The 55,174-nt window shown below is 64.4% G+C and carries 53 protein-coding genes (1 of these 53 running past the window's edge); 19 read left to right on the top strand and 34 right to left on the bottom strand.

Annotation, left to right across the window (positions count from 1 at the left end):
• A protein-coding gene (locus ACP2YP_RS30445) for a multidrug effflux MFS transporter (RefSeq protein ID WP_426419916.1) crosses the window boundary here: on the bottom strand, window positions 1-354 show its 5' end (the start). 927 nt of this gene lie to the left of the window's left edge; the window shows 354 of its 1,281 coding nt (coding positions 1-354); the start codon lies at window positions 352-354; the stop codon falls past the left edge of the window.
• A 219-nt stretch (window positions 355-573) separates the two neighbouring features.
• On the bottom strand, window positions 574-2,400 hold the full coding sequence (locus ACP2YP_RS30440) for an aminopeptidase P family protein (RefSeq protein WP_426419915.1): 1,827 nt from the start codon (window positions 2,398-2,400) through the stop codon (window positions 574-576).
• Between the two features lie 185 nt (window positions 2,401-2,585).
• Here ACP2YP_RS30440 and ACP2YP_RS30435 point away from each other — a divergent pair, with 185 nt between their 5' ends.
• Complete coding sequence (locus tag ACP2YP_RS30435) at window positions 2,586-2,765, top strand: hypothetical protein (RefSeq protein ID WP_426419914.1); 180 nt, start codon at window positions 2,586-2,588, stop codon at window positions 2,763-2,765.
• 109 nt (window positions 2,766-2,874) lie between these two features.
• Here ACP2YP_RS30435 and ACP2YP_RS30430 read toward each other — a convergent pair whose 3' ends face one another.
• A complete protein-coding gene (locus ACP2YP_RS30430) occupies window positions 2,875-3,762 on the bottom strand; it encodes a 50S ribosomal protein L11 methyltransferase (protein WP_426419913.1) in 888 nt (295 codons plus the stop codon).
• A gap of 164 nt (window positions 3,763-3,926) precedes the next feature.
• On the opposite strand from ACP2YP_RS30430, the gene ACP2YP_RS30425 reads away from it, so the two are divergent.
• A complete protein-coding gene (locus ACP2YP_RS30425) occupies window positions 3,927-4,082 on the top strand; it encodes a Flp family type IVb pilin (protein WP_148754203.1) in 156 nt (51 codons plus the stop codon).
• A gap of 291 nt (window positions 4,083-4,373) precedes the next feature.
• Here the strand turns inward: ACP2YP_RS30425 and ACP2YP_RS30420 are convergent, their stop codons facing one another.
• Entirely contained in the window at window positions 4,374-5,984 is a 1,611-nt protein-coding gene (locus tag ACP2YP_RS30420) for a phytoene desaturase family protein (protein ID WP_426419912.1), read from the bottom strand.
• A gap of 177 nt (window positions 5,985-6,161) precedes the next feature.
• On the opposite strand from ACP2YP_RS30420, the gene ACP2YP_RS30415 reads away from it, so the two are divergent.
• A complete protein-coding gene (locus tag ACP2YP_RS30415) occupies window positions 6,162-8,444 on the top strand; it encodes a fused MFS/spermidine synthase (RefSeq protein WP_426419911.1) in 2,283 nt (760 codons plus the stop codon).
• A gap of 61 nt (window positions 8,445-8,505) precedes the next feature.
• Here ACP2YP_RS30415 and ACP2YP_RS30410 read toward each other — a convergent pair whose 3' ends face one another.
• On the bottom strand, window positions 8,506-9,363 hold the full coding sequence (locus ACP2YP_RS30410) for an alpha/beta fold hydrolase (protein ID WP_426419910.1): 858 nt from the start codon (window positions 9,361-9,363) through the stop codon (window positions 8,506-8,508).
• A 320-nt stretch (window positions 9,364-9,683) separates the two neighbouring features.
• Here ACP2YP_RS30410 and ACP2YP_RS30405 point away from each other — a divergent pair, with 320 nt between their 5' ends.
• From ACP2YP_RS30405 to ACP2YP_RS30395, 3 genes are read left to right on the top strand one after another with little or no spacing between them, the layout of a single operon-like run.
• Window positions 9,684-10,646, top strand: a complete 963-nt coding sequence (locus tag ACP2YP_RS30405; RefSeq protein ID WP_426419909.1) for an acyl-CoA desaturase — start codon at window positions 9,684-9,686, stop codon at window positions 10,644-10,646.
• Window positions 10,647-10,680: 34 nt separating this feature from the next.
• A complete protein-coding gene (locus ACP2YP_RS30400) occupies window positions 10,681-12,063 on the top strand; it encodes an MBOAT family O-acyltransferase (RefSeq protein ID WP_426419908.1) in 1,383 nt (460 codons plus the stop codon).
• Window positions 12,038-13,048, top strand: coding sequence for a hypothetical protein (locus ACP2YP_RS30395; RefSeq protein WP_426419907.1), 1,011 nt, complete (start codon window positions 12,038-12,040; stop codon window positions 13,046-13,048). The genes ACP2YP_RS30400 and ACP2YP_RS30395 overlap by 26 nt, the downstream gene beginning before the upstream one ends.
• Before the next feature lie 6 nt (window positions 13,049-13,054).
• Here the strand turns inward: ACP2YP_RS30395 and ACP2YP_RS30390 are convergent, their stop codons facing one another.
• The 3 genes from ACP2YP_RS30390 to ACP2YP_RS30380 form a co-directional block, all read right to left on the bottom strand.
• The gene (locus ACP2YP_RS30390; RefSeq protein WP_426419906.1) at window positions 13,055-14,755 is read right to left on the bottom strand and encodes a fatty acyl-AMP ligase; all 1,701 of its coding nucleotides are present in this window, start codon (window positions 14,753-14,755) and stop codon (window positions 13,055-13,057) included.
• Window positions 14,756-14,781: 26 nt separating this feature from the next.
• Window positions 14,782-15,036, bottom strand: a complete 255-nt coding sequence (locus tag ACP2YP_RS30385; protein WP_426419905.1) for an acyl carrier protein — start codon at window positions 15,034-15,036, stop codon at window positions 14,782-14,784.
• A gap of 394 nt (window positions 15,037-15,430) precedes the next feature.
• Window positions 15,431-16,222, bottom strand: a complete 792-nt coding sequence (locus ACP2YP_RS30380) for a L,D-transpeptidase (protein WP_426419904.1) — start codon at window positions 16,220-16,222, stop codon at window positions 15,431-15,433.
• A gap of 302 nt (window positions 16,223-16,524) precedes the next feature.
• Here ACP2YP_RS30380 and ACP2YP_RS30375 point away from each other — a divergent pair, with 302 nt between their 5' ends.
• Window positions 16,525-16,848, top strand: coding sequence for a hypothetical protein (locus ACP2YP_RS30375; RefSeq protein ID WP_426419903.1), 324 nt, complete (start codon window positions 16,525-16,527; stop codon window positions 16,846-16,848).
• Between the two features lie 53 nt (window positions 16,849-16,901).
• Here ACP2YP_RS30375 and ACP2YP_RS30370 read toward each other — a convergent pair whose 3' ends face one another.
• Together ACP2YP_RS30370 and ACP2YP_RS30365 are read right to left on the bottom strand one after the other, a co-directional pair.
• A complete protein-coding gene (locus ACP2YP_RS30370; protein WP_426419902.1) occupies window positions 16,902-17,663 on the bottom strand; it encodes an ABC transporter permease in 762 nt (253 codons plus the stop codon).
• A complete protein-coding gene (locus ACP2YP_RS30365; RefSeq protein ID WP_426419901.1) occupies window positions 17,660-18,583 on the bottom strand; it encodes an ABC transporter ATP-binding protein in 924 nt (307 codons plus the stop codon). Before ACP2YP_RS30365 ends, ACP2YP_RS30370 begins: the two co-directional genes overlap by 4 nt.
• 280 nt (window positions 18,584-18,863) lie before the next feature.
• Here ACP2YP_RS30365 and ACP2YP_RS30360 point away from each other — a divergent pair, with 280 nt between their 5' ends.
• On the top strand, window positions 18,864-19,580 hold the full coding sequence (locus tag ACP2YP_RS30360) for a hypothetical protein (protein WP_426419900.1): 717 nt from the start codon (window positions 18,864-18,866) through the stop codon (window positions 19,578-19,580).
• Between the two features lie 107 nt (window positions 19,581-19,687).
• On the opposite strand, the gene ACP2YP_RS30355 is transcribed toward ACP2YP_RS30360, so the two are convergent.
• A complete protein-coding gene (locus ACP2YP_RS30355) occupies window positions 19,688-20,539 on the bottom strand; it encodes an alpha/beta fold hydrolase (RefSeq protein WP_426419899.1) in 852 nt (283 codons plus the stop codon).
• A 127-nt stretch (window positions 20,540-20,666) separates the two neighbouring features.
• Here ACP2YP_RS30355 and ACP2YP_RS30350 point away from each other — a divergent pair, with 127 nt between their 5' ends.
• Window positions 20,667-21,284, top strand: coding sequence for a CGNR zinc finger domain-containing protein (locus ACP2YP_RS30350; RefSeq protein WP_426419898.1), 618 nt, complete (start codon window positions 20,667-20,669; stop codon window positions 21,282-21,284).
• Between the two features lie 102 nt (window positions 21,285-21,386).
• On the opposite strand, the gene ACP2YP_RS30345 is transcribed toward ACP2YP_RS30350, so the two are convergent.
• From ACP2YP_RS30345 to ACP2YP_RS30330, 4 genes are all read right to left on the bottom strand, one after another.
• Window positions 21,387-21,848, bottom strand: a complete 462-nt coding sequence (locus ACP2YP_RS30345; protein WP_426426313.1) for a MarR family winged helix-turn-helix transcriptional regulator — start codon at window positions 21,846-21,848, stop codon at window positions 21,387-21,389.
• Between the two features lie 74 nt (window positions 21,849-21,922).
• Window positions 21,923-22,192: a hypothetical protein gene (locus ACP2YP_RS30340; RefSeq protein ID WP_426419897.1), complete on the bottom strand. Its 270-nt coding sequence runs from the start codon at window positions 22,190-22,192 to the stop codon at window positions 21,923-21,925.
• Between the two features lie 61 nt (window positions 22,193-22,253).
• Complete coding sequence (locus ACP2YP_RS30335) at window positions 22,254-22,628, bottom strand: hypothetical protein (RefSeq protein ID WP_426419896.1); 375 nt, start codon at window positions 22,626-22,628, stop codon at window positions 22,254-22,256.
• A gap of 31 nt (window positions 22,629-22,659) precedes the next feature.
• Window positions 22,660-23,541, bottom strand: a complete 882-nt coding sequence (locus ACP2YP_RS30330) for an NmrA family NAD(P)-binding protein (protein ID WP_426419895.1) — start codon at window positions 23,539-23,541, stop codon at window positions 22,660-22,662.
• Window positions 23,542-23,832: 291 nt separating this feature from the next.
• On the opposite strand from ACP2YP_RS30330, the gene ACP2YP_RS30325 reads away from it, so the two are divergent.
• Window positions 23,833-24,774 carry a LysM peptidoglycan-binding domain-containing protein gene (locus tag ACP2YP_RS30325; RefSeq protein WP_426419894.1) on the top strand — a complete coding sequence of 314 codons (942 nt, stop codon included), beginning with the start codon at window positions 23,833-23,835 and terminating at the stop codon, window positions 24,772-24,774.
• 334 nt (window positions 24,775-25,108) lie between these two features.
• On the opposite strand, the gene ACP2YP_RS30320 is transcribed toward ACP2YP_RS30325, so the two are convergent.
• The 5 genes from ACP2YP_RS30320 to ACP2YP_RS30300 form a co-directional block, all read right to left on the bottom strand.
• Window positions 25,109-25,357, bottom strand: coding sequence for a hypothetical protein (locus ACP2YP_RS30320; protein ID WP_426419893.1), 249 nt, complete (start codon window positions 25,355-25,357; stop codon window positions 25,109-25,111).
• Window positions 25,358-25,386: 29 nt separating this feature from the next.
• Window positions 25,387-25,704, bottom strand: a complete 318-nt coding sequence (locus ACP2YP_RS30315) for a hypothetical protein (RefSeq protein ID WP_426419892.1) — start codon at window positions 25,702-25,704, stop codon at window positions 25,387-25,389.
• A 120-nt stretch (window positions 25,705-25,824) separates the two neighbouring features.
• Window positions 25,825-26,283 carry a small heat shock protein HspD gene (hspD, locus tag ACP2YP_RS30310; RefSeq protein ID WP_426426311.1) on the bottom strand — a complete coding sequence of 153 codons (459 nt, stop codon included), beginning with the start codon at window positions 26,281-26,283 and terminating at the stop codon, window positions 25,825-25,827.
• Between the two features lie 299 nt (window positions 26,284-26,582).
• Complete coding sequence (locus ACP2YP_RS30305; protein WP_426419891.1) at window positions 26,583-27,656, bottom strand: tartrate dehydrogenase; 1,074 nt, start codon at window positions 27,654-27,656, stop codon at window positions 26,583-26,585.
• 21 nt (window positions 27,657-27,677) lie between these two features.
• Window positions 27,678-28,976 (bottom strand): MFS transporter, encoded by a 1,299-nt coding sequence (locus ACP2YP_RS30300; protein WP_426419890.1) that lies wholly within the window; start codon window positions 28,974-28,976, stop codon window positions 27,678-27,680.
• 132 nt (window positions 28,977-29,108) lie between these two features.
• On the opposite strand from ACP2YP_RS30300, the gene ACP2YP_RS30295 reads away from it, so the two are divergent.
• Together ACP2YP_RS30295 and ACP2YP_RS30290 are read left to right on the top strand one after the other, a co-directional pair.
• A complete protein-coding gene (locus ACP2YP_RS30295; protein ID WP_426419889.1) occupies window positions 29,109-30,026 on the top strand; it encodes a LysR family transcriptional regulator in 918 nt (305 codons plus the stop codon).
• A 38-nt stretch (window positions 30,027-30,064) separates the two neighbouring features.
• Window positions 30,065-30,889 (top strand): aspartate dehydrogenase, encoded by an 825-nt coding sequence (locus ACP2YP_RS30290; protein WP_426419888.1) that lies wholly within the window; start codon window positions 30,065-30,067, stop codon window positions 30,887-30,889.
• Window positions 30,890-31,082: 193 nt separating this feature from the next.
• On the opposite strand, the gene ACP2YP_RS30285 is transcribed toward ACP2YP_RS30290, so the two are convergent.
• The 9 genes from ACP2YP_RS30285 to ACP2YP_RS30245 all read right to left on the bottom strand — a co-directional run bounded on the left by ACP2YP_RS30285 (window position 31,083) and on the right by ACP2YP_RS30245 (window position 39,595).
• On the bottom strand, window positions 31,083-32,387 hold the full coding sequence (locus ACP2YP_RS30285) for a PQQ-dependent sugar dehydrogenase (RefSeq protein WP_426419887.1): 1,305 nt from the start codon (window positions 32,385-32,387) through the stop codon (window positions 31,083-31,085).
• A gap of 247 nt (window positions 32,388-32,634) precedes the next feature.
• Window positions 32,635-32,844, bottom strand: coding sequence for a hypothetical protein (locus tag ACP2YP_RS30280; RefSeq protein ID WP_426419886.1), 210 nt, complete (start codon window positions 32,842-32,844; stop codon window positions 32,635-32,637).
• 276 nt (window positions 32,845-33,120) lie between these two features.
• A complete protein-coding gene (locus ACP2YP_RS30275; protein WP_426419885.1) occupies window positions 33,121-33,747 on the bottom strand; it encodes a methyltransferase family protein in 627 nt (208 codons plus the stop codon).
• Window positions 33,748-33,777: 30 nt separating this feature from the next.
• A complete protein-coding gene (locus ACP2YP_RS30270) occupies window positions 33,778-34,809 on the bottom strand; it encodes an NAD-dependent epimerase/dehydratase family protein (RefSeq protein WP_426419884.1) in 1,032 nt (343 codons plus the stop codon).
• 32 nt (window positions 34,810-34,841) lie between these two features.
• On the bottom strand, window positions 34,842-35,360 hold the full coding sequence (locus ACP2YP_RS30265; protein ID WP_426419883.1) for a DUF962 domain-containing protein: 519 nt from the start codon (window positions 35,358-35,360) through the stop codon (window positions 34,842-34,844).
• A gap of 172 nt (window positions 35,361-35,532) precedes the next feature.
• On the bottom strand, window positions 35,533-36,201 hold the full coding sequence (locus tag ACP2YP_RS30260) for an OmpA family protein (RefSeq protein WP_426426310.1): 669 nt from the start codon (window positions 36,199-36,201) through the stop codon (window positions 35,533-35,535).
• Complete coding sequence (locus tag ACP2YP_RS30255) at window positions 36,201-36,617, bottom strand: hypothetical protein (protein ID WP_426419882.1); 417 nt, start codon at window positions 36,615-36,617, stop codon at window positions 36,201-36,203. The genes ACP2YP_RS30260 and ACP2YP_RS30255 overlap by 1 nt, the downstream gene beginning before the upstream one ends.
• A 115-nt stretch (window positions 36,618-36,732) precedes the next feature.
• Window positions 36,733-36,993: a type II toxin-antitoxin system HicB family antitoxin gene (locus ACP2YP_RS30250; RefSeq protein ID WP_426419881.1), complete on the bottom strand. Its 261-nt coding sequence runs from the start codon at window positions 36,991-36,993 to the stop codon at window positions 36,733-36,735.
• 7 nt (window positions 36,994-37,000) lie between these two features.
• A complete protein-coding gene (locus ACP2YP_RS30245; RefSeq protein ID WP_426419880.1) occupies window positions 37,001-39,595 on the bottom strand; it encodes an ATP-dependent helicase in 2,595 nt (864 codons plus the stop codon).
• 239 nt (window positions 39,596-39,834) lie between these two features.
• Here ACP2YP_RS30245 and ACP2YP_RS30240 point away from each other — a divergent pair, with 239 nt between their 5' ends.
• A complete protein-coding gene (locus tag ACP2YP_RS30240) occupies window positions 39,835-40,005 on the top strand; it encodes a DUF1328 domain-containing protein (protein ID WP_426419879.1) in 171 nt (56 codons plus the stop codon).
• Between the two features lie 2 nt (window positions 40,006-40,007).
• On the opposite strand, the gene ACP2YP_RS30235 is transcribed toward ACP2YP_RS30240, so the two are convergent.
• Window positions 40,008-40,514, bottom strand: coding sequence for a thioesterase family protein (locus ACP2YP_RS30235; protein WP_426419878.1), 507 nt, complete (start codon window positions 40,512-40,514; stop codon window positions 40,008-40,010).
• Between the two features lie 87 nt (window positions 40,515-40,601).
• Between ACP2YP_RS30235 and ACP2YP_RS30230 the strand changes: the two genes are divergently transcribed.
• From ACP2YP_RS30230 to ACP2YP_RS30220, 3 genes are all read left to right on the top strand, one after another.
• Complete coding sequence (locus ACP2YP_RS30230) at window positions 40,602-42,026, top strand: FAD-binding oxidoreductase (RefSeq protein WP_426419877.1); 1,425 nt, start codon at window positions 40,602-40,604, stop codon at window positions 42,024-42,026.
• A 103-nt stretch (window positions 42,027-42,129) separates the two neighbouring features.
• Window positions 42,130-43,461 carry a Spy/CpxP family protein refolding chaperone gene (locus tag ACP2YP_RS30225; RefSeq protein WP_426419876.1) on the top strand — a complete coding sequence of 444 codons (1,332 nt, stop codon included), beginning with the start codon at window positions 42,130-42,132 and terminating at the stop codon, window positions 43,459-43,461.
• A gap of 122 nt (window positions 43,462-43,583) precedes the next feature.
• On the top strand, window positions 43,584-43,946 hold the full coding sequence (locus ACP2YP_RS30220; protein ID WP_426426309.1) for a hypothetical protein: 363 nt from the start codon (window positions 43,584-43,586) through the stop codon (window positions 43,944-43,946).
• Window positions 43,947-44,138: 192 nt separating this feature from the next.
• Here the strand turns inward: ACP2YP_RS30220 and ACP2YP_RS30215 are convergent, their stop codons facing one another.
• The 3 genes from ACP2YP_RS30215 to ACP2YP_RS30205 form a co-directional block, all read right to left on the bottom strand.
• Window positions 44,139-45,806: a SulP family inorganic anion transporter gene (locus ACP2YP_RS30215; protein ID WP_426419875.1), complete on the bottom strand. Its 1,668-nt coding sequence runs from the start codon at window positions 45,804-45,806 to the stop codon at window positions 44,139-44,141.
• Window positions 45,807-46,043: 237 nt separating this feature from the next.
• Window positions 46,044-47,522 carry a caspase family protein gene (locus tag ACP2YP_RS30210; protein ID WP_426419874.1) on the bottom strand — a complete coding sequence of 493 codons (1,479 nt, stop codon included), beginning with the start codon at window positions 47,520-47,522 and terminating at the stop codon, window positions 46,044-46,046.
• A gap of 249 nt (window positions 47,523-47,771) precedes the next feature.
• Entirely contained in the window at window positions 47,772-49,238 is a 1,467-nt protein-coding gene (locus ACP2YP_RS30205) for a cytochrome-c peroxidase (RefSeq protein WP_426419873.1), read from the bottom strand.
• Between the two features lie 675 nt (window positions 49,239-49,913).
• Here ACP2YP_RS30205 and ACP2YP_RS30200 point away from each other — a divergent pair.
• From ACP2YP_RS30200 to ACP2YP_RS30190, 3 genes are read left to right on the top strand one after another with little or no spacing between them, the layout of a single operon-like run.
• Window positions 49,914-50,945, top strand: coding sequence for a TRAP transporter substrate-binding protein (locus ACP2YP_RS30200; RefSeq protein WP_426419872.1), 1,032 nt, complete (start codon window positions 49,914-49,916; stop codon window positions 50,943-50,945).
• Window positions 50,946-50,967: 22 nt separating this feature from the next.
• A complete protein-coding gene (locus tag ACP2YP_RS30195) occupies window positions 50,968-52,821 on the top strand; it encodes a TRAP transporter large permease subunit (protein ID WP_426419871.1) in 1,854 nt (617 codons plus the stop codon).
• A 12-nt stretch (window positions 52,822-52,833) separates the two neighbouring features.
• Window positions 52,834-53,811 (top strand): hydroxyacid dehydrogenase, encoded by a 978-nt coding sequence (locus ACP2YP_RS30190; RefSeq protein WP_426419870.1) that lies wholly within the window; start codon window positions 52,834-52,836, stop codon window positions 53,809-53,811.
• 6 nt (window positions 53,812-53,817) lie between these two features.
• Here the strand turns inward: ACP2YP_RS30190 and ACP2YP_RS30185 are convergent, their stop codons facing one another.
• Entirely contained in the window at window positions 53,818-54,984 is a 1,167-nt protein-coding gene (locus tag ACP2YP_RS30185; protein WP_426419869.1) for an ABC transporter substrate-binding protein, read from the bottom strand.
• Window positions 54,985-55,174 lie beyond the last annotated feature (190 nt).

Here is a 55,174-nt window from a genome sequence, read left to right as displayed (position 1 = left end):
GAAGAAGCGCGCAGCGATCAGCTGCGGCAGGGTTTCGGCGAAGATGCAGGCGACGCTCGCCGCGACCATCAGCGCGAGACCGCCAAGCAGCACCGGGCGCCGGCCGAACTTGTCCGACAGCGGCCCCATGATCAGCTGCGACAGCGCGATGCCGACCATGTAGAGCGACACCGTCATCTGCGCGATTGAGATGTCACGGCCGAACGTCGTCGCCAGCACCGGCAGTGCCGGAACCAGGATGTAGAGCGAGATCGGCGCAATCCCGGTCATGACGACCAGCAGCAGCAACACCACGCGCGAGGTCGCAATGTTTGTCGTCGCCGTCTCCGGCGGTCTGCTGATCATGCCGTGCATGCGTGTCCGCCTTTCGAAGTCGAATCGGACTGTAGCGTGCTCGCACAAGACGGAAATCGGCGTTTCGGAATGCGGCTATACCGATTCCGGGACTGTTATAATAACAGCGTGCAGGAAGCCGTTGTTTTACGGGCAAACTGCGTCAGGAGCGTGCAAAGCCCGTCGTGGTTGCGCGCAAAAGCGGCCAAGCCTTGCGCAAACCGCGTAGCGCCATGCGCGCTACGTCAGCTCCGCCGTGGCCTGATCGAGCCACGCCTTCGTCACCTCATCCAGCGCCGGCCGCACTTCGGTGCGGACGCGCGCGTGGTAGGCATTGAGCCAGCCGAGCTCTTCCTTGCTCAGCATCGCTGTGTCGATCAGCCGGCGGTCGATCGGCGCCAGCGTCAGCGTCTCGAACGCATTCATCGATTTCTCGGCACCCTTGATGTCGGCGGCGACCACGAGTTCGAGATTCTCGATGCGGATGCCGAAGCCATCAGTCTTGTAATAGCCAGGCTCGTTGGAAAGGATCATGCCGCGCTTGAGCGGCGTGGTGCCCAGTTTCGATATCCGCGCCGGGCCTTCGTGCACACTGAGGTAGCTGCCGACGCCGTGGCCGGTGCCGTGCTCGAAATCGACGCCGGCGGCCCAGAGATATTGCCGCGCCAGCGTGTCGAGTTGCGCGCCGGTGGTGCCGTCGGGAAACATCGCGCGCGCGATCGCGATATGGCCGCGCAGCACGCGGGTGAAGCGGTCGCGCATCTCCTCGGTGGGCTCGCCCACCGCCATGGTGCGAGTGACGTCGGTGGTGCCGTCTTCATATTGCGCGCCGGAATCGATCAGCAGCAGGTCGCCGGGCGCGATCCGCCGGTTGCTCTTGCGGGTGACGCGGTAGTGCACGATGGCGCCGTTCGGGCCAGTGCCGGAGATGGTCGGGAACGACACGTCCTTCAGCGCGCCGGTGTCGCGGCGGAACGTCTCCAGCGCCTCGACTGCGTCGATCTCGGTGAGCTTGCCGCTTGGCGCCTCGCGATCGATGAAGGCGAGGAAGCGCGCCAGTGCGATTGCGTCACGGCGGTGTGCCGTCTGCGTGCCCTTGATCTCGGTCGCGTTCTTCACCGCCTTCAGCAGCGCGATCGGATCGTTGCCGCGCACCGGCTTGCCGCCGCCGCCCGCGATCAGCCGGCTCAGCGCGTCGGCCGCGGTGGCGTTGTCGAGCGCGATCGCAGCGCCGCTCTTGGCCAGCGCCATCAGCGTCGGCGCCAGCGCTTCGGGCTCGCGCACGTCGGCGGATTGCTCGAGATGATCACGCGAGAGGTTGGAGAGCTTGCGGTGGTCGATGAACACGGTCGGCCGGCCGACCTTGGGCACCAGCGCGTAGGATAGCGGCAGCGGCGTATGCGCGACGTCGGCGCCGCGGATGTTGAAGGTCCAGGCGACCGCGTGGCTGTCCGACAGCACCAGCGCGTCGGCCCCTAATTTCTCGATCTCGCTCTTGATCTGCGCCACCTTCTCGGCCTCGGCGACACCGGCATATTGCAGGCCGTGGATCGCGACCGGCGCGACTGGCGGCTGCGGCCGGTCCTGCCAGACCGCGTCGATCGGATTGCTGTCGACCGCGACCAGTTCGGCACCGGCCTTGACGCAGGCCGCGGAGAGGCGCTCGGCTGCCGCAAAAGTGTGCAGCCACGGATCAAATCCTAGGCGATCGCCGGGCTTGAGATGCGCCGAGACCCAGCTCTCCGGCGGCGGATCGATCAGAGACTCAACGGCCCACGCTTTGGCGTCGACCTGCTTGGCCGCCTGGATCGTGTAACGGCCGTCGACGAAGAGTGCGGCCTCCTGGGTCAGCACCACGGCGAGCCCGGCCGAGCCGGTAAAGCCGGTCAGCCAGGCGAGCCGCTCTTCGGAGGGCGCTACATACTCATTCTGCTGCTGATCGGCGCGCGGAATGACGAAGCCGGTCAGCTTGCGGCGGGCGAGTTCTTCACGGAGTGCGGCGAGCCGCGCCGTCAATGCGACGCCGGCCTCGGGCTCCTCGAATGTCTGGAAGTGCGCTTCGAACATGGCTCAGTTTAGGATCATGGAGATCAGTCCGCAATGTAGACGCATTTGGGGTCGCATCTGGCATGGACTGTGCTTGAAAAAGTTCCATTCGAATTGAGTGGAGTCAAGGATGCAGCAGTTGCGCTTCGTCCGAATAACAAGGAAATTCGAGCAAGTGGTTCATCTCAACGGCGAGGGGACACACGATGCCAGCGTTCACGTTTGAGAAGATTTCGCCGCCGGCGCGCCGCGCACCCGCCGCACCGACACCGAAGAAGCCGCGCGGCCTCATCAGCCAAATGATGGATCGCGTCGCTGAGCGCCGCGCGAGACGGGCGTTGCAGGACGAGGGCCCGATGCGTCGGGACGACAAGCCGGCAGAGTAGCGTCGACGATGTCGTAGGGTGGGCAAAGGCGCAACGCGCCGTGCCCACCATCTTCACAGCGTACGATTTTTATGGTGGGCACGCTGCGCTTTGCCCACCCTACGGCAACTCATCCGATCTTCCGCAGCAACAGGCTGCTCCACCCCTCGATCCGCAGGTGCCGCAACGGCACAAGGCCGCGCGCGCGGTAGGCGGCGATCACGGCGGGGGCCTGGTGGGTCAACAGGCCGGAGAGGATGACGCGGGCGCCGGGCGCGAGATACCGGACCATCGGACCCGCCAATTGGCGTAACGGATTGGCCAGGATGTTGGCCAGCACCAGGTCGAACGGGCCGCTTTTGGCAAAGTCCGGCGCAGCGAAGCCGGTGGCCCGGATCACCCGCACATCATGACCGGCTTCGTTCAGGACCGCGTTCTCGGCCGCGACCCGCACGGAAGGCGGGTCGATGTCGGAGGCGAGCACCGCGCGATGCAGCGCCTTGGCCGCCGCGATCCCCAGCACGCCGGTTCCGGTGCCGAGGTCGAGCACGCGCTTCGGCCGCGCGTGTTTCAGGACATGGTCAAGCAGAAGTAAACAACCACGCGTGGTGCCGTGGTGTCCGGTTCCGAAGGCGAGCGCCGCCTCGATCTCGATGGCGAGCTTGTTTGGCGCCACGCGATCGCGGTCGTGGCTGCCATGGACGACGAAGCGTCCGGCCGGCACCGGGACGAGGTCTGCCAGACTCGCCTTGACCCAGTCCTTGGCTTCGATTGTGTCGAAGGCAAGCGTGGCGGCGATGTCATTTCCTGCTGAAGTTGCAACAAGTTCGTGCAGCAATTCCTGATCCGGCGCTTCGGCAAAATGCAACGTAACGTCCCATTCTCCGTCCGGTCGCTCGAAGGCGGCGACGGCCGCATCGCCGTCGAAAAAGACCTCGGTGAGCACGTCGACAACACGCCTGGCGGCAGCCTCGTTGCCTATCGAAAAGCTGGCGCGATGGGTCGGCAAAGGCTGCATTCTAGGGTTCCGTCAGGTTCAATTTTTGGAACTTTTGTTCCAAAATTTCCGTATAACTTGCAGTTCCCGGGTTTACTTGCCCGTAGGTTGTCCCCCGTAGATTTCCGGATGTTGGAACCAACCAACACACCCTGGAATGGAAATGGAGACGAATCTTGAAGCGCATGGTTTCGAAGTTCTGGTCCGATGAGTCCGGCGCGACCGCGATCGAATACGGTCTGATCGCGGCCGGTATCGCGCTGGCGATCATCACCGTCGTGAACAGCCTGGGCACCACGATGAACGACAAGTTCGGTTCGATTAGCAGCTCCTTGAAGTAATTTCTGCCTCCCATTTCCCAGCGGGGGCCACTTTCCTCATAGACGGCTTTTTCGACGAGCGCCCGCTGGGGAATTGCCCCTCTGGCGGGCCAAGTCGTTTTGGGGAACAGGCGAAGCCCGGTTATTGCTGGCCGCGCCCACAGGCTGTCCACTCATGATCCGGGGCGATCCACCGGTTCATACCCGACTTATCCAGCCCTTGCTCCACAGCCTGATCCCGGGTTGTTACCTAACCGCCGCGCCAGGCATCCACGGCTTCACCACAGGCCTGTCCACAGCCCATCCACTGACCTATCCACGGCCTGCGAACAGGCCGCGGTGATCTCTGAGGATCGCCTGGGCGGCGTTGTGGCCGGGGGCGCCGGTGACGCCGCCGCCGGGATGGGCGCCGGAGCCGCAATGATAGAGGCCCCTCACGGGCCCGCGGTAGTCGGCATGGCCCAGCATCGGCCGCGCCGAGAACAGCTGGTTCAATGTCAGTGCGCCGTGGAAGATGTCGCCGCCGAGCAGCCCGAACTGCCGTTCGAGATCGAGCGGAGAGAGGATCTGGCGCCCGAGCACGCTCGCCGCAAAGCCTGGCGCGTAGCTGTCCACCGTCGCGATCATGAGATCGGCGACCTCGTCGCGATGGTCGTCCCACGACTTGCCGTCGGGCAGTTCAGGCGCGACGTGCTGGCAGAACAGGCTCGCGACGTGTTTTCCTTGGGGCGCCAGCGTGTCGTCGAGCGTCGAGGGGATCAGCATCTCGACGATCGGCTGACGGCTCCAGCCCTGCGCCCGCGCATCGAGATACGCGCGGTCCATGTAGCCAAGGCTCGGCGCCAGGATGATGCCGGAGGTGAGATGATCGCCATCGCCCGGCAGCGCCGCGAAGGAGGGCAGGCGATCCAGCGCCACGTTCATGCGGAAGGTGCCGGAGCCGTTCTTCCAGTGGCGGATGCGGGCGAGGAAATCCGCGGGCAGGGCGTCGGCCGCGACCAGCCGCGTATAGAGCAGCTTTGGGTTGACGTTCGCCGCGACATATTTCGCGTGGATCGCCGTGCCGTTCTCCAGCACCACGCCGACGGCGCGGTCGCGCTCGACGATCACCTCGCGCACGCCGGCATCAGTGTCGATCGTGACGCCGCGCCCGCGCGCGGCACGCGCCATCGCCTGCGTGATCGCGCCCATGCCGCCGATGGCGTGGCCCCAGACGCCCTTCTTGCCGTTCACCTCGCCGAAGGCGTGATGCAGCATCACATAGGCCGAGCCGGCGGCGTAAGGGCTCGCATAATTGCCGACGATCGCATCGAAGCCGAACAGCGCCTTGACCAGATCATGCTCGAACCGCTCGTCCAGCATCTCGCCGGCGGGGCGGGTGAAGAGATCGAGCAGGCTGCGGCTTCTCTCCAGCGTCAGGCCGCGCAGGATGTTGGCCGTCGTCAACGCGTTCGCGGCCTCGCGGATGGCGCCAATGCCAAAACTGCCGAGCAGGTTCGGCGGCGCGCGCAGCACGAACTGCCGCAGCACATCGGCGATGTCCTCGAGCTCGCGCGAAAACCCGTCGAGCGCATCGGCATCGCGCGCGCTGAGCCGCGCGACGGATGCCCTGGTCCGGCCTTCGCCGGTGAGGAGATAGTTGCCGTCGGGCGCGGGCAGAAAATTTTGCACGCGCCGCTCGACCACGCGCAAGCCCTGCTCGGCGAGGCCCAGATCGCGGATGACCTGCGGGTTGAGCAGGCTCACGGTGTAGGCCGCGACCGAGTTGCGGAAGCCCGGATGAAACTCCTCCGTGACCGCAGCCCCGCCGACCACCTTGCGGCGCTCGACCACATGCACGCGCAAGCCCGCCCTCGCGAGATAGGCCGCGCAGGTGAGGCCGTTATGGCCAGCGCCGATGATGACGACGTCGATTTCGCTCATGGATGATTTCAGAATGTTCCAAGGTCGTTCCGGATGGCCCGAAGGACCGGGCCCCGAATGACATTTCTATATCAGGCATTTCTCGCGGCCACATTACGAGACCATTTATTGCCCGTTCAGGCGCGGTGTGCTCCATTGCGCGCGCCCGGCGTCCGCTGGGGGTAAGCCGGAGCTTCCATGGATTCGATCGTGCAACCCGCCGCCACGGAGCAGCCATCCTCGTCACGCAACCGGCTGCTGCTGACGGTCTACACCGCTGCGATCTTTGTCAGCGCGCTCCTGCTGTTCTCGGTGCAGCCGTTGTTCACGAAAATGGTGCTGCCGCGGCTCGGCGGCTCGCCGGCGGTGTGGTCGGTGGCGATGGTGTTCTTCCAGTCGCTGCTGCTGGCGGGCTACGCCTACGCGCATCTGCTCATGCAGATCAGGAACCGCGTGGTTCCAATCGTGGTGCATCTGGTGCTGCTGATCGCAGCCTTCGTCACGCTGCCGCTCGGCATTGCCACCGCCTACGGCGAGCCACCCAGCACCGGTTACGCATTCTGGCTGCTCGGCCTGTTCGTGATGTCGATCGGCCTGCCGTTCTTCGCGCTCGCCGCCAACAATCCGCTGCTGCAGGCCTGGTTCGTCCGCACGGGCCATCCCGACGGCCACGATCCTTATTTCCTCTATGCCTCCTCCAACATCGGCAGCTTTCTCGCGCTGTTGTCCTATCCGTTCCTGCTGGAGCCGATGTTCACGCTGCACACGCAGAGCCGGCTCTGGACCGGCGGCTATGGCGTTTTGATCCTGCTGATCGCCGCCTGCGGCGTGCTGCTGCTGCGCTCGCCGACGCTCGCGGTGGCCGATGCGCGGACCGAGGAGGCAAACGCGCCCGCGCCGACGCCGGTGACGCGGCTACGCTGGATCTTCCTCGCCGCGGTGCCGTCCGGCCTGCTCATCGCAGTCACCGCGCATATCTCGACCGACGTCGCGGCGGCGCCGCTGCTATGGGTGCTGCCGCTGTCGCTGTACCTGCTGACCTGGGTTGTCGTGTTCCAGTCGCGGCCGCTGCTGCCGCACAAATGGATGCTGATGCTGCAGCCGGTCGCGATCGCCGGCGTCATCTTTTTGCTCGCCTTCGGCGGCGAGCAGAATTTGCTGCTCACGCTCGGTGGCCATCAATTGTGCTTCTTCGTCATCGCCATGGCCTGTCACGGCGAACTGGCGCGGACCCGGCCCGCAGCCAAATATCTCACCGGCTTCTATGTCGCGCTGTCGTTCGGCGGCATGGTCGGCGGCCTCTTTGCTGGCCTTGTGGCACCCTTCACTTTCTCTTGGATCGCCGAATATCCGATCCTGGTGGCGCTCGCCGCGCTGTGCCGGCCGTCGGCGAACGAGCGTCTTGCGGGCATCGTGAGATGGTACTGGCTGGCGCTTGCCGTGCTCGCGGCGGCGCTCGTTGCACCGTCTTACATGACGGGGGATATTTCGACCTGGTTCGAGGATCACCGCGTCTGGGTTGCCGGAGCCGTCGGCGTGCTCGCAGCGCTTCTGGCGCTGGCGCTCAACGCAGATCGCTGGAAGATATTTGCCACCGTCGCGCTAGCACTGGCCTTGACGCGGATCTATCCGGCCGACGAAGGCCGCGTCACCACCGTGCGCAGCTTCTTCGGCGTGCACAAGATCGTGGTGACCCCGGGCGGCTATTTCCACGTGCTGATGCACGGCACCACCATTCACGGCGCCGAGCGCTTCCTCAACAATGACGGCACGCCGGTCACCGGCCGGCCCGAGCCGATCACCTATTACCACAAGGACGGCGGCATCGGTCAGGCCATCAGCGCGATCCGCGAGCGCAAGGGCGCGCCGTTGAAGGTCGCGGCGATCGGCGTCGGATCGGGTACGCTGGCCTGCGCCGCCGAGCCCGGCGAGAGCTGGAAATTCTTCGAGATCGACCAGTCCATGGTCGATGCCGCGCGCGACCCGAAAAATTTCCGCTACATCTCGAGCTGCCAGCCGGACCTGAAGCCTGTGATCGGCGACGCACGCCTCACCTTCGCCAGGGAGCCCGACGGCGTCTACGACCTCATCATCGTCGATGCCTATTCGTCGGATGCGATCCCGATTCACCTCGCGACCGAAGAGGCGATGAAGATCTACAAGGACAAGCTCACCCCGCACGGCGTCGTGGTGATGCACGTCTCCAACCGGCATCTCGATCTCGAGCCCGTCGTGGTCGGCATTGCCGATGCCAACGATCTGAAGAGCTGGGTCTACGACGAGGATTCGGGCCGCGACGCCGACTACATCTTCTCGACCGACGTCGTCATCTCCGCGCGCGAAGCGGATGATGTCGGCAAGCTGGCGTCCTCCAAGCAATGGGAGGAGACCGACGCGGACGAGAAGGTGCGGGTCTGGACCGACGACTATTCCAACATTCTGGGCGCGCTGTATCGGCGTTTGCGGTACGGGGAGCAGTAACCCTTCGTGCCCCGGAGGCAGCGCGTCATTTCATGCCGCGCCGCGTCCGGAACGAGATGCCTCAATGCTCGGACACGTCGGCTGCAAGCTGGTCGATGGTGGGATGCGGCTTTGACAGGCGCGGCATGTTGAACGGGCTGTCGTCCTCGCCGAGGTCGTTGAGGAAGTGGTGCACTGCGTCCTCGATGAATCCCTTGACCTGATCCGAGCCGCGGTCGCTGAGATCGTTGTGCTGGAATTCGGTCCTCACCACCTGGATGCCGGCCTTGGCGCAGGTCACGTCGTCAGGGACCACGCCGGGATCGGCCTTGAACTGCGGATCCTTCGAGCGGAAGGACAGGATCTTGACCTTGCCGTCGGTGACGAAGGGCACGCGCAGATTGTCGAGCGTGACGACCTTCTTCACCAGATCCGGATGCAGTTTTGCGAAATACATCGAGATGTCGCCGCCGTTGGAATGTCCCACCAGGGTCAAATGGCGGTAATCCGCGTTCGGATAATCCTTCTTGAGCTGCTCGATCGTGAACAGGATGTTGGCGATGCCGCGGTTGTATTGCAAGCGGCGGCCGACATACTCCTCGTTGACCTTCGTCGCCATCGGATCGTCGGAAGACAGATCGTGCTGGATGCTGACGACCAGATAGCCGCGGGCCGCGAACGTGTTGGTGAGGAACGAATACTCGGTGTGCTTGACCGTGTTTCCGTGGCTGAGGATCACGACCGGAAGGTCGATCATTTCCGCCAGTGATTCCATCTCACGGTCGCGGCGGACGGAGACCTCCACGGTCACGTCGCGGTCGCCGCGCAGAATGTCGGCGAACGCCAGGGTGCTGTGGTGGATCGCCCATTTGCCGGCAACGAAATAGAAGAAGCCCATCAGCGCTGCGGCTGAGGCGAAAACGGCAATGCCTCGCTTCATGACAGTCTCCGCATCCGATGTTCAATCGCGCGGGCGGGAACCGATGGGCTGCCGGCCTCGACGCCGGGCACAGCGCAAACCTCCCGCCGGAGGCGCATGCCCGATGAATGGGCGGACCGTATTGCGGGCTTTTTACAACCGGATGACCAGGCCTGCCGACTCGGCCAACGGCCCGGATTCTCTCGCAAAAGTGAGGGGATTGGCCGTTTTCGGTCCTGTTGCGGCAGCCCGGGCAAGACCTGTTGAAACTTCAGGCGGTTAGCTTGGGTTGCGCTCGCCCGGCGGGTATGTACTCATAGCCAGCCTTGGAATCCCGACCCGTGCAACAGAAACGCGATCTCCGCATCATTCGCAGCCGGCATTTTCACAAGATGCAGCGGCGGCATTTCATCATTTTCGATGTACTGCCGTTCGTCGGCACGCTGGTAGCGTTAGGGCTCCTGTTCTACCGTCCGATCGGGGCGATCGACCTCAGCCTGTTCTTTGGATTCTGGCTGATCACCGGCCTAGGCCTGACTGTCGGCTATCACCGCCTGTTCACCCACCGCGCCTTTGCCACCTCGACCGCGATGAGCGCGATCCTGATCGTGATGGGCTCGATGGCCGGGCGCGGCCCGATGCTGTCCTGGGCGGCCATGCACCGCCGGCACCACGAATTGTCTGACCACGATGGCGATCTGCATTCGCCGCGCCTGCATGGCGACGGCATGCTGGGCCGCCTGCGCGGCTTCCTGCACGCGCATTTGACCTGGATGATCGCGCACGACTATCCCAACGTCGCTCACTACGTGCCGGATCTGATGGCCAACCGAACGCTGGTTGCGGTCAACAGCTACTATTACAGCTGGGTCGCGCTCGGCCTGCTGCTGCCGGCCGCAATCGGCGGCTTGGCTACGATGAGTCTTTGGGGCGCGCTGACGGGCCTGCTCTGGGGCGGCGTCGTGCGCATGTTCGTGGTCGAGCAGACCATGTCCGCCATCAACTCCATCATGCACACTTTTGGCGCGCAGCCTTTCGTCACGCGTGACGACAACAGCCGCAATCTCGGCGTGATGGCCTGGCTCGCCTGGGGCGAGGGCTGGCACAACAACCACCACGCCTTCCCCTATTCGGCGGCCTTCGGCCTGCGCTGGTTCGAGTTCGATCCCGGCTTCATCTTCATCCGCGCGCTGGAGGCGCTCGGGCTCGCCTGGGACGTCAAGGTGCCGAGCGAGGAGAAGATCGTGCGGCGGATGCTGCAGCCGCCGGGCGATGCGGCGCCCGATCTGGAAACGGGCTCGTGAACGGCGTCCGGCGATGACCGCGCAGCGCTGAACCATGCTGTTCAACGACTACCCCTTCCTCCTGGTGTTTCTACCGGCGGCACTGCTGGTCTACCGCCTGGTCGATCCCTATCCGCGCTTGCGCATCGCCGTTCAGGTCGCACTGTCGCTGGCCTTCTACGCCTGGGGCAGTCCGTCCTTCATCCTGCTCCTGATCGCCTCTGTTATCATCAACTGGCTCGCCTCGGTCGCCTATGGGCGGGTGAAGTGGAAGGCGGTGCTGACGCTTGTCATCGCGCTCGATATCGGCGTGCTGGCACTGTTCAAATACGCCAACTTCATCCTCGGCAATCTCGGACATGTGGTGGGTGCCACGTTGCCGACGCTCGACATCGGGCTGCCGCTCGGCATCTCCTTCTTCACCTTCCACCACATCATGTATCTGGTCGACCTGAAGCGCGGCAAGGCGCCGCTCTATGCGCTTGATCGCTATGCGCTCTACATCGCCTTCTTCCCGCAGGCGATCGCAGGCCCGCTGGCGCGCTGGTCGGAGGTGATGCATCAGTTCGGCAGGCAGGTCTATGTGCCGGGCTGGCAGCGTCAATTCTGCATCGCGACCTGCTTCATCGCGCTCGGCCTGTTCCAGAAGGTCGTGATCGCCGACAGCATCGCGCACCTGCTCGATCCGATCTACATGCAGGCGGCGGCTGGACCGCTTGCAAGCGGCGACGGCTGGCTCGCCTTCTGCTTCTCGTTCCAGATCCTGTTCGACTTCTCCGGCTATTCCGACATCGCGATCGGCCTTGGCCTGCTGTTCGGCGTGCAGCTGCCCTACAATTTCAATGCGCCGCTGCGCTCGACCAACATCCAGGATTTCTGGCAGCGCTGGCACATCACGCTGATGCTGTTCCTGCGTGATTACGTGTTCTACCCCCTCGTCAATCTACGCGTCCTGCCGCGGCGCTTTCTGCCGGTGCAGTTCTTCGGCGCGATGCTGATCACCATGGCGCTGTGTGGCTTGTGGCATGGCGCGAGCTGGACGTTCGTACTGTGGGGCGTGCTGCACGGTCTTGCGCAGGTGGTTTGTTCGTTGTGGCGGCGCTATGGCCCGCAATTCCCGTCATGGCTCGGCTGGGCTCTCACCGTGCTGTTCGTGCTGGCAACCGGCGTGATCTTTCGCGCTGGTTCGGTCGAAGCCGCCTGGCATGTCTTCGCCGGGCTCGCCCAGCCATTGCCGCTCGCGCGCGGCCAGCACCTCTGGCCGCTGATCGTGGCGCCATTGTTCGCCTTCCTGTTGCCGGCGAGCCAGGACATCGTTGCGTTCTTCACGCGCCGTCCGAACCCCTTCCTTGCGGGCGTGCTCGGTCTCAGTCTTTTCGCATTGCTGCTCTACATGGGTGGTCGGGATCTCCATGAATTCGTCTACTTCAAGTTCTGAGACCGATCCCGGCTGGGGGAGGGGCCTCACAGCCTGCATGGGCACGCTGATCGGCGCGGCCGTGCTGGTGTTGGCGCTGATGGTGGTCGTCGATCCCTATGATAGCGGCAAGCTCGGCCTGCTCGGCATCGATGGCGTCGACAATCGTCTCACGCAGATCACGGCTGCGAGCCGGGCGAGGGACGCGAATTTCAATGCCGCGATCCTCGGCAACTCGACGGCGCAGATGATCGAGCCGGCGGAATTGTCCCGTGCGACGAGCCTGCGCTTCGTGCAGCTCTACACCACCGGCTCGGCTCCGCGCGAGCAGCTCGCGGTGCTCGACTTCTTCCTGCGCAACCACAGCCAAGTCGGCGCGCTGGTGATCGCGGCCGATCCAGGCTGGTGTGTTCATGCGCGACCGAAGGAGGAGGGCGCTCCGTTCCCCTATTGGCTCTACGACAGAAGTGTCGTCACCTACGCGGTGCGGCTGATCTCCTGGCAGGCGATCGAGCAGGCCTTTCAGCGGCTCGGCATCGGGCTCGGCTGGCGGCAGCGGATGAATCCGGACGGCTTTGTCAGCTATGAAGACATCTGGCCACCCGGCCAATTCAAGGAGGTTGGGTGGCCTAGGGATCCTGCGCCAGCGCCATCCGCCGAGGCGCGGGCGACATTTCCTGAGATCGCTGCGCTGGTCGAGATCGTCAGGAAGCTGCCGGCCGACGTGCCCATCGTCATCATCGTGCCGCCGACTTTCGCGGCTACCGTGCCGAAGCCCGGCACGGATGTGGCGCTGGAGCGCGGCGCTTGCGATGCCGCGTTGAAAGCCGTCATCGCGGGGCGTCCGCGCAGCAATTTCATCAGCTATCGTGTCGACAACGAACTGACCCGCGACCGCGACAATTTTGCGGATTTCATCCACTATCGCCCGAAACTCGCGCGCCGGATCGAGCAAGGCATTATCGCGAGCCTGCGCGATGGCGAGAGCGCGAAGATCGATTTCTGAGCTAGCTCAGCCGACTTCCTCAAACCCACCGTCGAGCCAGAGCCTGCGCGCGAGCTTGCGCTGGATCTTGCCGCTGGTGGTTTTTGGCAGCGCGCCGGGACGGATCAGCGCGACATGGCGCGCGGAGAGCTCGTGGCTGTCAGCGATGGCCTCGCGGATCTGGCCCTTGATCTCGGCGGTATCGATCGTGCGGCGTGCGGTGCGTTCGACCTCCTGGACGATGACGAGACTCTCCTCGCCATGTTCGTCCGGCACCGAAAAGGCCGCACCGCAGTTCTCGCGCAAGGCGCTGTCCTGCGATTGCACCGTGCGCTCGATATCCTGCGGATAGTGATTGATGCCGCGTATGATGATGAGATCCTTGATCCGGCCGGTGACGAACAACTCGCCTGCGTGATCGAGGAAGCCGAGGTCGCCGGTGCGCAGCCACCGGCCAGCCTCGCCCGCGATCTCCGCATTGAGCTCTTCGCGCGTCGCGGCATCGTTGCGCCAATAGGCGCGGGCGACATTCGCACCGCTGATCCAGATTTCGCCGACGCGGTCTGCGGCAAGCCGCACACGGCGCTCGGGATCGATAATGGCGATCTGTTCGCCGGTCAGCGCGCGGCCGCAACCGACGACGAGTTGAGCGTCGCCGGGATCCGCCGGCGCCTCGGCCGCATGGGCCTGAAGCCCGGCGCGGCTGACGCTGCGCGTGACGTGGCCGCCGCCGCGCGTCCCGCCGGAGATCAGGAGCGTCGCTTCCGCCATGCCATAGGCGGGATACATCGCGCGCGGATCGAAGCCGTGCCGCGCAAATGTCTCGATGAAGCGCGCGACGGTATCGGCGCGCACCGGCTCGGCGCCGTTGAGCGCGATCCGGAGCGAGGACAGGTCCACGCCGTCCATCTGATCGGCGCGATAGCGGCTGACGCAGAGGTCGAAGCCGAAATTGGGGCCGCAGGCGACCTCCGCACGATAATGCGAGATCGCGCGCAGCCAGCCGAGTGGCCGTTGCATGAACGCGTTCGGCGCCATCAGCACGCAGGCCGCGCCGACATAGAGCGCCTGAAGCGCGTTCAGGATCAGCCCCATATCGTGATAGAGCGGCACCCAGTTGACATAAGTCGATTGCCTGGTGTTGCCGAGCGCGATCCGGATCATCTCGAGATTGGCGAGCAAATTGGCGTGGCTCACCATCACGCCCTTCGGCTCGGAGGTCGAACCGGAGGTGTATTGCAGGAACGCGATGTCGTCGGGCGCAGGCTCCTGCAAGTCGACCGTCACGCCGGCCGCTTTGGTGAGGTCGACTTCGATCCACCGGATATTCTCCTGCGCAAAGCGTTCCCGCAGATCACCGCGCATTGCGAATGCGGTGGTCGTCAGCGCGAGCGCCGGCGTGCAATTGGCGAGGATCGCGGCGCTGGAGTCGCGCGCGCTGTTTCGCCGGGGCATCATCATCGGCACGGCGATCACCCCGGCCATCAGGCAGCCGAAGAACGCCACCATGAACTCGACGCCCGGCGGAAACACCAGGATCGCGCGATCACCGGGCCGCGCGGCCGAGGTCAGACGTGCGGCGAGGGCGCGCGCAGTATCGTGCAATTGACGGAAGGTGAGGGCTGCTTCCTCCGTCCCGCGATCGGAGACGAAGACATAGGCGCGATCGTCGGCCTGCTCCGCCGCGCGCCGGGCCAGTAGCGCGACGAGCGAGTGGAGTTTGTCCATCTGGATTGTGCCGGCTTCAGCCGCCGTCAGGCGGCGGAGCGGATCGCGCGCTTGTCGGCGAGAAATCGCGACAGCGCCTCAACCGTAGGGTGATCGTAGAAGTTGTCCGTCGACAGTTCGAGGTCCAGTTTCTCCTCGAGTTCCATCATGAAATAGACGAGCATCGCCGAATCGAGGCCGAGACGGTTGAATTTTGTGCCGGTGTCGACGCGGTCTTTCGAGATTCTCAGGATATTGGCTAGCGCAGTAACGCAGAAATCCGAAATCTGCTCGCGTGTCATGTTATGTCCCAGAAACAACCGGAACGACAATACGGGCGACCTCAAGGTTGTCAATTTGGCCCAATCGCCGAAGCGTTGAAGGTTGGGGACTGTTGCTTTCCTGTCGCCCGATGCTCATTTCGTGCACAGGCAGGCAGGATTTCCTGCGGTCGACAGGGGCCGCGGCCGCCCTTATCCTCCCAAAATTGCAGTTTGACGCGCGTGGCAAGCTCCGCAACAACGACGGGGCGGGCTATGCAAATTTCCTTGGCATGGCCGGCCGCCATCAGACCTTCCACACGCCTGCAGGCGATCTCACGGCGACTGGGCCGGAGCTCCTTGATCCGGTCGCCCGCGCCTTCGTCGATGCTGTGCGGAAGATTGTCGAACGCGGCGACGCCGCGTTCGGACAGCCTCAGTTCTGATAGTAGCCGCGCGGCTGATAATACTGCCGGGGTTGTTGCTGCTGGTAGTAGTAGCCCTGCTGGCCATACGCCGGGTCGTAGCCGTAGGTCGGCTGCGGTTGCGGCAGCTGCTGGTAGACCTGCGCGCCATAGGGACGGGTGATCGGGCGCGGCGCCGGATAGCGTGCGCCGGTATCGCTGCCGTCAGCGGGATAGATGTAGTTGTCATCCTGCTGCATGTAGCGGCGAGTGGGCTGCTCCGGCGGCGTCAGATTCACGGGATCGCCTGAGGTGGCGTACTGCTCCTCGGCCGGCTGCTGGGCGCGGGCCACTGCTGTGGGGTTGCGGCCGCGCGGGTTGCGGGCCAGCGCGACCTGCGCCGAGCCGGTCAGCGTCACCGTGGTGTTGAGCACGCCCTGCTCCTGCACCAGCGCGTAGAGCGTCGAGGCATTCTGGCGCGACAGCCGCACGCAGCCATGCGAGGCGGGCGTGCCCAATCGTCCGACCGAATCGGTGCCATGGATGGCGTGCCCGATCTTGGTGAAGAAGATCGAGTGCGGCATCGGCGCGTCGTCGAATTCCTTGGAGTAGTGATCCTCTTCCATGCGGAAGGCACGGAAGGCGCCGCTCGGCGTCTCGCGCGAGGGGATGCCGGTCGATACCGGCCAGTGGTAGCGGGTGACGCCGTCGACCACGACGGTCATCTGCTGATTGTCCTTGTCGATGGTAATGTCGACCTTGGCCTGCGCGGTGCCCGCGCTCAAAAGCATCAGCGAAGTGAACGCAATGAAAAAGGAACGCATCTGAATTCTGGCCTCCGGCCTGTTCACGCTAGGCGCCGCGGCTCTCCGTCCCCGGCGTGCACCATGCCTGCAATCCGGCTTTCGTTCCAGCGGCCTGGCCACCCATCGTTAACGTCATGCCGGGCGTAAGCAAGGCCGCTTGGTGCCGCGCCGGCTCTCGCAATGCTGACATTTTCGCGAGCGGACATGCACTCACAACGCCGACAATTCGTCACAAAGGCGCAACCATTTGGCCGCTTCGGGCGTTGAATACGGCCTACCAATTGGCGGCTGTCGCCGCCGTCTACTCCCGGGGACTCAAGATGAACAAAGCTCGTATCGTCGCCGCGCAGTTGCCGGCGGGTCTACCCATTCGCCTGCTCTTCGCGGGCGCCGCCGTCCTTCTTGCCCTGACTTGCGTGCCGCAAGCCAGCCACGCCCAGGGCATCGTGCGTGGCGCCCAGGAAGGTTCTTATGAAGGCAACCGGATCGCCGGCCCTGTGGGCGGCGCGGTCGGAGGCGTCGTCGGTGCCGGTGTTGGGGGAGCCGTGGGCGCAGTCGACGGTATTTTGGGAATCCCCTATCACGGCCACCGCCACTGCCGCGGCTATTACGACGGGTACCACCATTTCCGCTGCTATCGGTGAACCGCAGTCGTCATTCCGGGGGCTCGCGACTTCGTCTCGCCCCGGAATGACAGCTAGTTCTTCAGCCGGTACCCCGTGCGGAAAATCCACCAGATCACGGCCAGGCAGACCACCAGGAACGCCATCGTCATGCCGATGCTGACCGAGACGCTGACGTCCGCGATCTCGTAGAAGCTCCAGCGGAAGCCGGAAATCAGGTAGACGACCGGATTGAGCAGCGCCACCGTGCGCCAGGTGGGCGGCAGCATGTCGATGGAATAGAAGCTGCCGCCGAGGAAGGTCAGCGGCGTCACCACCAGCATCGGAATCATCTGGAGCTTCTCGAACCCATCGGCCCAGATGCCGATGATGAAGCCGAACAGGCTGAACGTCACCGCCGTGAGCACCAGGAAGGCCAGCATCCAGACCGGATGATGGATATGCAGCGGCACGAACAGGCCGGCCGTGGCGAGAATGATCAGGCCGAGGATGATCGACTTGGTCGCGGCCGCGCCGACATAGCCGAGCACGATCTCGAAATATGAAATCGGCGCCGACAGGATCTCGTAGATCGTGCCGGTGAATTTCGGGAAGTAGATGCCGAACGAGGCGTTGGCGATGCTTTGCGTCAGCACCGAGAGCATGATCAGGCCCGGCACGATGAAGGTGCCGTAGCTGACGCCCTCGACCTGGCTGATGCGCGAACCGATCGCGGCGCCGAACACCACGAAATAGAGCGAGGTTGAAACCACCGGCGAGACGATGCTTTGCAGCAGCGTGCGCCAGGTGCGCGCCATTTCGAACAGATAAATGGCGCGGATGGCGCGGTGATTCATGACGTCCTCACGAGGTCGACGAAGATGTCCTCGAGCGACGATTGGGTCGTGTCGAGATCGTTGAAGCGGATGCCGGCAGTGCGGAGGTCGCTGAGCAGGCTGGTGATGCCGGTGCGCTCGCCCTTGGTGTCGTAGTCGTAAACCAGCGTCGCGCCGCCGTCGCAGAGGTCGAGCTCGTACTGGCTGAGGCTCTCCGGTAGCGAAGTGACCCTGCCCTGCAAATGCAGCGTCAGCCGCTTCTTGCCGAGCTTCGACATCAAGGTTGCCTTGTCCTCGACCAGCACGATCTCGCCCTTGTTGATGACGCCGATGCGATCGGCCATCTCCTCGGCTTCCTCGATGTAATGCGTGGTGAGGATGATGGTGACACCGGATTGCTGAAGCGTGCGGACCACTTCCCACATGCCCTTGCGCAGCTCGACGTCGACGCCGGCGGTCGGCTCGTCCAGGAACAGGATCTGCGGTTCGTGCGACAGCGCTTTCGCAATCATTACGCGGCGCTTCATGCCGCCGGAGAGCGTGATGATCTTGTTGTCCTTCTTGTCCCAGAGCGACAGATCCTTGAGAATCTTCTCGACCAGGGCCGGGTTCTTCGGCTTGCCGAACAGACCGCGGGAGAAGCTCACGGTCGCCCACACGCTCTCGAAGGCGTCGGTGTGCAATTCCTGTGGCACGAGGCCGATCAGCGAGCGCGCCTTGCGGTAGGAGGTCTGGATGTTCTCGCCGCCGACGAGGACCTTGCCCTCGCTGGGGTTGGCGATGCCGCAGATGATGGAGATCAGCGTGGTCTTGCCGGCGCCGTTGGGGCCGAGCAGTGCAAAGATCTCGCCGCGCGTGATGTCGAGATTGACGTTCTTGAGCGCCTTGAAGCCGGACCCATAGGTCTTCGACAGATTGGCGACGGAAATAATGGAGGACATGAGGGCCGGTCGGGGGTGGGGGGATGCGCCGGAACCCGCACCCTGGCGGGCGGAAGACCGGCGAGCCCCCGAAATAGGAATGGCCTTGCCCGGTCGCAATTGCCTGGAGAAAAATGGTCTCAAAACAGGCCCTTAAGTGGCAGGTTTCGGGCAAGTGTTGCGCGATGGTCACGGATTGCGGCTAAGATTGCGATTCACGCGGCTCTTTGTTGCGTCTGCGAGCAGGCCGTGGCTACGATTCCGGCCAATCGCGAAGCGTATGTCCCCAGGAAAAAAATCGATGAGACCGAACGGCCGTCACACCGCCGGCGCCAGCCAATTGTCCACTCTCCGCATGTGGGCGGTCTGCCTGCTGCTGCTGTCAGCTGTTGCCATGAACCCGACCACCGCCAAGGCGGCGCCGAGCCAGGCTGCCGCGACGACGCATGTCTATCTGCTCCGCGGGGTGCTCAACATCTTCTCGCTCGGGCTCGACACGATCGGCGCCCGCCTCGAGGCGCAGGGCATCCCGGTGACCGTCGCGAACTTCGTGTCCTGGTCCTCGCTCGCCGATGAGGCTGCGGCGAACTACAAGGCGGGCCGGCTCAAGACCATCGTGCTGGTCGGGCATTCCTCGGGCGCGACCGCGCTGCCCGACATGATCGCCAAGCTCAACCAGCTCGGCGTGCCCGTGAAGCTCGCGATCGGGCTCGACTCCGTGTTCAAGACCAAGCTGTCGACCGGCGCCGAGCGCTACATTAACATCTATATCGGCGACGGTCCGGGTGAGCCGGTGCGTGCCGCGAACGGACTGCGCGGCAAGCTAGACAATGTCGACGTGCGCGGCAGCGGCGTCGGCCACATCACCATCGACAAGAACGAGGCGATCCAGCGCCGCGTCATTGCCGAGATCGACGCCGCCATCGCCCGCTCGCGCGGTCCGGCTGGACCGGTCGCCGAACCCCGCGCGCCGCGGGCTGCGCACTCGGCGGCGGCTGTAGCACCGGCGAGGAACTGAAGACTTTCGCCTGTAACGGCTGACGTCATCATGCCGCCGTCGACTTGATTGTCGACGGCGGCATTGTCTTGTCCGCGCTGCCGTAACGCCGTATCGGCTCGGTCTCGCTATGCGAGGAAGGCCCGGACGGCATTCCCGATCTCCCCTGCATGCGTTTCCAGCGCGAAATGTCCGGTGTCGAGGAATTTCACCACGGCGTTCGGATTGTCGCGCTTGTACGCCTCTGCGCCGGGCGGGATGAAGAACGGATCGTTCTTGCCCCAGACCGCGAGGAGAGGTGGCTTGTGGTTGCGGAAATACTCCTGGAAGGCAGGATAAAGAGCCACGTTGCTCTTGTAGTCGCCGATCAGGTCGAGCTGCACCTCGTCGGAGCCCGGGCGCGCCAGGTAGTAGTTGTCGAGGTTCTGGCCGTCCGGTGACACCAGCGTCGTATCAGGAACGCCGTGCGTGTATTGCCAGCGCGTCGCCTCCGGCGTCTGCATGGCTCGCAACGCTTCGCGATTGGCCGGTGACGGATCTTCCCAATAGGCCCTCGCTGGAGCCCAGTCCTCGCTCAGCCCTTCCTCATAGGCGTTGCCGTTCTGCGAGATGATGGCGGTGATGCGTTCGGGGTGGCTCAGCGCGAGCCGGAAGCCGGTCGGTGCGCCGTAGTCGAAAACGTAGATCGCAAAACGATCGAAGCCGATCACCTCGGTGAAGCGCTCGATCACGCGCGCGATGTTGTCGAAGGTGTAGCGAAATGCTTCGCGCGAAGGCATGTCGGACTGACCGAAGCCGGGGAGGTCGGGCGCCACGATGTGAAACTTGTCCGCCAGCAGCGGGATCAAATCGCGGAACATATGGCCCGCACTCGGGAAGCCATGCAGCAGCAAAAGCTTCGGCGCGCCGGCGCGGCCGGCCTCACGGTAGAAGATCTTCAGGCCATCGACATCGGCAGTGCGGTAGGTGATTGGGGTCATGACGTCTCCATTTGATAGTAACCTGTTAAATGGCATTAATCAGGTTATGAAAGGGATGGTAACTTGTCAATGGCCATTTAAGTGGTTACTTAGACCGTGTTCCCCTCGGATCCGTTAGGGACCACCCATGGACAAACCGCCTGCCATGTTCATCGCCGACTCGCTCGGCCTCGATTTCCTCAACTCAGTCGCGACTCCGATCGATACGCCCGTCGATTGGCTCGACGACGGCGATGGGCTGATCGACTGGCTCGCCCAGGCGAAGCTGGTGCCGGCGGATGAGCTGCACGCGCTGAAGGCGCGCGCGACACCGGGCGAATTGGATGAGGTCGCGGATCAGGCGCGCGCGCTGCGCGAATGGTTCAGGGGCTTTGTGCGCAAGCATGCGGGCCGAAAGCTCACCGCGGCGGCGCTCAAGGAGCTTGGCCCGTTGAACAGCCTGTTGGAGCGCGACGAGGCCTTCAACCGGATTGAGCCCGGACATGACTACGGCGGTGTTCTGTCGCTACGCGTGAAGCGGCGCTGGCGATCGCCGGAAGCATTGCTGCTGCCGGTCGGCGAGGCGATGGCGAAATTCGTCTGTGAGGAGGATTTCGCCGACGTGAAGGCGTGCGAGGGACATAAGTGCACAATGTTGTTCGCCGATCACACCCGCAGGCGCGCGCGACGATGGTGCGCCATGGCGATCTGCGGCAACCGCGCCAAGCAGGCCGCGCATCGCAGCAGGCTCAAGAGCGGGCAATGACCAGGCCAGGGGGCGAGACTGGACCGAACAAAAAGGAGTCCAACACAATTGCTGATCTTCCCCTGACCGTCTTCGACGTCAACCATGATCGGATGGCTACGCTCAGTCCTCGGATGAGTCCGGTTTCATCTCGCCGACGACCATGTCTCGCAGGGCCCCCCGCAGCACGGCGACATTTTTCGCGCCGTTCAGCTGCTCGAATTCGCGCTGGGCACGCTGCCAAAGCGGAGCAGCCTTGTCGTGAAGACGCCGCCCCGCATCGGTGAGTTCGATGAGGCGGCTTCGGCCATCGGTGGGTGAGGGCCGGATTCGAACAAGGCCGTCACGCTCCAGGAAGCCGACCATCTTGCCCATCGCCGTCCGCTCGACGTCGAGCCGCCCGGCGAGCGCATTGACGGCGGCGCTGCCGACCTCGTTCAGCGCCGCCAGGGTGAGGAACTGCGTGATACGCAGGCCCGCCGGCTCGAGATGGGCATCGTAGAAGCGCGAGATCTGCCGGTTGGCCTTCCTCATGGCGGAGCAGTTGCATTGATCGATTCCCACAGGCTTGCTCACCGCCAACATCTCCTTGTCCCGTCCATTTCCATCGAAGGCCCGCGCCGCCAATATATAGATGTGGCGCGGGCGCACCGGTATTCTCAAAGTCCTGGCGGCGGAGTGATATAGCCGGGCACCTCAGCCGCAAGCGTGCCCTTCAGCACCGCAGTTCCCTTGTCGGCCATCACCTCGCTCTTGCCGGCGGCGAGGGCGTCATAGGTCTGGCGCACCACGTCCTCCGGGCTCGCTTTCGGCACATCGATGCCATTGGCCAAGTCCGTATCCACGAACCCGACATGCAGGCCGAGCACCTGGACGCCGCGCTCGCGCAAATGAAAGCGAAGCTGGTTGGTAAAGCTCCATGTGTCCATGACAGTCTACCTTTCCAGATTTTCCAGGGAGGCTTGCTCACGCCGCTGGCCCACGTTCAGTTCAGAGAAAAAGACGTTCCGGCAATTGTTGCGACAGTCGCTCGCGCAGACCAGTGGCGAGAGAAAGCACGGCGCCAAGCGGGCTCATTCGCACGCTGACGCGCGGCACCGATCCGTCGGGATTGCGGTCGACGATGACGGCTGCGCTCAGGCTCTCGCCGCCGATCAGATCGGCCTTGTATTCGAGCACGAGCCGCGAGCCGACATTCTGCACAAAGGTCGGCGTTTGCGACGCGTAGAAGGTTCCGACGGCGTTGACGACGCGGCGGATGTCGTCGCGCCCGGTGACCGGACCGCGCAGCACGGAGCTGACCAGCTCCGCATCAGCGGTCAGATCATCCAGAAACGGGTGACGCTCGGTTTGCGTGTGCGACATTTCTCAAACCTCATTTTGGCTTTCATCACGCTCAGGCAAACACGGCGCGATTCTGCGCGATGAATTGCTGGACCGAGAGGGGCGGCGTTCCCGTGATCTTCTCGACGACATTGTTGGTGCCGGCGAAGATGCCGTCGCGATAATTCTGGGCGACTTCGACCAGGTGCTGCACCAGGAATGGCGGAAACTTGTAGAGCTTCTCCATCTTCTCCTTGAATACGTCGATCGACGTCGGCGCGTACTCGATGCTGGCGCCGAGCACCTCGCTCATGGCGACGGCGATCTCGGTGTGGTTCATCTCCACCGGGCCGTGCAGCGGATAGATCTTGCCCCCGTGGCCCTGCGGCTTGGCCAGGAGATGGGCGATGACGCGGCCCTGATCGTCGCTGGCGATCGGCGCATGACGCCCGTTCTCAAACGGAAATTCGATCTTCTTCCTGGCCCAGATCTCCTTGCCGAAATGCGGGTAAACCAGCCAATCGGCAAAGAAGGTGGGGCGCAAATGGATGGTCGGAACGCCTGACCGGTCGAACACCCGCTCGGAAATCCAGTGGTCCTGCGCCGCGTGGCTTGCCGATTCCCGCCGCGCCGAAATCTGCGACATGTTGACGATCGCGGAAACGCCGGCTTCCTTCGCGGCTTGCGCGAAATAAGCCGCTGCGCCGATGATTCCCGGCGCGATGGGATGAAGAAAATAAGCCGATTGGATGCCTTCCATGGCCGCGCGAATGGCGTCGATGTCAGTGAAATCGCCGGTGGCGATGTCGATGCCACGCTGCCTCAGCGCAGCCGCCCGCTCGCTGTCCGAGCGTACATAGGCGCGCACTTTCTTGCCCATCTTGAGCAGTTCGTCGACGGCGGCGCCACCGGTTCGTCCGGTTGCACCGCTGACAAGAATGGTTGCTTCACTCATGATGCCGCTCCTTTGCTTATATGAGAGCATATGCTCCTATGTGGCCAAAATAGGTGTATATGCTCCTAAGTCAAGTCGTTTTCCTTCGGCGGTCGGAGTGGGGCGGTTCACACCGTCGTGTGGCCATGACCGTCATTCCGTGCGACCATCTGGGCACGGGTTGCGGAGATGGCGGCCTGGGCTTGATCGGGGCAATTGGCCGGGTTCCGTGCCCCAAAAACCACCCAATCGGTGGTCACTAAGCGCACCGGGGGAGGCCTGCGGCCTCCCGTGGTGGGACTGCGGGACTTGATGATTGATCCAAGGCGACTTGTGGTGTTGGCAGCGGTTGCGCTGCTCGCCTTGAACCCCGGTATGGCCGCGGCCTCGCCCGCCAAGCCGAAGCACACCGCGGTCGCGCCCGCGGCTGCGCAGCCTCCACCTCCGCCGGCCGAGCCGCTGCCGCCGCCGAAAATCTATCTGTTTCGTGGTGCGATGGGGCCGATCTTCTCGACCGGCATGGACCGGCTCAGCGAGAAGCTGACGGCGGCCGGCTTCTCGGCCGACGTCTATGAATTCACCATCTGCCGATTCATCGGAAACCGCGCCATCTCCGCCTACAAGGAATCGCCGGCGCCGATCGTTCTGATCGGCCATTCCATGGGCGGCCTGTGCTCGGTCCTCATCTCCGAGATGGCGGCCAAGGAGAACGTCCCGATCAGCCTCGTCATCACGATCGATCCCGCCCATGCGACCGATGACGTGCCGCTCAATGTCGAGCGCTTCATCAACATCTACCTTTCCGACAGCGTGCTCGGCGGCGGCAACGTGGTGGCGGTGCCGGGCTTCCGCGGCCATTATGCGAGCTACGATTTGAAACAGAACAGCCGCGTCTCTCACATCAACATCGAGAAGTCCGACGACATCCACCGCCAGATCGTCGAAATGGTGACGCAGTTGCCGCGCATCCCGCCCCAGACCCAGGTCGATGCCGTGCCGCTGCGCTATCTCGTGCCGGCGGACACGCTGGTGGAATTGTGGGATAGCGGCGTGCGTTTGCCGGTGCGCCGCGGCGACACCTTGGAGAGCATCGCCGCAGCCAATCGCGTGCCGCTTTGGACGCTTGCGCAGAGCAACTCGTTGGCCGAGAACGCGACGCTCACTCCGGGCCAGTCCATCATCGTTCCGCGGCACCTGACGCCGCCGGAGCCGGCGGCCGCAATGGCGATGCCGGCAACGCCGAGCCGGCGCTAGACTCTCGGGAGCAGGGGGGCCTGGAATGCCCGGCCGACGGCACCCTTCCGAGTGTTGTCGGGCCTCGCCCTGTCATCCACGCATCTGCTGCCGAGGCAGCCGTCTTGGTGGTGAGCTCGCCAGCGACGATCGCGCCGTGGCGGATGCTCGGCTCGCCGGGCGATAGGGCGCGGACAGAAGCATCAGAAACAGTGCCCGCTCGGCAGCATATTTGGCGGCGGGTCGGCCGTTTTCCGCTCCGTCCATAATGAGGCGCCCTTCCGTCGTGCATAGACGCCAACGCCAGGCCCTTCGGCCGGATTTCTTCAAGAACACTTCGAAAGTCGGGAATTCGTCAGGCATTGGATTGGCCTTGGCTGCATGCTACCGGTGGCGAAGTTGCGTTCCTGATCGTCCCGACTTGAGCTTGGAGGCTCAACGGGAACGTCGAGGCAGCGATCTTCTCCATCGCTGACCGTTCCTCAGACAGACGCTTCTCGATGAAATGCCGCTCGACGTCCGTCAGCTCGGTCTTGAGCAACCGGCGGTAACGGCTGATGTTGTTGCGGTGGACACGCAACAGGGCCAGGTTTTCGTCCATCATCGTGGTCATCCGTTTGAACAGTCGGTCTGCTAGGCTGCGAGCCCGGCACGTGAGGTCGATTTCAAACGGGCAGGCTTGCCGCCGGGAGGTCCCTTCGGGTGGTGGTCCAGCGTGGCAAGCGCGTCGAGAATCTCGTCGATGGTTACGATTCTGTTCGAACCGGGCAGTTCTCTGAGCGCCGGGTTTGACGCAACGCTGGCCGCGTCCGAAGCCCAGGACGCGAGGATCGCACGCTTCTCGGCGATCGACATCGTCGGATCCTGGACGACATCCCGGGGATGATCATAGACAGAGCCAGGATGCAATATCGCGTTGAGGTCGATAACGTTGTCGGCATCGTGGATCATGAGAGGTCCTCCTTCTCCTTTCGCTAGAAGCCTCTGGATTGAGTTCGGGCTGCAGTCGCGGGCAGGGTAGCTCCCGCCCGGGCACCGGGCGGGAAGCACTAACCTCCAACAGGTGAGAATTTACGCGGCGGCTTTGCCTTCGAGTTGATGCACATTGCCGCTCGATGCGCCATTGATGGCGATTCGCCGCGGCTTCATGGCCTCGGGGATTTCCCGGATCAGCTCAATCTTCAGCAGACCGTTCTCGAACGCAGCGCCCTTCACCTGAACATAGTCAGCGAGGTTGAATTGCCGCTTGAAGGGCCGAGCGGAAATGCCGTGATAGAGATATTCGCGTTCGGTCTTGTCCGCCTGGTTTCCCTCGACGATGACCGCATTCTGCTCGGCAGTCACCGAGATCTCGTCGGGTGAAAAGCCAGCAACGGCAAGCGAAATTTGATAGCGATCCTCGCTGACGCGTTCGATGTTGTAGGGGGGATAGTTGTCCTCGCCAGCACGCTGCGCTGTTTCAACGAGGTCAAAGAGGCGATCGAAGCCAATGGTCGAGCGCCACAGGGGAGAGAAGTCGTAAGTGCGCATAGCCAGATCCTCCAAAGAGCAAAATGGATACAGCGACACCGGACACGACCGGTGCCCGTCTCAGCTGTCCCCAACCCTTCAGGCGTCGGGGACACCACCTCTCGGCGGCAGCAGAAAAATAAAAAAACGCGGTTTTGGTTTCAAGAGGGGAGCCAAAAAATTTTAGGGCCTCCCTGGCCTGGTCCCGGAGCGAGCGCCTCCTCGTTCCGGGTAAGAGGTGATTTGGCGCGCGCCCGCCTATCACCCTCTCAGCGCGAGCCATGCTCATCGGGCACCGTTCCGAACGGGGGAGGAGATGACTATACGTTCGAGCCGTGGATCGCGTCGATCACGGCGTCCGTCACGTCCTTCGTCGTCGCCTTGCCGCCGACATCCGGCGTCAGCACGCCGGCGGCGCAGACCTGCTCGACGGCTTTCATCAACCGCACGGCGGCGTCCTTCTCGCCGAGATGCTCCAGCATCTGCACGCCGGTCCAGAAGGTCGCGACCGGGTTGGCGATGCCTTTGCCGGTAATGTCGAAGGCCGAGCCGTGGATCGGTTCGAACATCGAGGGGAAGCGGCGCTGCGGATCGATGTTGCCGGTCGGCGCCACGCCGAGGCTGCCCGCAAGCGCGCCGGCAAGGTCGGAGAGAATGTCGGCGTGGAGGTTGGTCGCAACGATGGTGTCGAGGCTCTTCGGATGCAGCGTCATGCGCACCGTCATGGCGTCGACCAGCATCTTGTCCCAGGTGACGTCGGGGAATTCACCGGCGACTTCGGCGGCGATCTCGTCCCACATCACCATGCCGTGGCGCTGCGCGTTCGACTTGGTCACCACGGTCAGGAATTTGCGCGGACGCGACTGCGCGAGCTGGAACGCGTAGCGCATGATCCGCGTGACGCCGACGCGGGTGAAGACCGCGACTTCGGTGCCGACCTCTTCCGGCAGGCCCCTGTGCGCGCGACCGCCCATGCCGGCATATTCGCCTTCCGAATTCTCGCGCACGATCACCCAGTCGAGATCGCCGACGCCGACATTGCGCAGCGGCGAGGCGACGCCCGGCAAAATCTTGGTCGGCCGCACATTGGCGTATTGGTCAAAGCCCTGGCAGATCGGCAGGCGCAGGCCCCACAGCGTGATGTGATCGGGCACGTCGGGCGCGCCGACTGCGCCGAAATAGATCGCGTCGAACTTCTTCAACTCAGCGAGACCGTCGGCCGGCATCATCACGCCGTGCTTCTTGTAATAGTCCGAGCCCCAGTCGAACGTCTTGACGTTGAAGGTGAGGTCGCCGTTGCGCTTGGCCAGCGCCTCCAGCACGCGGACGCCGGCCGAGATGACCTCAGGGCCGATGCCGTCGGCGGGAATGGCTGCGATCGAATGGGTGCGCATGAGAAGGCTCCGTTTGAGAGATCAGTGGGATTGCGGGACGGGTTCGACGGGCGCGGTCTGCGCGCGCGACAATAGCAGGGTCAGGATCGCCGAGAGAACGAGCAGGCCGGCGACGAAATAGAGCCCGCCAACAAAGCTGCCAGTCTGGTCCTTGATCCAGCCGATCATGGCGGGACCGACGAAACCGCCGAGATTGCCGATGGAGTTGATGGTGGCAATGCCGGCTGCGGCTGCGGGGCCGGACAGGAACAGCGTCGGCATGCTCCAGAGCGGCGGTTTTGCCGAGGAGATGCCGATGTTCACGAGTGCCAGCGCGATCAACACTGCGACGACGCCGGCCGCAAGGCCAGCATAGGCAAGCCCGGCTGCGGCGACCAGGCAGGCGATGATGACATGCCAGGTCCGCTCCCCGGTGCGATCCGAGTGCCGCGCCCACAGCACCATCGTCACGACGGCGGCCGTTGCCGGCAGCGCATTGAGGAAGCCGACCTGGAGTGAGGACAGGCCGAATTGCTTGATGATCTGCGGCGCCCAGACCCCGAGCGTATAGAGGCCGGCCGAGGTGCCGAAATAGATCAGCGACAGCGCCAGCACGCGCGGATCGGCGAGCCCGCGCCAGATGCTGTGGCTCGCAGTGGCGGCCTTGCTGGTGGTCTCCTCATTCATGGTCTCGACCAGCCAGCGGCGCTCGTCATCAGTGAGCCATTTCGCCTTCTCGGGCCGATCGGTCAGGAAGGCCAGCACGACGAAACCGAGCAGCACGGCCGGCAGCGCCTCCAGCACGAACAGCCATTGCCAGCCCTTGAAGCCGAACATTCCGTCCATCTCCAGCAGCGCGCCCGAGACCGGCGAGCCCAGCACGGTCGAGAGCGGCGCGGCCGCCATGAACAATGCGGTCACGGCGGCGCGCTGGCGTGCCGGGAACCAGTAGGAGAGATAAAGGATGATACCGGGAAAGAAGCCGGCCTCCGCGACGCCGAGCAGGAAGCGCAGGATGTAGAAGCTGGTCGCACCCTGCACGAACGCCATTGCGGCCGAGACCAGGCCCCAGGTGATCATCACCCGCGCGATCCAGATCCGCGCGCCGACCTTGTGCAGGATGATGTTGGAGGGCACTTCGAACAGGAAATAGCCCCAGAAGAAGATGCCGGCGCCAAAACCGTAGACGGTCGGCGACAGCCCGATGTCCTTGTTCATCGTCAGCGAGGCGAAGCCGATATTGACGCGGTCGATGAAGGCCACGAAGTAGAGCAGCATGATGAAGGGAACGATGCGCCAGGTGATCTTGCGCAGCACGCGCGTCTGAATCTCGCTCGCCACCCTGGCCTCCCTCAAGTCCCGATTTTCGTTGTGGCAGCTAGCCTAGGCGGCGACAGGAGGCGAACTCAATTGGCGCTGGTTTATACAAAAAAATGATATAATCGCCTGACGGCGAGACGAGAGGATCTGCGGATGGAATTGCATCAGTTGCGATGCTTTGTGGCGGCGGCCGAGCAGCTGCATTTCGGCCGCGCCGCGCAGCATCTCCAGATGCTGCCGTCCGCGCTCGGACGCCAGATCAGGCTGCTGGAAGAGGATTTGGGAACGCGGCTGTTCGCGCGCACGACCCGCGCGGTTTCGCTCACCGAGGACGGCACGACGCTGCTGCGCGATGCCCGCGCCATCCTCGCCCGGGTCGAAGCCGTGGAGAGCAATCTGCGCAACCGCTCGCGCGCGGGCGCCGCGCGGCGGCTGCGGGTCGGTGCCATCGACAGCGCGGCGGCGGGGTTGCTGCCGCCGCTGCTGCGTGACTTCCGCGCCGGACATCCCGAGGTCGCGGTCCAGCTGCTCGAGGACAAGACCGTCCGACTGTTGCCAAAGATCCTGACCGGCGCGCTCGACCTCGCCTTCGTTCGTCCGCCCGACCGGCCGGACAAGCGGCTGGAGTTCCGGTCGCTGCTTCAGGAGACCGCGATCGTGGCGTTTCCGCAGCGTCACGCGCTCGCGGCGCGCAAGTCGATCACGCTGGCTGACATCGCCGACGAGCCGATGCTGGTGCCGGACCGCCGCTCGCGGCCGCACAGTTACGACCTCACGGTCAAGCTGTTCGAGCAGGCCGGCTTGACACCGCGCATCGTGCAGGTCGCGGACGAGAAGCAGACCATCATCCATCTGGTGGCCACGAAGCTCGGGGTCGCGATCGTGCCGCGCTGGACCACGCGGATGGCGGTGACGGGCGTTCGCTTCGTGCCGCTCCGTCCGAAGCAGAGCGGCCCAGTCGGCCGGCTGCCGCTGGCGGCGGCCTGGTTGCGCGGCTCGCGCGATCCGGCCCGCGATGCCATGCTGGCGGTGCTGGAGACGCGCCTGCGCAGCTATGCGCGGGAGGCGTGAGCAGCTATGACGCTGGCCTGGACAAAAGGTGTGATGCGATGACGGGACAGACAGCTTCGAACGAGTTGCGGGTGGCCATTGCGGGGCTGGGCTCGATCGGCAGCAAGATTGCGACCGCGCTCGATCAGGGCATCGAGGGCCTGACGCTCTCCGCCGTGGCTGTACGCGATCCCGCGAAACATCAGAGCTTCCTGAGCAGCCTGCGCCGCCCGCCGCAAATCCTGCCCATCGACCAGCTCGGCGACGCCGCCGACATCGTGGTCGAATGCGCGCCGAGCAGCCAGTTGCGCGCGATCGTCGAGCCTGCGGTGACGCGCGGCAGGTCCGCGGTCGTGGTCAGCGTTGGCGGATTGCTCGACAATTTTGATCTCGTCGATCTCGCGCGCGCCAAGGGCGGTCGCATCCTCGTGCCGACCGGCGCGCTGATCGGGCTCGATGCGGTCAACGCCGCTGCGGTCGGCACCATTCATTCGGTGAAGATGGTCACGCGCAAGCCGATCGACGGGTTGAAGGGCGCACCGTTCATCGTTCAGAACAAAATCGACATCGACAATCTGCGGGAGCCGCTAAAACTGTTCGAGGGCAGCGCGCGCGAAGCGGCGAAGGGCTTTCCGGCGAACGTGAATGTCGCCGTTGCGCTGTCGCTGGCGGGCATCGGACCCGATCGCACCCAGATGCAGGTTTGGGCCGACCCCACCGTGACGCGCAATGTTCATCGCATCGAGGTCGAGGCGGATTCGGCGCGGTTCTCGATGGGCATCGAGAACATCCCGTCTGAAAATCCAAAGACCGGGATGATTACCGCGCTGTCCGTGATCGCGCTGCTGCGCAAGCAGCGCGCCACGTTGTGCGTGGGGACGTGATGAGTTGAGGCGTGACTAGCCGAGACGGCGGTGCGCTCCCTCTCCCGCTTGCGGGAGAGGGTTGGGGAGAGGGTGTTTCCGCAACGGGGCACTCCCCCAGAGGAGAGAGCCCTCACCCGCGCCTACGGCGCGACCTCTCCCGCAAGCGGGAGAGGTGCAGGTCGCCCGCGACGCCTATCTCGACTATTTCAACTTACGCGCCGGTGACGCGCCAGATCACGTTGCCGACGTCGTCGGCCATCAGCAGCGACGTCTTGTCGGGGCCGATCACGACGCCAACCGGGCGGCCGTAGGATTCCTTCTCATCCGGGGACAGGAAGCCCGACAGGATGTCGCGACCGGGGCCGGAGGGCTTGCCGTTCTCGAATGGGATGAACACCAGCTTGTAGCCGGACAGCGTGCTGCGATTCCACGAGCCGTGCTGGCCGATCACCATGCCGTCCGGAAAGCCCGGCAGGGTGCCTGATGGCATCCAGCACAGGCCGAGCGAAGCGGTGTGGCCACCGAGCGCGTAGTCGGGCGTGAGCGCCTTGGCGACCATCGCCGGATCCTGCGGCACGCGGTCGTCGACCGTCTTGCCCCAGTAGCAATAGGGCCAGCCATAGAAGCCGCCGTCGCGCACCGAGGTCAGATAGTCCGGTGGCGTCTCGTCGCCGAGCCCGTCGCGCTCGTTGACGACGGTCCAGAGCACGCCCGTAGTTGGCTCCCAGGCAAGACCCACGGGATTGCGCAGGCCTGCGCCGAAGATGCGGTGCGTGCCGGCGGCCAGATCGAGCTCGTAGACCGCGGCGCGGCCTTCCTCGACCTCCATGCCCATCTCGGCGATGTTGCTGAGCGAGCCAACGCCGGCATAGAGCTTCTTGCCGTCGGGGCTGGCGAGCAGGCTCCGCGTCCAGTGCCCGCTCGGCTTGAAATTGGTGAGCCGCTTGCCCGGCGCAGTGATGCTGTCGGCATTCGCGACATAGGGGAAGGCCATCACGCCGTCGGTGTTGCCGACATAGAAGGTGTCGCCGATTAGCGCCATGCCGAACGGCTGGCTCAGGTTTTCCATGAAGGCGCCGCGATGCTCGGCGACACCGTCGCCGTCCTTGTCGCGCAAGAGCGTGATGCGGTTGGCGGACTCGCCGAGCGCTGCGGCGCGCCGCATCGTCGCCTGCATCGCGAAGTGGAACACGCTGCGCGGGCGGCCTGCGATCTGCGTCGCTTCCGCGATCAGCACGTCGCCATTGGGCAGCACCTCGATCCAGCGCGGATGGTCGAGGCCGGCCACGAACGCATTGACCTTGAGCCCGGGCGCGGCGGTCGGCTTCCGGCCCTCGCTCCAGCCGCGGGCGGTCGGCATCTTCAGCGTCGGCAGCGCGCCCTGCGGCTTCGCTTCGGGAATCGACGGGGCCTGGCCCCAGGCCGGCGCGGGTGTGGTGCCCGACAGCTTTCGCCATTGCAGCGCGATGCCGCCGACGAACGCGACGAACTGCGCAAAGATGCTGGAAAATGTCATGAAAATCCCCTGTCGAACCTGCGGCACTGTCCAACGACGGATTGTCCAGGATTCGTCCAAAGCCCCGCGCGGGCCAGGACCTTATCTCTGCCTGATCGTCGACCTCTCCAGATCCACGATTGCGTGCCGTCGTGACTTTTGCGCGCGCATCCAACTTGGTAGCGGCCAAAAGGTCAACCTGTGCGGAACTCCGCCGAGGTCTATTCCAGCGGAATGGCAGCTGATCGAATTTGCATAGGGGCGGGGATCAGCGGTGGACCTGCCGCTCCAGCCGTCGCGCGCTGCGGAAATCATCGAGGTGATGGACGTTCGGGGTGAGCGCGGCCTCCTTGGAGAGGAGATGATAGACCCGCGCGACCGTGCGCTGCTTCAGCTTCGGCCGCCCGGGCGGCAGCGCCCGCGCCTTGCGGACGGCCGCAATCGCGTGCGCGCGAAAATAATCGTAGGCGTCCGACATGGCTCGATGCTCTGCGGCTGGTGCAGGTGTCGAGGGGTAACGAGCGATCGGAAGGGCGGTTCCTTAGCGCGATGGACAGCGGCCTTGTGCCCCGGACGCAGCGCAGCGCGACTTCGCGGTGCGCTGCAGAGCCGGGGCCCATCTCTTCGCCAGCAACGCGTCGCTATCTGGGTCCCGGCTCTGCGCAGCAACGACATAAGCGCGTTCACGCGCGTCTTCAACGCGCTAATGGCGTTGCAGCGCGTCCGGGACACGAGAGTGAAGCGAGCTGCTACTTCACCGCGGCGACAGAAACGGGATGATCATCGGCACGCGGCGGCAATAGGCGCCGTAGGCATCCTCGCCGAGCTCTTTCGACAAGAACACCTCTTCCATCCGGCCCTTCTGCCACATGCCGAGCGAGATCAGGATCGCGCCGAGGATCGCCGTCACCGTGCCGACTGCGATGCCGGTGACCAGCATGCCAAGGATCAGGCCGGTGTAGATCGGGTGCCGCACGATACCGTAGGGGCCGGTGTCGATGACGCGGTGGTCTTCCTTGTGGGTGATGGTGTTCGACCAGAATTGGCCGAGATGCAGCCGGCCCCACCAGGTGAACGAAATGCCGGCGAGCACGATCAGGGCTGCGATGTAGACGCCGGTATTGCCCAACACCCAGAGCGGCTTCTCGCCGAGGATCTCCGCAGTCCACGGCGTGAACAGGATGCCGCCGACCAGGATCGGGATGCGATAGCGGCCGGACTCCAGCGTCATCACCTGTTTCTGGGTGCGGCCCTGCCAGAACGAGGCTCCGACCCAGCTGGCGAGCCAGGCGAGCCAGATCAGGGCGAGCAGCTGCGTCGGCCAGGTCGTGGTCCAGCCGCCCCAGGCGACAGAGAGAAGCTTGCTGAAATCGAAGGACATGCGGAAAGGTTCTTTGGGTTGGGGAGCAGATCAGCTCGCGCGCGACGACAGCGCGTGATGCTCGATGGCATTGGACGCGGCCTGGCCGCCGCGGGCGAGCAGATGGGTGATGGTTTCGCGCAGCACTGGCTCGATCGGGCGCGGCGCATAGCCGAGCTCGTTGCGGGCCTTGCCGATTGAAAGGTCGCTCGCGGCGAGCGCGATGCGCACGCCCTCGGCGGTGCCGTTGGGCGGACGGTGCGTGATGCGATTGGAGATCGATTCCAGCATGATGGCGGAGAGCTCGGCAATCTTGCCGGGAACGACGACCGGATATTGCCGCCGTCCGCTCATCGCCGACATCATCCGCAGGATCTGGCCGAGCCGGACGCAATCGCCGCCGAGGATGTAGCGCTGGCCGATGCGGCCGCGCTCCATCGTCAGCGCCAGGCCCATGGCGACGTCGCGAACGTCGACGAGGTTGACCAGGAAGTCGAGATGCGGCTGTACCTTCTTCTGCAGGAAGTACCACAGCATCGCCGTAGGCGGCGTCAGATTGTGGTCGGCGGGGCCGATCGGCATGGTCGGCGTGCCGATCACGAGCGGGAAGCCACTGGCTGCGGCCTTCGCAGCGTGATGCTCGGCGAGCGACTTCGATCGCGTATAGGCGCCGGGCATCGCGTCGGCCGGCTGCAGCGCCTCCTCGGCGGCAACGCCGTTGAGGTTCGCATAAGGAAACAGGATCGATTCCGTCGAGCAGTGCAGGAAACGCGACACACCGCGCTTCATCGCAGCCGCAAGCACGATTTCGGTGCCGCGGAAATTGACGTCGTGGAAATCCCGCTTGTTGGCGACCCACATGCCGGGCAGGCCGGCGAGGTGATAGACCTGATCTATACCGGAAAGCGCAGCATCGACCGCGGCGCCGTCCAGCACCGAGCCGTGCACATATTCAACGTCCGCGTTCGCGGTGGCCGGCGGCCGGACATCGAGAACACGCACCCGCTGCCCACGGGCGCGGAGCGCTTCGACGAGATGCTGTCCGATGAAACCGCTGCCACCGGTAACCAGTACTGGAGTCATGAAGTAGGTTTTGCTGTTCCGCTTCGAGAAAGCTATCGGGTTGAAAGGGAGTTGGTCGGAAGAGGCGCGAGAATCGCGGCAAGGTCGCGACGAAAACCCAGTGCAATGTAAAATTTTGCCATGACGAACATCGGCCCAAGCAGGAAATGCGTGGGGTGGTCGACCATCGACGGCTGCCGCTCCTCGAACACCCTGTGGCCGACGATCTGCGATGCGACGCCGAGCACGATCAGCACTGCAAAAATCGACCACATCATGGCAATCGAGACCTGATTGCCGATCGCGGTTGCGACCGAAAGCAGCACGATCATGGAGGCGAGGATGCCAAGCCCGACCCCGGTGTCCAGCATCAGCCAGTATACCAGCACGGGCAGGGCCAAAATCACTGCCAGGCTGACCTCGACCCCGAACACGGGGAAATGCACCAGCGTCAGCGGCAGCGTAGCACCGGTGAAGAGCAGGAGAATGCCGACCACATGCATCGCGCAATTCCAGGGATCGCGATGGTATTCGACATAATCGGCCAGTTGGCGTTGAAAATAGTCAGCCATCTTGGTCTCGCGCAGTACAGGATCGGGGAAGGACGAAAAAAGCCTATAGCACCGGATAGAGCAGTGCACAAACTGGGGCTATTGTCGCGCAGGACGGTGCTGTCGCGCTGTGAGACAGGTCACAAAACGGTCAAGACTTCAACGGGTTCCGTCGGGCGCAAAGGCCGCGCGCTCAATGCTTCTTGGCGGGCTTTTTCGCCGCAGGCGTTGGGGCTGCTGCGGGATGCGCAGGCGCATCTTCGGGCACTTTGGCAAAGGTCAGGATTTGCAACTGGCCGTTGACTGCCGAGGTCGGCTTGGCGCGGTCGAGGAACTGCTCCTCGCCGAGGCCGATCGGTTGCAGCCGCTTGGTCGAAATCTTGAACGTGTTCACCAGCACATCACGGATCGCGTCAGCCCGGCGCTGGCTCAGGATCGCGTTGGCCTCCCGCGTCTTCTGATTGGACTCGACATGGCCGACGATCAGGAATGTGTAGGGCAGCAGTGAGGCGTGAACCATTGCGTCGGCGATCCGGCCGACGGTCTGGTAGGAGTCCGGCTGGATGATCGGCGTGTCGGCGTCGAACTGGATCTGGGCGTTGAAGGCGGGCAGCTTGGCGAGGTCAGGCGCGATCAGTGGCCGGTTCACCGGACCCGGATCGTTCTTGATCCTGGCCTTGGCCCGCTCCATCACCTGCTGCTTCAGGGCGGGGATGTCGACCTCGGCGGCCTCCTCGAAATGATTGAGCTTGCCGACGATGTCGTCACGGGTCGGCGCCGTCTGCGCACCGGCTGCGCCTGCGAGCAGAGCGAGGCCCAATGCGAAACCGATTCCGGCGGTGATGTGCCCGGTTGCCCGCATCATCGATACCCCGCGTCGTCGACGGCCTTCAGGCAGTTGTTGCTGATGCCCTTGGGCGTCGAGATCAGGCAGGGGACCGACTTGCTGGTCTCCTTGGTCGAGCCGCCGCAGACCTTGACGATCTCGCGCTGGCAGGCATTCGCGACCGTGACCCGGGCGGCGACGCGCTTCTGGATGGCATCGAACGCGGTGAGGTAGGCGCTCTGGCACTGCTGCGAGAGCACGTCACGGTTGCGGGACAGGCACTCCTTCAGGCGGGTGGAGTCCGGATTGACGCCGCGGCAATTGGCGACGATTTCCGCACCGCAACTTTTCGCCAGCAACCCGATCGAATCGCCAAAGCTCATGGTCTCCGCCGTCGCAAGCGACGGCATCCCCAATGCAAGCACGATCAGTGTGATGGAGCCCCGGACCATGGGTGCATCTGATACGGGGAAGTTCGCCATGGTCAAGGGCTGTTCGCCCCAGAACCGTCGAGAGTTCGGCCAGTGCGGCGAACAGTCCTCACTCCTCGGCGTCGGCGCGGGGCGGTCACTCGATCAGAACGACCGTGTGTTTCCCCAGGTCGTCGGCAAATTCGGGGGCGGCCTTGAGCTCGTCCAAAGTCCGCGGCTGGGGAAGCTCGCGGCCGTCCTCGACCAGCTCCTGCGCATAGAACGCGAGCGCCTCGGGCGCATTCTCCAGGGCTTCGTCGATGTCGTCGCCGCCGGAGATGCAGCCGGGCAGGTCCGGAAACCACAAGCTAACGTCATCCGGGCCGGCGTCTTCGATGATGGCGACGTAGTGAGGCATGTCGGGCTCACGCCCGCTGAACAAAGCTGTCCACGACCTTCTTCTCGCCGGCCTTGTCGAAGGCGATGGTGAGCTTGTTGCCGTCGACCTTGGTGACGCGGCCGTAGCCGAATTTCTGGTGGAAGACGCGGTCGGAGAGCGAAAATTCGGACGTCGTGCCGGTCGATTTGGCGACCAGCTCGCCTTCGATCGTCAACGGCCCGCGGCGGCGCGAGGAGAAGCTGCCGAAATCGGGGCCGGATGACGAAGACGATGAGAAATTCGAGGCCTCTTCCTCGAAGCCGCCTTGCCCGCCGCCACCATTGCGTCCGCCGCCACGGTTGCGATTGCCTTCTCGGTTTGCTTGGGCGCGCTGCCAGCCCGGCGTCGAATAGCTCGACCCGAACGCCTCCATGTCGTCGAAGCGTGAGGCGCCGTAGCCGCCGGTGCCGCCCCAGGCCGAGCCACCCTTGGATTCCGTGATCTCGACATTGGCCGCCGGCAATTCGTCGAGGAAGCGCGACGGGATCGTGGTCGACCAGGTGCCATGGATGCGGCGGTTCGTCGCGAAATAGATTTTCGCGCGGCGGCGTGCGCGGGTCAGGCCGACATGGCCGAGCCGGCGCTCCTCTTCCAAACCGGCGCGACCCTGTTCGTCCAGCGTACGCTGGCTCGGAAACAGGCCTTCCTCCCAGCCGGGGAGGAATACATTGTCGAATTCGAGACCCTTGGCCGAGTGCAGCGTCATCAAGGACACCGCGTCGTCCTCGGCGCCGCCCTCGCGGTCCATCACCAGCGAGATGTGTTCGAGGAATCCTTGCAGGTTCTCGAACTCCTCCATCGAGCGCACCAGCTCTTTGAGGTTCTCCAGCCGGCCCGCGGCGTCGGCCGAACGATCCTTCTGCCACATCTCGGTGTAGCCGCTCTCGTCGAGCACGATCTGGGCGAGATCCGTGTGTGCAGTGACCTCGCGCTGGGCGCGCCAGCGGTCGAACTGGGCGACGACCTCGCGCAGACTTCCGCGCGCCTTCGGCTTCAGCTCGTCGGTCTCGACCACCGCGCGCGCTGCCTCGAACAGCGGGATGCGGCGCTTGCGGGCGTGGTCGTGCAGCATCTGCACGGTGGCATCGCCAAGCCCGCGCTTGGGCACGTTGACGATGCGCTCGAAGGCGAGATCGTCGGCCGGCGAGTTGATGACGCGCAGATAAGCCAGCGCGTCGCGGATTTCGGCGCGCTCGTAGAAGCGCGGGCCGCCGATGACGCGATAGGGCAGGCCGAGCGTGACGAAGCGGTCTTCGAACTCGCGCATTTGATAGGACGCGCGCACGAGAATGGCGATCTCGTTGAGCTTTTCGCCCTGGCGCTGGATCTGTTCGATCTCCTCGCCGATGCCGCGGGCTTCCTCTTCCGAATCCCACGAGCCCGTCACCGTGACCTTCTCGCCGTCCTGGTCCTCGGTGCGCAGCGTCTTGCCGAGCCGGCCTTCGTTGTGCGCGATCAGGTGCGAGGCGGCGGCCAGGATATGGCCGGTCGAGCGGTAGTTGCGTTCGAGGCGGATGACCTTCGCGCCAGGGAAATCGTGGTCGAAGCGCAGGATGTTGTCGACCTCGGCGCCGCGCCAGCCATAGATCGACTGGTCGTCGTCGCCGACGCAGCAGATGTTTTTGACGTGGTTCTTCTCCCTCGCCCCGCTTGCCGGGAGAGGGGCTGTCTCCACGAGCTCGGTCTGCGGAGAATCCCCCTCACCCGCCGCACTTCGTGCGTCGACCTCTCCGCGCACGCGGGGAGAGGTGAGAGAAGTCGGCGCCTGCGACAACAGCCGCAGCCACAAATACTGCGCGACGTTGGTGTCCTGATATTCGTCGACCAGGATGAACTTGAAGCGCTGCTGGTACTGCCGAAGGATATCCGGATGCTCGCGGAAGATACGGATGTTTTCCAGCAGGAGGTCGCCGAAGTCGGCGGCGTTCAAGATCTTCAGCCGCTCCTGGTAGCTCGCATAGAGCTTGCCGCCCTTGCCGTTGGCGAAGACAGCGGCTTCGCCCGAGGGCACCTGCGACGGCGTCAGGCCGCGGTTCTTCCAGCCGTCGATCAGCCCGGCCAGCATGCGCGCCGGCCACCGCTTGTCGTCGATGTTGTCGGCCTGCAAGAGCTGCTTGAGCAGACGCACCTGATCATCAACGTCGAGCACGGTGAAATTCGACTTGAGCTGCGCCAGCTCGGCATGGAAACGCAGGATGCGGCCGCCGATGGAGTGGAAGGTGCCGAGCCACGGCATGCCTTCCACGGCGTGGCCGAGCATCTGGCCGAGCCGGTGCTTCATCTCGCGCGCGGCCTTGTTGGTGAAGGTCACGGACAGGATTTCGGCGGGGCGGGCGCGGCCCTGGCTCAGGATGTGGGCGATGCGGGTGGTCAGCACGCGGGTCTTGCCGGTGCCGGCGCCGGCCAGCACCAGGACCGGGCCGTCCAGCGTCTCGACCGCCTCGCGCTGCTCCGGATTGAGCCCGGTCAGATATTTCGGACCCACGGAGGCGCGCGCACGCGCGGCGATGCCGCCGGCTGCGGGCTGGTGGTCGGGGACGTTCTGGGACGTGATCTTGCTCGGCTCGGTCATGCGAATCATTGGCCCCACGATGGCACCGCGGGGTGGCGGAAGGGAGCCTTCATAACAGGGATTGGTGCCTATATGGGGCGGCCGGGCCGGGTTTTCCACGTGCGCGGCAAGCCGGTTTGTTCCTCCAGATCGGGCGAATTTCCAGCTCCTGCGGGCCGGAACCATCGTTCCGAGTTGGAGATTGTTTGTCCAAGTGAGGCGCGTCAGACGCGCCGATCGCAGACAGACATCAAAACAGAGGTTTTGCCATGCTTGGCTGGGTTGTGACGTTTCTGGTTATCGCGCTGATCGCGGGTATCCTGGGCTTTGGCGGCATCGCCGGCGCATCGATCGAGATCGCCAAGATCATCTTCTTCATCGCGGTCGTCCTGTTCCTGGTCTCGGCCGTGGTCGGCCTCGTCCGCGGCCGCAGGATCTAGCGCTATCTCTTCGAGGGCATCGCCACGTTCCGGCCGATGCCCTCGGGCCGCGGCACGGCGCTGTGAGCCCCGACGACGGCCGCAATGTGCTCGCGAATGTCAGGCGGAAAGGCCACCACCTTTCGCGAGCCCATGTCGATGTGCAGCGACATGTTCTCGGAGGTCGCCGATAGCCAGCCCTCGGTCGCATGCCGCAACTCCTGGAACGTGTGCAGCCGCTTGTCGTCGGCCTCCAGCAGCCAGACCGAGACCTGCACGGGATCGCCAAGGTGGATCTCGCGCAGATACCGCACATGGCACTCGGCAGTGAAGGTCGAGCCGTTGCGCTCTTTCATGTAGGTGGGGCCGATCCCGAGCTGCAGCCACATCTGGTCGATCGCCCGGTCGAACATCACGTTGTAATAGGCCATGTTGAGATGGCCGTTATAGTCGATCCATTGCGGCTCGATCTGCATGATCGAAGAGCGGAACGGCTCGGCCTTGGGCGCTGCGACGGCGGTCTCCGGCATGTGTCCTTCCCCAGCTATGCGCCCGGTCGCTTGACTTGACCGGTGAGATGTCCTTTGCCACGGTTCGTCTCGTCGGGAGGACTATCCGTGGGTACGACCATCACCAATAATCCGCCGCGGCCGGCGCCGAAAGCCCTCGCAAGCGCGCTCGATCAGCTCGCCGCACGCTTCGGCAACCGCCTCATCACTTCGCAGGCCGTCCGCGAGCAGCACGGCCATACCACGACATGGATCGTCAACCAGCCGCCGGATGGCGTGGTGATGGCGCAGGAGACTGCCGACATCCAGGACGTGGTGCGCATCTGCGCCAAAAACGGCGTGCCCGTCATTCCCTTCGGCACTGGCACCTCGCTGGAAGGCCAGGTCAACGCGCCCGCCGGCGGCATCTCGATCGATTTGCGCGACATGAACAAGGTGCTCGCGGTGCATGCCGAGGATCTCGACTGCGTGATCCAGCCCGGCGTCACCCGCAAGGCGCTCAACGAGCATCTGCGCGACCAGGGCCTGTTCTTCCCGATCGATCCCGGTGCGGACGCTTCGCTCGGCGGCATGGCCTCGACCCGCGCCTCCGGCACCAACGCGGTACGCTACGGCACCATGCGTGACAGCGTGCTGGCGCTGAAGGTGGTGCGCGGCGACGGCGAGATCATCACCACGGGCACGCGCGCGAAGAAGTCCTCGGCCGGCTATGACCTGACGCATCTGTTCGTCGGCGCCGAAGGCACGCTCGGAATCATCTCGGAACTGACCATTCGGCTCCGCGGCATCCCCGAGACGATCGCGGCGGCTGCGGTGTCGTTCGAGACCGTGCACGGGGCGTGTCAGGCCGTGATCCTGGCGATCCAGACCGGTATTCCCGTGGCGCGCATCGAGTTGCTCAATGCCGCGCAGGTGAAGGCCTGCAATTCCTATTCGAAACTGACACTGCCGGAGACGCCGCTGTTGCTGATGGAATTCCACGGCAGCGAGATCGAGGTCGATGCGCAGTCGAAGGCGTTCGGCGAGATCGCCAGGGATTGCGGCGGCGGCGATTTTTCCTGGACCACCAAGCCGGAGGATCGCACGAAACTGTGGCAGGCGCGGCACGATGCCTATTGGTCCGTCAAGGCGCTGCGGCCCGGCGACAGCATCGGCGTGGTCGCGACCGACGTCTGCGTGCCGATCTCGCGGCTTGCCGATTGCGTCAGCGAGACCGAGGAAGATCTCGAGCGTCTCAACCTGTTGTCGCCGATCGTCGGCCATGTCGGCGACGGTAATTTCCACTGCTCGCTGGTGTGTGACACCAACGATGCGGCCGAGATGGCGCGCGGCGAGGAGTTCATGCATCGCCTCGTCGAGCGCGCGCAGGCGATGGACGGAACCTGCACCGGCGAGCATGGCATTGGCCAAGGCAAGCAGAAATACCTCAAGGCCGAGCTCGGCCCCGAAGCGCTGGATGCAATGCGTGCGCTGAAAAAGGCACTCGATCCGCAAAACATCTTCAACCCCGGCAAGATCGTGCCGGAGGCGTAGCGCGCGCCTTTTGCGCCACGGTCGCGGAACTTTCGGCCACCACACCGGTTCCATTCTCGTCAAGTTCCGATGCCTCAATGGCGCGGCTCTGCGGGAGGATGCGATGTTGCGACCGGTCATTGCAATTGCCGTGATGGCGCTTGCCTGCATGCTGGCGGGCACGGCTCTGGGCAAGGGCGGCGGCGGCCATGGTGGCGGCGGCCATGGCGGTGGGCACGGAGGCGGGCATGGTGGCGGCCGCCATGGTGGTGGCGGCCATTTTGGTGGTCATTTTGGTGGTCATGGCTTCGGCCACGCGCATGGCGGTGGCGGGCATCATGGCGCGCTCCGGTTCGCAACAGGAGTTCGACATGGTGGTCCGAGCTTCGGTCAGATCCGCAATGCGGCCGTCCGTCCCGCGAATTTCCACAATGCCCTCAACCTGCACCCCAGCACGTTCCGCAACGGCCGACTGATCAGCAATCCGGCGGCGCGAGCCCAGATCGCCGCCGCGGCCGCGCTCGCAGGCTGGCATGGCGCCAGCAGCGGATGGTGGCAACATGTGGGGGGCGGTTATGGCTGGGTCGGACCGCTGTTCTGGCCGTTCGCCTATAACGATCTCTACGACTACACGATCTGGGGCGATGGTCTCGGCTTCTGGGGCTACGGCTATCCGGACATCTATGCCGGCATCTTTGGTCCCTATGGCTATGACGGTCTCTCGGCCTATCTGCCGCAGCGACCGCCGGGACGGCGGCAAGCGCGAGGCGTTGCGTTCGATCAGCTTTGCGGCAGCGACCGACGCGAAATCGTCGGTCTGCCGATCGACCAGATCGCAGCCGCGGTGCAGCCGACCGAGGCACAAGGCGCAGGCCTCGACGAACTCGGCAACGCTTCGGTCCAGGCGGCGGAGATGATCCGCGCATCTTGTCCGGCGCAGGTCGCAGCGACTGCGCCCGGTCGTCTGATGGCGATGCAGCAGCGTATCGAGGCGATGGAGAAAGCAGTCGACCGCGTTCAGCCTGCCCTCGACAAATTCTATGGCTCGCTCACGGACGAGCAGAAGGCCCGCTTCAATGCGCTGGCCGAGGATCAGCGTCGTGCGACGGCTTCCAACACCACCGAGGGATCGCTGGTCCAGAATTGCGGGGCGTCCGCCGCGCTCGATTGGCCCGGCGCCGACATCGAGGCGAGGCTTCATCCCAACGACACCCAGCGCGCTGCGCTGCAAGTGCTCCAGGATACCAGCGCCAAGGTCAGCGCTTCACTCAAGGCAGCCTGCCAGCCCAACGACGTGTTGACGCCGCCGGCGCGAATGGCCGCGGTCCGCAAGCGGCTCGACACGATGCTCGACGGCGTCAAGTCGGTTCGCGCGGCGCTGGAGGATTTCTACGCGACGCTGAACGACGAGCAGAAGGCGCAGTTCGAGTCCATCGGACCGCGTCGCACGTCCTGAATGCGTATCGCGTCGGGGAGTGCGGCGAAAGAATCATCTCGCCGATCTTGGTATGCCTCTCTATGCTGGTCGCGGCTGAAACGCGGCAATACGGTGGCTGGAAGACCACGGATGGCGGGGCGATGAAGTGGTTCGCGAAGCAGATGCCGGCGGATATCTGGGACGAAGCCATCGAATGGCCGCTCGGCGACATCGAAGCCGCCGCGCGCATCCGCGCCATCTGTGACGCTGCGGCCCAGAGCGCCGCCGGCTCCGCCTGTAACGACAAGAGCGAGAGTGCGCGCTATGAGCGCGCCGCAAAGGTCGCGATGGAAATCGCGATGAAGATTTCCGACAGTCTGATGCGCGACGACGCTGTGCTTCGCATCGTCAATCTCTGCATGACGGCGAACGACATCAAGACGGCGCAGATCCTGTTCCGCGCAATCCACACCAGCTGGATCCGCGAAACGGCGCAGCGGGATCATCCGGCGCTGGTGCAGTGACGGCGGCTGCTTCCACGAAGTAGGTGCGCTCCCTCTCCCGCTTGCGGGAGAGGGCGGGGAGAGGGCATTTCCGCAATGGGACAATCCCCAAGAGGAGAAAGCCCTCACCCGGCGCTCCGCGCCGACCTCTCACGCAAGCGGGAGAGGTTGGGAGCCCGCGGCACGGCCGGATCACCTCAAAGCCGCTAGGTACTATTTCGCCAGCTTGCGCACGGCTTCGTCCACGCTGTGGAAGACGTGCTCCTTCGGCAGCACGTCGAACAATTTGAAGCGCTCGAATGCCTCCTGCGCGCGGACCGATTCCAGCCGCGCCAGCGCCACCGTGACGCCCTGTTCATTGCAGGCCTTGAAGACGTCGAGCAGGATCTGCGCGGCGGTGAAGTCGATCTCGACCATGCCGCTCGCCTCCAGCACCAGCAATTGCGGCGTCGCCGTGCCCAGGACTTTCGTGACGTCGCTGCGGAAGCCGGGCGCATTGAGGAAGGACAGTGGCGCCTGCAGCCCGATCACGGCGACGCCGGCGATGCGCTCGCCGGTGATGTGTGGATGTGCCGGCCACCAGATCGTGGTGCCCGGCACGCGCTCGAACTCGATGAGCCTTGCGCGCGTCGTGCTCCAGATGCCGTGCAGCAGCGACAGCACGATGCCGAGGAATGCACCCTGCTCGATCGGCAGCACGATGATCAGCGCGGCGGTGGCGACGATCAGCAGAAACTCGCTGAACGACTGGCGATAGATCGTCACGATCTGCTCGGTGCGGATGATACGCAGCGCCACGAACAGCAGGATGCCGCCAAGAGCTGCATCTGGCACATGGCGCAACAATCCCGTTCCGAAGGCGAGCAACAACAGCACGATCACCGCCGCCGCAAGGCCTGCGAGCTGCGATTGTCCGCCGGTCTCGGCGACGATGCCCGTGCGCGGCGGGCTGGCATTGACCGGAAATGCGCCGAACAGGCCAGACAACACGCTGCCGGCGCCGGCGCCGAGGAAGTCGCGATCGACATCGGCGGGCTTGTCGGGATCGGACGGGAACGATCGCGTGGTGGCCGCTGTCTGCACCATCACCACCACGGTGACTACGAAAGCGAGCGGAACCAGATGCACCCATTGCTCCGGCGCAAGTACGGGCAGGGTCGGCCGTGGGAGCGTGCCCGGCACTGTGCCGACGACGTTGACGCCCTTGCTCTCGAGGCTGAGCGCGATCGTGGCCAGCGTCGCGGCGACGAGCCCGATCAGCGCGCCGGGGATTTTGGCGCTGATCTTCTCGGAGATGAAGACCACCGCCAGCACGCCGAAGCCGATGCAGAACGTGATGGGATTGGTGTGGCCGATCTGGCTTGCGAGCACGCCGATGCGATCGAGCGTGGGGCCATCAGGCGATTCCAGTCCCAGCACGCCCGGCAGTTGCGACACGATGATGTGGACGGAGATGCCGGCGAGGAAGCCGACCATCACCGGCATCGACAGCAGATTGGCGATACCGCCGAGCCGGAATGCGCCGCTGGCGAGCATCATTGCGCCGACCATCAGTGCCAGCGCGATCGCGAGCCCCTGATATTCAGGTGAGCCGGCAGTGGCGAGCGCCGCAAGCCCACCGGCGAAGATCGGCGTGATCGTGGAATCCGCGCCGCAGGACAGGAAGCGGTTGCCGCCGAGCAGCGCAAAGCCGAGCGAGCCCGCCATGAAGGCGAAGAAGCCGATCTGCGGTGCAAAGCCGCCGAGCCGTGCGGTCGCCATCTGCTCGGGGATCGCGATCGCCGCCAGCGTCAGCCCCGCCATGAGGTCGCCCGGCAGGGAATAGGACGCGAGCGAGCGGAAGAGCGGCCATGATCCCTTGGCGTGAGCGTCGTTTGGCATCGGTGAGGTGTCCCCGGAGAGGCTTGAGTCGGTCGATCAGACTACAGCATTTCCGAAGGGAGGGCAGAATGTCGAATATCCTCAACTCTCGTGTCCCGGATGCGCTGCAACGCGTCAGCGTTGTTGCGCAGAGCCGGGACCCAGAAGGCCACAGTCGATGCAAGGATGGGCCCCGGACGCAGCGCACCGCTACGCGTTGCGCTGCGTCCGGGGCACGAGAGGTGAGCGAGCAGCAGCTCAGTACCTGCCGCGGTTGTAGTCGCCGCCGCGACCCATGCCTCCGCCATGGCCGCCCATGCCCATGCCGAGACCAATCCCCAGGCCGATCCCAACGCCGACGGCTTCGGGCGGCGGGCCGGGAGGCGGTGCGCGCTCGACGACGACTTCGTCAGGCGGCGGCCGGCGCTTCGGCGGCGTGTCGACGACCTTGCGCTTCGGCGGCGTGTCGTCGACGCGCTTCTTGATCACAGGCGCAACCGTCGGGTTGATCGGCGTTGCCGGTGGCGTCGGTGCCGAGCATGGACAGGTCGGCGCCATGGCGACGGCGACCGGGACCGCGGCGGCCGCAACCGGCAAGGTATAATTGCGGTTCTGCACGCGGAGCAGCAGCCGGCGCGCGGTCGCGGCGAGATCGCTGTTGTCCCAGTTCGCCAGATAAGCCTCGAAGGATGCGCGGGTGTTTATCGCCACCGCGCGGTCCCACGCCAGCATCTGGCGCCGGCGCTCCAGCACCGTGCGCAGGCGCGGTGTGTAGGAGGCCTGCGCGTACAGCTCGATATAGGCCTGATACGCCGGCACGGTGTCGTCGGCGATCACGAGATCATAGGCGACCTTGGCGTCCTTGCCGTGCAAATCCTTGCGCCAATCCTCGACGCTACGCGTGGCGCTGGCGAGCGCCATCGCGTTCGCGCCCGGAGCGGGAGGCTGCTGGCTGCTGCTCTCGCCGAAGAATTTGAAGTCGGTCGTCAGCGACGAGCTTTCCCAGGGGATCTGCCGCCCGTCGGTCGATTGCGCCACCGCGATGCGGATGCGCTTGAACACTTCCTCGATCGGGACGTTCGGTTGCTTGGCGACAGTCAGGGCCGCGGTGGTGTAGGGACTGTCGGCGCCGGAGCCGTCCTCGGCTTCCGCACCAGGCGAGGTCGAATAGGAAATGAAGGAGCCCGGCGCGCCTGCCTTGGTGTCGACGATGGCGAGTCCGTGGCCGGCACCGCTCAGCGCCGGGAACGGATTGTTGCGGCAGGCATCGAGCATGAAGATGCGCGCCCGCGTCGGCAACGCGCCGAGCGTGTTGAGCAAATCGTTCAGCCGCACACCCTGCAGCGGAATGTCGGCCTCGCGCTTGGGATCGAGATCGACAGGCACCAGATAGTTCTCGCCGTCGATCTGCAAGCCGTGGCCGGCATAGAACACCAGCGCGACGGTGTCGGCGCCACTGGCGCTGACCTTGCCGGCGAAATCCGAGATCGCCTGACGCATGTCGTTCTGCGACAGATTGGGTGCCGTGGTGACGTTGAAGCCGGCATTGCCAAGCAGCTCGGCCATGCCCTTGGCGTCATTGGCGGCGTTCGGCAGTTCCGGCACCGTGCGATAGGCGGATTGGCCGATCACCAGCGCCAGTCGCGCTTCGGCCGCAGCCTGCGTTGGCATCATCAACTGGGTGAGTACAAGAAGGCCGGAGGCAAAGATCAAATTACAAACAATTGGGCGGCGCATAGTGTCACCTCCATCGGAAATGGCGCGAGGATGTCACCTTTTCTAGTCGTCCGCCATGGCTCTGTCTGTGCGCTATCTCACGCTCTCGCGTGCGGCAAGATGGGGCAGGGGCTCTGCCGGAGATATCGCTTGAGGCCGTTGCGCCGTCAGAACGGTGCGCAATCTCGGGGCGGTTCGGTTGACGTTGTTACGGAGGCCGCGGGATTGCGAACTCAAATCCCGCGGCCTGTCTGCATCAGATCGCGCTGATTATTTCTGTCCACTGGTCGAAAATCCGTCGCTCAAGGTCTGCATGAAGGCGACAAGAGCATTTTCTTCGGTGTCGGATAGTCCCAGATTTCCGACCTTGCTCTTGTTCATATTCTCGGTCGATTCCGGAGCCGGCCAGCAGCCGGAGCGCTCGCGTGGATCGTGGGGCTCGCAACGAGGCAGCGCGTCGCGCGTGTTGTAGAAGTGCACGATCTCCTTCAGGCTCTTGAAGTAGCCGTTGTGGGCGTAGGCCTTGACGAAATCGGGGCTTGGCCGCTTGTCGACGTTGCGCAGCGTCGGCGTCTGAAATCGGCTGCGGTTCTGTTGCTCGATCGGCTTCCAGCGGGTGTCGACGGCCGAGGGTTGGCTGAGCGGGTGGCCGTTGCCAAGAAATCCGCCGACGCCGAGATCGACGAAGGACGATCCCTTCTTGTTGGCGACATAGCCACGCTCATCAGCAACCCCCTCGGCATAGTAAGGCAAGTCGGAATTGGCCGGTGTTCCAATGTTGGAGGCTGTGAAGTCCGTAAACAGCGGATCTTCCCCCGGGCCGCCATCGCGATGGCAGCCGTTGCACTGCGCCTTGCCGCGAAACAAGTCGTAGCCCTGCTGCTCTTCCGGCGTGAACTGCGCCTTCCCCGCGAGCACGGCATCATATTTTGACGAGAACGCCGTGACCTCATGCGAGGCCTCGTAGCCTGCAATCGATAGCGCCATCTGATCGAACGTGGCGGCCGCGCGGCCGCGATCAACGGGGCTGAGGTGAACAGGCGCCGGGTTGTCGGCGGGCGGCGGACCGGGATTGTTGCAGACCTCCTCCGTGTTGGCGGGCCAAGTGATGGCGAATGCCTGCACGCCCCAGACGGCTTCGAACAGGCCGCGATAGGGACGCTGTGAGGCCCGGTACACCGCGCAGGCGATATCGGGGAGACCCATCTCGACCGGGTTGGTCGGCGGGCCCTCGGCCTGTTCGGCCGCCGGATTGCCGAGCCGGCGTCCTGTTGCACGCATGTCCCAGAAGTTGCCGCCGACGAGATCGCCCTGGCCCTCGTTGTAGTGGAGGACGGGAGAGAGCGGCGCGTACGTATGGGTCTGCGGTTTGCGCTCGCTGAAGCGGGTGCGCACCGAGCCGGGATACGAGCCGGTTGTCCGGTTGAGTTCCGAGATCGGACCGGTAAAGCCGGTCTCCGGCATGTGGCAGAAGGCGCAAGCCTCGTTGCGGTTGACCGATAGCTCCTTGTCGAAGAGCAGCAGCTTGCCGAGCAGCTCGATCTGCTGCACCTGATTGTCCGGCGGTGACGGAAGCCGCTCCAGCGTTTCCGCCTCGATTCGATCGATCTCAGCTTCGACGCGCGCGATCTCGTGGAGTACCTCAGGCGAAAGAGATGAACCCTCGCTGTCCGCACGCGAGCTCATTCCCAGGAGGGTAACAGCCGTGAAGGCCAGCCGAGCAACCTTGGAGGTCATGACAATCCTGCTTCAAAAAGCTGGCTCATGCGGACGCGACAGGCAGCCCTCGGTCCGCGACAACATGTATCTGCCGTTCTGCTTCGTCAGGCGAGCTCGTCCCAAATGATTGACATCAAGCCGCGCTGAATAAACGCGGACCGAACTTAGAAAGACCGAACGATCAGGTCAAATCGCAATAGGCTATGATTGTGATCAGAAAATCTGATGAAAATCTCATCCCCTTATGGCAACTTGGATATTTGGTCGCAACTCCCCGTCCCTCACTTTCATTTGCAGAGGTTGTGAGTGTGGCGGGGCTGCCATCTCAGCGCGGATGACGGGAGATCGGGTGGGATTTGCCGATCATACCATGTGCGTCGTTCGTCTCCCCAGGAGAACCGCGCTGTGAAGACGATCAATATGAGTTGCGCATTGATCCATGCTTGAATGGGATCGATCGGCTTCGAGCCGGATCGAGCGGTCCTGTTGAACAGGCCCCCGCGCTGCGCCACCGACAAACAAACGCAAACATGCGCGTTTGCGGGTGCGCCGCCGTCGAGGCGTTCGCCGTCGCGGCCGTCGTACCGCAACGGGCGCGACCCTTGCCTGCGCCGTCGCTTTGGCCATACAGTCCGCGCAACAGGCCGTGGCTATGACCGCGGCCGCGAACAAAAAATATCAGGGAGAGACACCATGACTATCGTGCCCGTAAGCCGTCGCACGTTCATCAAGTCGTCGACCGCGGTCACCGCCGGCCTCGTGCTCTCTCCCGCCATCATCGGCCGCGCCGAAGCCGCGACGCTGAAGCTGAAATGCTCCTCCTCGCTGCCGAACGATCCCAAATTCGCCAACGGCCGCGTCTACTACGACAACCTCGTCAAGAATTTGAAGGGCAACGGGCTCGGCGAGCAGGTCGAGGTCGCCTTCTTCCCGGACAATCAGCTTGGTCAGGAAATCGACGTCATCAATTCGGTGAAGCTCGGCGTCATCGACCTCATGGTGTCGGGCTCGTCGATCTCGGCCAATCTGGTGCCGCTGGTCGGCACCTACGATCTCGGCTTTCTGTTCTCGAGCTTCCCGCAGCAGACCAAGGCGTTCGACGCCGGTGCCGCAAAGCCGATCGAGGATGCGCTGCTCAAGGGCAGCAACATCCGCATCATCGCCTGGGCCTATAATTTCGGCTCGCGCAGCGTCTTTGCCAAGAAGCCGGTGAAGACGCCGGAGGATCTCGCCGGCCTCAAGATCAGGACGCTGCCGAATCCCGTCATCACGGAATGCCTGCGTCTGATGGGCGCGGCCGCGACGCCGCTGGCGTTCGGCGAAATCTACACGGCGCTGCAGGCCGGCGTGCTTGATGGCCTCGAGCACGATCCGCCGACGATCCTCGCCAGCAAGTTCTTCGAAACCGCGAAATTCTATGCACTGACGCAGCACAATTTCTCGCCGCTCGCGGTCTACTTCAGCGACATGACCTTCAACCGCATGGATCCGAAGCTGCGCGAGGGCTTTCTCGACGCCGCGAAGAAGGCCGCGGTCGACACGCGGACCCATGGGCTCGCAGTCGAGAAGGAGGCGCTGGCGGCCTTGACCGAGAAGGGCGTGACGGTGGCCGAATGCGACCGCGAGGCGTTCAAGAAGCGCGTGGCGCCGCAGACCGAGAACTTCATCAAGGCGCGGCCCGAATCCAAGGCCGTCATCGACATCATTCGTTCGACGCAAGCCTGAGATGGCCAAATCCGAGTTGGCAATGACGGGCGCCGTGCCGCTCTCGAGCGGTCGACACGGGAGCATTGCATTGCTGCTTCGTTGCAGCGACGCGATCGCCGCCATCCTTTTGGCGGCCGATCTCGCGGTCGTCTGCGGCTCTGTGCTGCTGCGCTTCTGCTTCAACGCGCCGGTCGAATGGTCGGATGATGTCGCGCGCGGATTGATGGTCGGATCGGCCTTCTTCGGCGCAGCAAGTGCGCTTGCGCGCGGCGAGAATGTCGGCGTGTCCTTCTTCCGCGATCTGCTGGCGCTGCGGCTGCGCACCCTGGTCGACGCCGCCAGCGCCGTGCTCGTCGTGCTGATCTCCGGCTACGTCGCCTATAACGCGATCAAGCTGGGCTCGCTGACGGCGGGGCAGACCACCGGCTCCGGCCTGCCTTTGGAGCTGACCTTCTATCCGATGGGCGCCGGCGCGCTGTTCATGACGGTGTTCGCGATCGACCATCTCTGCGCGCGACCGCTGCCTGACCTCATGAGAGGCCTTGTTGCGGTCGCCGTCGTGACCGTCCTCTATCTTGCCTGGGATTATCTGTCGCCGTCCTCGGTGCCGTCGGCGGGCGTGCTGATGCTGATCGGCTTCTTCGCCACACTGTTCGGCGGCTTGCCGATCGGTTTTGCGCTGGCGCTGGCCGCGCTGATCTTCATCTGGGTCGAGGGCGCGCTGCCCGGCGTCATCTTCGCCCAGCAGATGGCGCGCGGCATCGATAATTTCGTGCTGCTGGCGATCCCGTTCTTCATCCTCGTCGGCTACCTCATGGAAGCCAACGGCATGTCGGTGCGCCTGATCGAGCTGCTCCAACGTGGCGTCGGCCGCATGCGCGGCGGCCTGAACGTCGTGATGGTGGCCTCGATGGTGCTGTTCTCCGGCATCTCCGGCTCGAAGATGGCCGATGTCGCAGCCGTCGGCTCCGTGCTGATTCCGGCGGCGCGCCGCTCGAAGCAGAATCCGGGCAGTGCCGTGGCGCTGCTCGCGGCGTCCGCCGTGATGGCGGAGACGATTCCGCCCTGCATCAACCTGATCATCCTCGGCTTCGTCGCAAACCTCTCGATCGGCGGCCTGTTCATGGCAGGGCTGCTGCCGGCGGCGCTGATGGCGGCGGTGCTGATCGCATTCTCCATCATCTTCGGCAAGAAGCCGGCGGACGCTGAGGAGGTCGAGCCGCAGATGCCGGTCTCGGGCCTGTGGAGTGGCGCGATCGCCTCGTTCGGCCTGATCTTCATGATCTTTTTCGGCTTCAAGAGCGGCTTTGCCACGGCGACCGAGATCTCGGCCTTCGCTGTCGCCTATGCGCTCGTCGTCGGCAGCGTCGTGTTCCGCGAGCTCAGCTTCAGATCGGCGACGCATAGTTTCGTTCAGGCGGCGACGCGCGCGGGGCTGGTGCTGTTCATCGTCGCCGCCGCGCAATCTCTCGCGTTCACGCTGACCTTGCAACAAGTGCCGCATGCGGTCGGCGACTTCATGCTGGGACTGTCCAAAACCTCAGGCGTCTGGCTGTTCATCCTGCTCGCGATCGCCGTGCTGATCGTGATGGGCTCGGTGCTGGAAGGCGCGGCTGCGCTCATCATCTTCGGGCCGCTGCTGTTGCCGGTAGCGGTGCAGCTCGGGATCGATCCCCTGCACTTCGGTGTCGTGCTCGTGATCGCAATGGGCGTCGGCCTGTTCGCGCCGCCGCTCGGGCTGGGGCTCTACGGCGCCTGCCTGATCGGCAACGTGCCGATCGAGCAGACCGTGAAGCCGATCCTGGGCTATCTCGGCCTCTTGTTCCTCTGCCTGCTCGTCATCGCCTTCGTGCCGTGGCTGAGCACCGCCTTGCCGCGCGCGTTCGGCTACTGAAGGAGTCTTGCCGTGAAAGTCCTGCTGGCCCACACGCCGGAGATGCGTCGCAATTATTACGGCGATCGCAGCCTGAACGGCCTGCGCGCGATTGCGGACGTGATTCTGCACGAGGGTGACCAGGCGCTCGATGCGGCAGGCCTCGTGAATGCGGCAAAGGACGCCGACATCATCGTCGCCGATCGCATGACGGAAGGGCGCGGCGAGATCTTTGCGCGATTGCCGCGCCTGCGTGCCTTCGTCCGCTGCGCCGTCGACATCCGCAACGTCGACGTCGATGCCGCCTCGCGGGCCGGCGTGCTGGTGACCCGCGCCGGTCCCGGCTTCGTGCAGGCGGTCGCCGAGCTCGCGGTCGGTTTCATGGTCGATCTGTCCCGCGGCGTGTCGCGGGCGACGGCTGACTACCAGGCCGGCCGCAAGCCCGAGGCGCAGATGGGCCGTCAGCTCGCCGGCAGCAAGATCGGCATCATCGGTTATGGCAGCATCGGTCGTTACCTCGCCGAGATCGCCAAGGTGATGCGCATGGAGGTGCTGGTTTCCGATCCCTTCGCTGATGTCAGCGACAGCGCGATCAAACAGGTCGGCCTCGACGAACTCCTGGCGGCGTCCGACTACGTCGTCTGCCTCGCCATTGCCAACGAGCAGACCGAGAAGCTGATCGGGGAGGCGGCACTGGCACGCATGCAGAAGCATGCCGTCTTCATCAATCTCTCGCGCGGCAATCTCGTCGACGAGGCCGCGCTCGCGAAGGCGCTGCTGGAGAACCGCATCACCGGTGCTGCGATGGACGTCGGCCGCGCCCCCGACCAGATGCCGACGCCGGAGCTGGCAAAACTTGCCAACGTCGTCGCGACGCCGCATGTCGGCGGGTTGACGCCGCAGGCGATCGAATACCAGTCGCTGGAAACGGTGCGGCAGGTCGACGCCATCATCAAGGGCGATGCCCCGCAGGGGGCTGTCAATGCCGACCGCTGGACGCGGCGGCCGTAAGCCGCTCTAAAACCGGTCAACGGCCTTGAACGTTCCGTCCTTCTGAATCACCGTCAGAAACACCTTTGGCGGCGCGTCGATGGCGCGTACGCCGACGGTGATCACCTCGCCGCTGATGTCGAAGCGGCCGATGTCATTGACAACGCGCAGCAGTCCCGCTCGGGTTGGATGTGGTCCGAGGTTTTGCAGCGCTGCCGCGGCGAGCCGGCCGGAGAGATAGCCTTCGAGCGACACGAAGTCCGGCGTCAGCGTCGGGTCGAACGCCTGCTGCGCCGCCTGGTAGTCGGCGACGATTTTTTGCGAGCGATCCCAGGGAAACGGCACGACCTGCGAGACGATGACGCCTTCGCCATCGGGGCCGAGCTCACGGGCGAGCGCATTGGCGCCGACGAAGGAAATGTTGACGAAGGTCGGATAGGCGCCGCTGCGATGCGCGAGCTTGATGAATTCGGCGCAGGGACCGTAAGTCCCGACCATGACGATAGCCTCGGGCTCGGAGCGCTTGATCGTGCGCCATGCCGAGCCGACTGCGCGGGTGTTGCGCTCGAATGTCCCTTCGGATGCGAGCTCGAGGCCGCGCCTGGCAAGCGCGTTCTTCACGCCCGCGAGGCCGTCCCGGCCGAAGGAATCGTCCTGGTAGAAGATGCCGATGCGGGTGAAGTGGCGATCCTCCGTAAGGTGCTTGATCCACGCCTCGGCCTCCGCGCCATAGCTCGCGCGAATGTTGACGACGTTGGGGAGTTCGAGATCGCGCAGGAATTCGGCGCCGCTGAACGGCCCGATGAAGGGAACGTTGCGCGCGCTGGTGATTGGAATCGTCGCCATCGCGGTCGGTGTGCCGACCGCGCCGATCAGCGCGAACACCTTGTCGTCCTCGATCAGCTGCAACGTCTGCGCCACTGAGCGATCCGGATCGTAGCCGTCGTCGCGGCTGATCAGTTGCAGCCTGCGGCCGTGGATGCCGCCCTTGGCGTTGATCTCGGTGAACGCCGCGACGATGCCTTGCCGCATGCGCTGCCCGAGCGCGGAGGAGGGACCTTCGAGCGCCGCGGCCTGGCCGAACAAGATCGCGTCCTCGCTGACGCCGACCTCGTCGCCACTTGCCGTCAGCGTCGCCGCCGCCAGCAGCGCGGCGGCAAGCGCGATGCGTGTCGCTGTGCGCGATCGTTTCATGAGAGAGCTCGCCTGATGCAGGAAAAGTCGCAGCCACGATATGTCCGCGGGGCTGAACAGGGCGCTAACCGGCGCGAAGAGAACGGTCCGTAGGATTCCGGGGGACTATTGCAATTGGCTACGACATTTCCGGCAATGCACAGGTCAATCGTTAACTACACCTCGCAATGCGGGGCGGATTGGTTCCGAT

This window comes from Bradyrhizobium genosp. A (genome assembly GCF_049949275.1).
In the GTDB taxonomy this organism is placed as follows: domain Bacteria; phylum Pseudomonadota; class Alphaproteobacteria; order Rhizobiales; family Xanthobacteraceae; genus Bradyrhizobium.
The sequence above is the reverse complement of the archived record's forward strand: the minus strand, read 5'-3'. Positions and strand labels throughout refer to the sequence as shown.

What these genes read in the sequence shown, in the direction of transcription:
- ACP2YP_RS30390 (WP_426419906.1), bottom strand. Translation starts at nt 14,755, where the DNA reads ATGGACAAACTCCACTCGCTCGTCGCGCTACTGGCCCGGCGCGCGGCG.
- ACP2YP_RS30315 (WP_426419892.1), bottom strand. Translation starts at nt 25,704, where the DNA reads ATGATCCACGATGCCGACAACGTTATCGACCTCAACGCGATATTGCAT.
- ACP2YP_RS30425 (WP_148754203.1), top strand. Translation starts at nt 3,927, where the DNA reads ATGGTTTCGAAGTTCTGGTCCGATGAGTCCGGCGCGACCGCGATCGAA.
- ACP2YP_RS30215 (WP_426419875.1), bottom strand. Translation starts at nt 45,806, where the DNA reads ATGCCAAACGACGCTCACGCCAAGGGATCATGGCCGCTCTTCCGCTCG.
- ACP2YP_RS30270 (WP_426419884.1), bottom strand. Translation starts at nt 34,809, where the DNA reads ATGACTCCAGTACTGGTTACCGGTGGCAGCGGTTTCATCGGACAGCAT.
- ACP2YP_RS30410 (WP_426419910.1), bottom strand. Translation starts at nt 9,363, where the DNA reads ATGAAGCGAGGCATTGCCGTTTTCGCCTCAGCCGCAGCGCTGATGGGC.
- hspD (WP_426426311.1), bottom strand. Translation starts at nt 26,283, where the DNA reads ATGCGCACTTACGACTTCTCTCCCCTGTGGCGCTCGACCATTGGCTTC.
- ACP2YP_RS30210 (WP_426419874.1), bottom strand. Translation starts at nt 47,522, where the DNA reads ATGCGCCGCCCAATTGTTTGTAATTTGATCTTTGCCTCCGGCCTTCTT.
- ACP2YP_RS30200 (WP_426419872.1), top strand. Translation starts at nt 49,914, where the DNA reads ATGACTATCGTGCCCGTAAGCCGTCGCACGTTCATCAAGTCGTCGACC.
- ACP2YP_RS30280 (WP_426419886.1), bottom strand. Translation starts at nt 32,844, where the DNA reads ATGTCGGACGCCTACGATTATTTTCGCGCGCACGCGATTGCGGCCGTC.
- ACP2YP_RS30250 (WP_426419881.1), bottom strand. Translation starts at nt 36,993, where the DNA reads ATGCCTCACTACGTCGCCATCATCGAAGACGCCGGCCCGGATGACGTT.
- ACP2YP_RS30400 (WP_426419908.1), top strand. Translation starts at nt 10,681, where the DNA reads ATGCTGTTCAACGACTACCCCTTCCTCCTGGTGTTTCTACCGGCGGCA.
- ACP2YP_RS30350 (WP_426419898.1), top strand. Translation starts at nt 20,667, where the DNA reads ATGGACAAACCGCCTGCCATGTTCATCGCCGACTCGCTCGGCCTCGAT.
- ACP2YP_RS30290 (WP_426419888.1), top strand. Translation starts at nt 30,065, where the DNA reads ATGACGGGACAGACAGCTTCGAACGAGTTGCGGGTGGCCATTGCGGGG.
- ACP2YP_RS30185 (WP_426419869.1), bottom strand. Translation starts at nt 54,984, where the DNA reads ATGAAACGATCGCGCACAGCGACACGCATCGCGCTTGCCGCCGCGCTG.
- ACP2YP_RS30365 (WP_426419901.1), bottom strand. Translation starts at nt 18,583, where the DNA reads ATGTCCTCCATTATTTCCGTCGCCAATCTGTCGAAGACCTATGGGTCC.
- ACP2YP_RS30440 (WP_426419915.1), bottom strand. Translation starts at nt 2,400, where the DNA reads ATGTTCGAAGCGCACTTCCAGACATTCGAGGAGCCCGAGGCCGGCGTC.
- ACP2YP_RS30420 (WP_426419912.1), bottom strand. Translation starts at nt 5,984, where the DNA reads ATGAGCGAAATCGACGTCGTCATCATCGGCGCTGGCCATAACGGCCTC.
- ACP2YP_RS30385 (WP_426419905.1), bottom strand. Translation starts at nt 15,036, where the DNA reads ATGACACGCGAGCAGATTTCGGATTTCTGCGTTACTGCGCTAGCCAAT.
- ACP2YP_RS30360 (WP_426419900.1), top strand. Translation starts at nt 18,864, where the DNA reads ATGAGACCGAACGGCCGTCACACCGCCGGCGCCAGCCAATTGTCCACT.
- ACP2YP_RS30340 (WP_426419897.1), bottom strand. Translation starts at nt 22,192, where the DNA reads ATGGACACATGGAGCTTTACCAACCAGCTTCGCTTTCATTTGCGCGAG.
- ACP2YP_RS30430 (WP_426419913.1), bottom strand. Translation starts at nt 3,762, where the DNA reads ATGCAGCCTTTGCCGACCCATCGCGCCAGCTTTTCGATAGGCAACGAG.
- ACP2YP_RS30275 (WP_426419885.1), bottom strand. Translation starts at nt 33,747, where the DNA reads ATGTCCTTCGATTTCAGCAAGCTTCTCTCTGTCGCCTGGGGCGGCTGG.
- ACP2YP_RS30255 (WP_426419882.1), bottom strand. Translation starts at nt 36,617, where the DNA reads ATGGTCCGGGGCTCCATCACACTGATCGTGCTTGCATTGGGGATGCCG.
- ACP2YP_RS30235 (WP_426419878.1), bottom strand. Translation starts at nt 40,514, where the DNA reads ATGCCGGAGACCGCCGTCGCAGCGCCCAAGGCCGAGCCGTTCCGCTCT.
- ACP2YP_RS30260 (WP_426426310.1), bottom strand. Translation starts at nt 36,201, where the DNA reads ATGCGGGCAACCGGGCACATCACCGCCGGAATCGGTTTCGCATTGGGC.
- ACP2YP_RS30375 (WP_426419903.1), top strand. Translation starts at nt 16,525, where the DNA reads ATGAACAAAGCTCGTATCGTCGCCGCGCAGTTGCCGGCGGGTCTACCC.
- ACP2YP_RS30345 (WP_426426313.1), bottom strand. Translation starts at nt 21,848, where the DNA reads ATGTTGGCGGTGAGCAAGCCTGTGGGAATCGATCAATGCAACTGCTCC.
- ACP2YP_RS30320 (WP_426419893.1), bottom strand. Translation starts at nt 25,357, where the DNA reads ATGATGGACGAAAACCTGGCCCTGTTGCGTGTCCACCGCAACAACATC.
- ACP2YP_RS30195 (WP_426419871.1), top strand. Translation starts at nt 50,968, where the DNA reads ATGACGGGCGCCGTGCCGCTCTCGAGCGGTCGACACGGGAGCATTGCA.
- ACP2YP_RS30265 (WP_426419883.1), bottom strand. Translation starts at nt 35,360, where the DNA reads ATGGCTGACTATTTTCAACGCCAACTGGCCGATTATGTCGAATACCAT.
- ACP2YP_RS30325 (WP_426419894.1), top strand. Translation starts at nt 23,833, where the DNA reads ATGATTGATCCAAGGCGACTTGTGGTGTTGGCAGCGGTTGCGCTGCTC.
- ACP2YP_RS30240 (WP_426419879.1), top strand. Translation starts at nt 39,835, where the DNA reads ATGCTTGGCTGGGTTGTGACGTTTCTGGTTATCGCGCTGATCGCGGGT.
- ACP2YP_RS30415 (WP_426419911.1), top strand. Translation starts at nt 6,162, where the DNA reads ATGGATTCGATCGTGCAACCCGCCGCCACGGAGCAGCCATCCTCGTCA.
- ACP2YP_RS30305 (WP_426419891.1), bottom strand. Translation starts at nt 27,656, where the DNA reads ATGCGCACCCATTCGATCGCAGCCATTCCCGCCGACGGCATCGGCCCT.
- ACP2YP_RS30355 (WP_426419899.1), bottom strand. Translation starts at nt 20,539, where the DNA reads ATGACCCCAATCACCTACCGCACTGCCGATGTCGATGGCCTGAAGATC.
- ACP2YP_RS30335 (WP_426419896.1), bottom strand. Translation starts at nt 22,628, where the DNA reads ATGTCGCACACGCAAACCGAGCGTCACCCGTTTCTGGATGATCTGACC.
- ACP2YP_RS30245 (WP_426419880.1), bottom strand. Translation starts at nt 39,595, where the DNA reads ATGATTCGCATGACCGAGCCGAGCAAGATCACGTCCCAGAACGTCCCC.
- ACP2YP_RS30395 (WP_426419907.1), top strand. Translation starts at nt 12,038, where the DNA reads ATGAATTCGTCTACTTCAAGTTCTGAGACCGATCCCGGCTGGGGGAGG.
- ACP2YP_RS30330 (WP_426419895.1), bottom strand. Translation starts at nt 23,541, where the DNA reads ATGAGTGAAGCAACCATTCTTGTCAGCGGTGCAACCGGACGAACCGGT.
- ACP2YP_RS30285 (WP_426419887.1), bottom strand. Translation starts at nt 32,387, where the DNA reads ATGACATTTTCCAGCATCTTTGCGCAGTTCGTCGCGTTCGTCGGCGGC.
- ACP2YP_RS30380 (WP_426419904.1), bottom strand. Translation starts at nt 16,222, where the DNA reads ATGCGTTCCTTTTTCATTGCGTTCACTTCGCTGATGCTTTTGAGCGCG.
- ACP2YP_RS30225 (WP_426419876.1), top strand. Translation starts at nt 42,130, where the DNA reads ATGTTGCGACCGGTCATTGCAATTGCCGTGATGGCGCTTGCCTGCATG.
- ACP2YP_RS30295 (WP_426419889.1), top strand. Translation starts at nt 29,109, where the DNA reads ATGGAATTGCATCAGTTGCGATGCTTTGTGGCGGCGGCCGAGCAGCTG.
- ACP2YP_RS30205 (WP_426419873.1), bottom strand. Translation starts at nt 49,238, where the DNA reads ATGACCTCCAAGGTTGCTCGGCTGGCCTTCACGGCTGTTACCCTCCTG.
- ACP2YP_RS30435 (WP_426419914.1), top strand. Translation starts at nt 2,586, where the DNA reads ATGCCAGCGTTCACGTTTGAGAAGATTTCGCCGCCGGCGCGCCGCGCA.
- ACP2YP_RS30370 (WP_426419902.1), bottom strand. Translation starts at nt 17,663, where the DNA reads ATGAATCACCGCGCCATCCGCGCCATTTATCTGTTCGAAATGGCGCGC.
- ACP2YP_RS30220 (WP_426426309.1), top strand. Translation starts at nt 43,584, where the DNA reads ATGAAGTGGTTCGCGAAGCAGATGCCGGCGGATATCTGGGACGAAGCC.